Annotated in this window: 41 protein-coding genes (1 of these 41 running past the window's edge); 13 read left to right on the forward strand and 28 right to left on the reverse strand. The window is 52.1% G+C overall.

Going from position 1 to position 57,671, the window contains the following annotated elements:
• Together BLQ17_RS12885 and BLQ17_RS12890 are read right to left on the reverse strand one after the other, a co-directional pair.
• On the reverse strand, window positions 1-515 hold a 515-nt coding region (locus BLQ17_RS12885; protein ID WP_176761218.1), incomplete at its 3' end, for a proline racemase family protein.
• Window positions 516-651: 136 nt separating this feature from the next.
• Window positions 652-2,244, reverse strand: coding sequence for an ABC transporter substrate-binding protein (locus BLQ17_RS12890; RefSeq protein WP_092223486.1), 1,593 nt, complete (start codon window positions 2,242-2,244; stop codon window positions 652-654).
• Between the two features lie 747 nt (window positions 2,245-2,991).
• On the opposite strand from BLQ17_RS12890, the gene BLQ17_RS12900 reads away from it, so the two are divergent.
• Together BLQ17_RS12900 and BLQ17_RS12905 are read left to right on the forward strand one after the other, a co-directional pair.
• Window positions 2,992-3,909 carry a sugar phosphate isomerase/epimerase family protein gene (locus BLQ17_RS12900; protein WP_092223490.1) on the forward strand — a complete coding sequence of 306 codons (918 nt, stop codon included), beginning with the start codon at window positions 2,992-2,994 and terminating at the stop codon, window positions 3,907-3,909.
• Between the two features lie 432 nt (window positions 3,910-4,341).
• On the forward strand, window positions 4,342-5,838 hold the full coding sequence (locus tag BLQ17_RS12905) for a sigma-54 interaction domain-containing protein (RefSeq protein ID WP_092223492.1): 1,497 nt from the start codon (window positions 4,342-4,344) through the stop codon (window positions 5,836-5,838).
• Between the two features lie 49 nt (window positions 5,839-5,887).
• Here the strand turns inward: BLQ17_RS12905 and BLQ17_RS12910 are convergent, their stop codons facing one another.
• The 5 genes from BLQ17_RS12910 to BLQ17_RS12930 are packed head-to-tail and all read right to left on the reverse strand — an operon-like array spanning window position 5,888 to window position 10,438.
• On the reverse strand, window positions 5,888-6,589 hold the full coding sequence (locus tag BLQ17_RS12910) for an ABC transporter ATP-binding protein (RefSeq protein ID WP_092223494.1): 702 nt from the start codon (window positions 6,587-6,589) through the stop codon (window positions 5,888-5,890).
• Window positions 6,589-7,338: an ABC transporter ATP-binding protein gene (locus BLQ17_RS12915; RefSeq protein ID WP_092223496.1), complete on the reverse strand. Its 750-nt coding sequence runs from the start codon at window positions 7,336-7,338 to the stop codon at window positions 6,589-6,591. Before BLQ17_RS12915 ends, BLQ17_RS12910 begins: the two co-directional genes overlap by 1 nt.
• Window positions 7,331-8,323 (reverse strand): branched-chain amino acid ABC transporter permease, encoded by a 993-nt coding sequence (locus BLQ17_RS12920; RefSeq protein WP_092223498.1) that lies wholly within the window; start codon window positions 8,321-8,323, stop codon window positions 7,331-7,333. Before BLQ17_RS12920 ends, BLQ17_RS12915 begins: the two co-directional genes overlap by 8 nt.
• Entirely contained in the window at window positions 8,323-9,237 is a 915-nt protein-coding gene (locus tag BLQ17_RS12925) for a branched-chain amino acid ABC transporter permease (protein ID WP_092223500.1), read from the reverse strand. Before BLQ17_RS12925 ends, BLQ17_RS12920 begins: the two co-directional genes overlap by 1 nt.
• Window positions 9,238-9,280: 43 nt before the next feature.
• Window positions 9,281-10,438, reverse strand: coding sequence for an ABC transporter substrate-binding protein (locus BLQ17_RS12930; RefSeq protein ID WP_092223502.1), 1,158 nt, complete (start codon window positions 10,436-10,438; stop codon window positions 9,281-9,283).
• Between the two features lie 351 nt (window positions 10,439-10,789).
• On the opposite strand from BLQ17_RS12930, the gene BLQ17_RS12935 reads away from it, so the two are divergent.
• Window positions 10,790-11,404: a LysE family translocator gene (locus tag BLQ17_RS12935; protein ID WP_092223504.1), complete on the forward strand. Its 615-nt coding sequence runs from the start codon at window positions 10,790-10,792 to the stop codon at window positions 11,402-11,404.
• A gap of 57 nt (window positions 11,405-11,461) precedes the next feature.
• Here the strand turns inward: BLQ17_RS12935 and BLQ17_RS12940 are convergent, their stop codons facing one another.
• The 9 genes from BLQ17_RS12940 to BLQ17_RS12980 all read right to left on the reverse strand — a co-directional run bounded on the left by BLQ17_RS12940 (window position 11,462) and on the right by BLQ17_RS12980 (window position 22,810).
• Entirely contained in the window at window positions 11,462-12,208 is a 747-nt protein-coding gene (locus BLQ17_RS12940; RefSeq protein WP_092223507.1) for an NADH-quinone oxidoreductase subunit B family protein, read from the reverse strand.
• A gap of 54 nt (window positions 12,209-12,262) precedes the next feature.
• Window positions 12,263-13,783, reverse strand: a complete 1,521-nt coding sequence (locus BLQ17_RS12945) for a hydrogenase large subunit (protein WP_092223509.1) — start codon at window positions 13,781-13,783, stop codon at window positions 12,263-12,265.
• Complete coding sequence (locus BLQ17_RS12950; protein WP_092223511.1) at window positions 13,776-15,200, reverse strand: proton-conducting transporter transmembrane domain-containing protein; 1,425 nt, start codon at window positions 15,198-15,200, stop codon at window positions 13,776-13,778. Before BLQ17_RS12950 ends, BLQ17_RS12945 begins: the two co-directional genes overlap by 8 nt.
• Window positions 15,201-15,204: 4 nt before the next feature.
• Window positions 15,205-15,858, reverse strand: coding sequence for a hydrogenase (locus BLQ17_RS12955; RefSeq protein ID WP_092223513.1), 654 nt, complete (start codon window positions 15,856-15,858; stop codon window positions 15,205-15,207).
• Complete coding sequence (locus BLQ17_RS12960) at window positions 15,855-16,772, reverse strand: respiratory chain complex I subunit 1 family protein (RefSeq protein WP_092223514.1); 918 nt, start codon at window positions 16,770-16,772, stop codon at window positions 15,855-15,857. Before BLQ17_RS12960 ends, BLQ17_RS12955 begins: the two co-directional genes overlap by 4 nt.
• A 40-nt stretch (window positions 16,773-16,812) precedes the next feature.
• On the reverse strand, window positions 16,813-18,768 hold the full coding sequence (locus tag BLQ17_RS12965) for a proton-conducting transporter transmembrane domain-containing protein (protein ID WP_092223516.1): 1,956 nt from the start codon (window positions 18,766-18,768) through the stop codon (window positions 16,813-16,815).
• Window positions 18,769-19,174: 406 nt separating this feature from the next.
• Window positions 19,175-20,542 carry a sigma-54-dependent transcriptional regulator gene (locus BLQ17_RS12970; protein WP_092223518.1) on the reverse strand — a complete coding sequence of 456 codons (1,368 nt, stop codon included), beginning with the start codon at window positions 20,540-20,542 and terminating at the stop codon, window positions 19,175-19,177.
• A 6-nt stretch (window positions 20,543-20,548) separates the two neighbouring features.
• The gene (locus BLQ17_RS12975) at window positions 20,549-22,009 is read right to left on the reverse strand and encodes a sensor histidine kinase (protein WP_092223520.1); all 1,461 of its coding nucleotides are present in this window, start codon (window positions 22,007-22,009) and stop codon (window positions 20,549-20,551) included.
• Window positions 22,010-22,066: 57 nt separating this feature from the next.
• Window positions 22,067-22,810, reverse strand: a complete 744-nt coding sequence (locus tag BLQ17_RS12980; protein WP_092223522.1) for an IclR family transcriptional regulator — start codon at window positions 22,808-22,810, stop codon at window positions 22,067-22,069.
• 394 nt (window positions 22,811-23,204) lie between these two features.
• Here BLQ17_RS12980 and BLQ17_RS12985 point away from each other — a divergent pair, with 394 nt between their 5' ends.
• The 10 genes from BLQ17_RS12985 (at window position 23,205) to BLQ17_RS13030 (ending at window position 38,342) form a co-directional block, all read left to right on the forward strand.
• Window positions 23,205-24,365 carry a Glu/Leu/Phe/Val dehydrogenase dimerization domain-containing protein gene (locus tag BLQ17_RS12985; RefSeq protein WP_092223524.1) on the forward strand — a complete coding sequence of 387 codons (1,161 nt, stop codon included), beginning with the start codon at window positions 23,205-23,207 and terminating at the stop codon, window positions 24,363-24,365.
• Window positions 24,366-24,456: 91 nt separating this feature from the next.
• On the forward strand, window positions 24,457-25,704 hold the full coding sequence (locus tag BLQ17_RS12990; RefSeq protein ID WP_092223526.1) for an MFS transporter: 1,248 nt from the start codon (window positions 24,457-24,459) through the stop codon (window positions 25,702-25,704).
• A 178-nt stretch (window positions 25,705-25,882) separates the two neighbouring features.
• The gene (locus BLQ17_RS12995) at window positions 25,883-26,110 is read left to right on the forward strand and encodes a 4Fe-4S binding protein (protein ID WP_245695130.1); all 228 of its coding nucleotides are present in this window, start codon (window positions 25,883-25,885) and stop codon (window positions 26,108-26,110) included.
• Window position 26,111: 1 nt separating this feature from the next.
• Complete coding sequence (vorB, locus tag BLQ17_RS13000) at window positions 26,112-27,179, forward strand: 3-methyl-2-oxobutanoate dehydrogenase subunit VorB (protein ID WP_092223528.1); 1,068 nt, start codon at window positions 26,112-26,114, stop codon at window positions 27,177-27,179.
• On the forward strand, window positions 27,164-27,907 hold the full coding sequence (locus BLQ17_RS13005; protein ID WP_092223531.1) for a thiamine pyrophosphate-dependent enzyme: 744 nt from the start codon (window positions 27,164-27,166) through the stop codon (window positions 27,905-27,907). The genes vorB and BLQ17_RS13005 overlap by 16 nt, the downstream gene beginning before the upstream one ends.
• Window positions 27,900-28,436: a 2-oxoacid:acceptor oxidoreductase family protein gene (locus BLQ17_RS13010; protein WP_092223534.1), complete on the forward strand. Its 537-nt coding sequence runs from the start codon at window positions 27,900-27,902 to the stop codon at window positions 28,434-28,436. Before BLQ17_RS13005 ends, BLQ17_RS13010 begins: the two co-directional genes overlap by 8 nt.
• A 9-nt stretch (window positions 28,437-28,445) precedes the next feature.
• On the forward strand, window positions 28,446-30,539 hold the full coding sequence (locus BLQ17_RS13015; protein WP_092223536.1) for an acetate--CoA ligase family protein: 2,094 nt from the start codon (window positions 28,446-28,448) through the stop codon (window positions 30,537-30,539).
• An 813-nt stretch (window positions 30,540-31,352) separates the two neighbouring features.
• Complete coding sequence (locus tag BLQ17_RS13020; RefSeq protein ID WP_092223537.1) at window positions 31,353-31,991, forward strand: GntR family transcriptional regulator; 639 nt, start codon at window positions 31,353-31,355, stop codon at window positions 31,989-31,991.
• A 587-nt stretch (window positions 31,992-32,578) separates the two neighbouring features.
• Window positions 32,579-35,143 (forward strand): PKD domain-containing protein, encoded by a 2,565-nt coding sequence (locus BLQ17_RS13025; RefSeq protein ID WP_092223539.1) that lies wholly within the window; start codon window positions 32,579-32,581, stop codon window positions 35,141-35,143.
• Between the two features lie 328 nt (window positions 35,144-35,471).
• Window positions 35,472-38,342: an NAD-glutamate dehydrogenase domain-containing protein gene (locus BLQ17_RS13030; RefSeq protein WP_176761219.1), complete on the forward strand. Its 2,871-nt coding sequence runs from the start codon at window positions 35,472-35,474 to the stop codon at window positions 38,340-38,342.
• Window positions 38,343-38,674: 332 nt separating this feature from the next.
• Here the strand turns inward: BLQ17_RS13030 and BLQ17_RS13035 are convergent, their stop codons facing one another.
• The 12 genes from BLQ17_RS13035 to BLQ17_RS13090 all read right to left on the reverse strand — a co-directional run.
• Window positions 38,675-40,384 carry an amidohydrolase gene (locus BLQ17_RS13035; RefSeq protein WP_092223544.1) on the reverse strand — a complete coding sequence of 570 codons (1,710 nt, stop codon included), beginning with the start codon at window positions 40,382-40,384 and terminating at the stop codon, window positions 38,675-38,677.
• A 330-nt stretch (window positions 40,385-40,714) separates the two neighbouring features.
• Window positions 40,715-42,142 (reverse strand): sigma-54-dependent transcriptional regulator, encoded by a 1,428-nt coding sequence (locus tag BLQ17_RS13040; RefSeq protein WP_092223546.1) that lies wholly within the window; start codon window positions 42,140-42,142, stop codon window positions 40,715-40,717.
• 9 nt (window positions 42,143-42,151) lie between these two features.
• A complete protein-coding gene (locus BLQ17_RS13045; RefSeq protein WP_092223548.1) occupies window positions 42,152-44,329 on the reverse strand; it encodes an ATP-binding protein in 2,178 nt (725 codons plus the stop codon).
• A 580-nt stretch (window positions 44,330-44,909) separates the two neighbouring features.
• A complete protein-coding gene (locus BLQ17_RS13050) occupies window positions 44,910-46,118 on the reverse strand; it encodes a serine hydrolase domain-containing protein (protein ID WP_092223550.1) in 1,209 nt (402 codons plus the stop codon).
• A gap of 51 nt (window positions 46,119-46,169) precedes the next feature.
• Complete coding sequence (locus BLQ17_RS13055) at window positions 46,170-47,648, reverse strand: sodium/glutamate symporter family protein (RefSeq protein WP_092223552.1); 1,479 nt, start codon at window positions 47,646-47,648, stop codon at window positions 46,170-46,172.
• 27 nt (window positions 47,649-47,675) lie between these two features.
• Window positions 47,676-49,247, reverse strand: a complete 1,572-nt coding sequence (locus BLQ17_RS13060; protein ID WP_092223554.1) for a class I adenylate-forming enzyme family protein — start codon at window positions 49,245-49,247, stop codon at window positions 47,676-47,678.
• A gap of 47 nt (window positions 49,248-49,294) precedes the next feature.
• Entirely contained in the window at window positions 49,295-50,242 is a 948-nt protein-coding gene (locus BLQ17_RS13065; protein WP_176761220.1) for an amidohydrolase family protein, read from the reverse strand.
• A gap of 93 nt (window positions 50,243-50,335) precedes the next feature.
• Window positions 50,336-52,660 (reverse strand): efflux RND transporter permease subunit, encoded by a 2,325-nt coding sequence (locus tag BLQ17_RS13070; RefSeq protein ID WP_092223558.1) that lies wholly within the window; start codon window positions 52,658-52,660, stop codon window positions 50,336-50,338.
• Between the two features lies 1 nt (window position 52,661).
• Complete coding sequence (locus BLQ17_RS13075) at window positions 52,662-53,759, reverse strand: WD40/YVTN/BNR-like repeat-containing protein (protein WP_176761221.1); 1,098 nt, start codon at window positions 53,757-53,759, stop codon at window positions 52,662-52,664.
• Window positions 53,760-53,839: 80 nt separating this feature from the next.
• Window positions 53,840-55,207 (reverse strand): DUF1329 domain-containing protein, encoded by a 1,368-nt coding sequence (locus BLQ17_RS13080; protein ID WP_092223562.1) that lies wholly within the window; start codon window positions 55,205-55,207, stop codon window positions 53,840-53,842.
• A gap of 19 nt (window positions 55,208-55,226) precedes the next feature.
• The gene (locus BLQ17_RS13085) at window positions 55,227-56,867 is read right to left on the reverse strand and encodes a DUF1302 domain-containing protein (protein ID WP_092223564.1); all 1,641 of its coding nucleotides are present in this window, start codon (window positions 56,865-56,867) and stop codon (window positions 55,227-55,229) included.
• 224 nt (window positions 56,868-57,091) lie between these two features.
• Window positions 57,092-57,671: the 3' portion of a TetR/AcrR family transcriptional regulator gene (locus tag BLQ17_RS13090; protein ID WP_092223567.1), read on the reverse strand. 26 nt of this gene lie beyond the right edge of the window; 580 of the gene's 606 nt are visible here — the last part of the coding sequence; the start codon falls outside the window, past its right edge — the gene reads right to left on this strand; its stop codon occupies window positions 57,092-57,094.

Here is a 57,671-nt window from a genome sequence, read left to right on the forward strand (position 1 = left end):
CCGCCATAGGCGATATCCAGAGTGAGCCGCCCTATCGCCGGCACCTCGATCTCCAGGTCTTTTTCAAACACAAAGCTGGGTACGCCCAGAAAAGTAACCTCGCAGGCACGGCCGTTTTCCACCCGTACCCGCACCCGGGTCAGCCCCGCGGGGGTGTCGAGATTGATAAAGGTCTCCGGCTCGGTGACCGGTACCATCCCGGTCTCAACCAGCGCCGTGGCCACCCCGATGGTGTCGTGGCCGCACATCGGCAGGTAGCCGCCGGTCTCGATAAAGATTGCCCCGACATCGGCTTCGGGATGCTTGGGTTCGGTGAGGATGACACCTGACATGACGCTGTGGCCCCGCGGCTCGAACATCAACGAAGTCCGGATCCAGTCCATGTTCTTTTTCAGGTACAACATCTTCTCGGCGATGCTGTCGCCGGGTATGTAGGGAACGCCGCCGGTGATGGTCCTGGTAGGCTCGCCCCCCGTATGGGTGTCGATGGATGTGAAACTGTTCTTGATTATCATTGTTCTTCCCAGGTGGTTTATTGGTACGCCAGTCTCGGCAGCGCCCGGCTGTCAGGGACTAAGAGTTTGCCCGCTCTTTTTCTGCTGTTTTATCGGTCTGACGGTTTCTTCAGCGGCTTTTAACCGCACTCCTGTTTCAACCGTTGCGCCACCATCTTTTCAGGAAATGGCCGCCGTCCATATCCCATCCACCGCCGATCTTGTCCTGGGTACCGATATCTTCTGCAAGCCCCTGAACCACATTGGCAAAGCCTGGAACAATGCAGGCCCCCTGGTCTTTGATGATCAGCTGGATATCGCGATAGATCTCCATTCGCCTGGATTCATCCAGTTCCGCCCTGGCGGAAAGAATAAGCTGATCAAGCTTTTCGTTTTTGTAGTGACTTTCGTTCCACTTGGCATCGGAGAGGTAGGCAAGAGAGAGGATCATGTCCTCCACCGGTCTCGACCCCCAGTTGCTTGCGCAAAAAGGTTTCTTCAGCCAGACATTGGACCAGTATCCGTCGCTTGGCTCCTGGATGACATTGATAGTAATCCCCGCTTTTGTCGCGCTCTCCTTGAACAGTACGCCTGCGTCGACCGCTCCGACGTAGGCTCCGTCGGAACAGTGGTAGTCGACCGTAAGATTGCCAAGCCCCGCCTTCTTGAGGTGAAACTTCGCCTTGTCCGGATCGTAGGTACGCTGGGGGATATCGGCGGCGTGGAAGCGGAAAGCCGGGCCGATCGGGTGGTCGTTGCCTATTTGCCCATATCCCCGCAACACCTTTTCAAGAAATTCCTCCCGGTTTATCGCATGCATCAGCGCCAGCCGGGCATCGAGATTGTCAAAAGGTGCGGTGTCGGCGAACATCGGCAGGGTGTAGTGCCTGGTGCTCGGCACATCGAGGATGCGGACTTTTTGTACCCGCTGGAGACGGCTGACCATTTTCAGGTCAACCCTGTTAATTACGTCAACAGCCCCGGAGACAAGTGCAGTCAACCTGGCGTTGCCGTCATTGATTGCGACGAATTCCGCCGAGTCGAAATAACCGAATTCTTGCTGCCATCCGGTCGTATTGCGTTTAAGCGTTGCCTGCACCCCCGGTTCAAACGACTCAAGAGTATACAGGCCGGTGCCGACTCCGGAGAGGTAATCGGCCTTTCCGTCTTTAGCCGGGGCAATATTCAGGTGGTAGTCGGTCAAAAGGTACGGGAAATCGGCATTGCCGCTCTTCAACTGGAATACAATCAGGTCGTTCCCGTCCTTTTTTATATCGGCAATTCCGGACAGTAATCCTTTGGCACCCGACTTGGAGTTTTCCCCCCGATGCATGTTGATGGAGGTTATCACGTCTTCCGCCCCGAGTGATTTACCGTTGCTGAAAGTGACCCCTTTCCTGAGCCTGAAGGTCCATGTTTTGGCATCGGGAGAAGGCTCCCAGCTTTGAGCAAGCGCAGGCTTTACCAGGTTGTCCTGACCGAGCTCGACCAGGTTGTCCCGAATCGAGAACCCGATCGAGATCATGAACGTGTCATCAAAGGTTGTGGCATCAAGGGAGTTGGAAGCCGATGCTCCTGCCAGTCCGGCACGCAGATGTCCGCCTTTTACAGGACCACCAAATGCGCTCGAATGCAGCAGATGCGGGGAAATCATTAGCGATGCCCCCAGGGCCGACGCTTTCACCATGAAATCACGCCGTGACAGGTCAATACAATTGCCGCTTTTTGTAGAATTGCTTCTCTCAGACATTAAGTTCCCTCCAACGAGCAAAGTTTACTATTGAAAAACGGGTTGGCCGTAACATCGCAGACATCTTTTGGACACTTGCTGCCCCATCACCATGCATCACCTTTACGGTCAGCAGTGATGTTATTTCACGGGAGCAAATTACATGCCAAGGTTTTTTCGGGTCAGGGAGGGAGAAACAGGCCAAGGATAAAGATGAGCTCCTCGAAAAAAAAATCAACGATCTTGATGTCATATCTGAAGATCGTAGGCAAAACAGCAGACGAGCTCCAAAAACAGTCACCAACCACACTGATAAAACCGCACCGATGCATGATGTTTTTTTGTAAAATTGAAAAATATCTTACATTATAGATGTATTTTTTACAGATCCGGAATAGAACTGATTATCCAAGAATGGACGTTCAACGCGGGATGTCATAATAATATAATTACCTGAGTTATTATCCCCAGGACAAACAGAATTTCTGGTGCTTGGTTTGCAGGGGATGTCAGTGCAATGAGCTTTGAGGCCCCCCGTCAGGATGGCTGTGGTTTAGTAATTCCCACCCAACAACACCCATTGCCTCTCCGGAGCTTACCGGTAGCATGAAAACTCATCATGCACACCTCCGGAGAATAAAGCTTGATCACTTCTGCCAGGGTGTGTTGACCGTTTGTGCTTGAGGATAAAGTGAAACCCGGAGACTGAATCAGATCGCAGTGATCAGTTCCGCCAATAGGGAAATATTACAGGAAAAGAGAAAGGCAATGACTACTTGTAGAGAGAAGCGGCTCAAGCTGGGTATGCACACATATACCCTGCACCTGAGCGGACTGGGAGAGAGCTGGGGGTTCAACAGTGAACATGCCTATGAAAAAACGATCGATCTGCTGGAACTGATGGAACTGGCCGCTGAATGGGGGCTCGATGGTCTTCATGTAACCAACGTCGACCTGGAAAGCCGTGACCCGAAACGTCTGGCGGAGGTAAAAGCTGCTGCCAAAGGGCACGATCTTTACCTGGAATACAACGTCTCCTTCAACGCCCCCTGCGATCCGCGGGTCAATTCATCGGTGCGACAAGCATTTTGCACAGCTCACGCCATCGGCGCCGACCTGGTAAAGTACAGTCTTGATATCGAGCGTCCGAGACCACTGTACGGCACCTGCATGCATCCGGACGTCATACGCCAGCTGAGCAATCGCTGCAATGAATTCAAGGCGAATATAGCCCTGATGGAAAAGCTTGGCGTGCGGCTTGCCATTGAAAATCATTGCGACACCTACGCCGATGAAATTATATGGATAATCGAGCAACTCAATCACCCGATGATCGGCGCCTGCCTGGATACCATCAACCCCCTGGTTGTGCTTGAAGGGCCTGAACAGGCGGTCAACAAGCTGGCTCCCTACGCTTTCTGCTGTCACCTCTGTGATAATAAGCTGGTGGTCGACGCCAACGGAACCCATTCCATTGGTGTCGCCATCGGCACCGGTGATATCGACTGCAACAAGGTCCTGCAGACCCTCAGGGACAACGCTCCCCTGGACCGCATTACTTTTGAGGTAGAGTGGGAAATGGGCGAAGATTCCATGGAAGTCGCCCGTAAAAAAGAACTCCAGGCCTGCCTTGACAGTATCGACTACTTGAGAAACGTATTGGGGATAGGCGCAAGGAACCGGTAGGCACCCGGCTTATTTCATAAAAATAAACATCTGCATCCAGGCTGTTTACCTGCAATGCGCTACACCATTAATCCCGATTGATTTTACGGGTGCAACGGGTAACTGTTTTTAAACTTCTGAAGACACGATCGCTTTCTCTTTTCCCGTAGTCGGAGTGCGACAATTTCGGGTTATGCCCGGATATGTAGATAAAAAACAATACGTAATCCAAATTTTAAGCCGCAATCATTGTAACAGCTAACGCCTTAATAGTAAGATACTGTCAGGACGGCACCCATATTTGCCGACAGATAGACACTCTGCGCGTTTCATCCCGTTACAGTGAACCCACCTGTTCTTTTTCAAACTCACGTGTAATGCGTAGATTTTGCTTATGACAGTATCAGGATATTCCGTTTTAAAATTTGACACCCGGCCCGAACGCAGACAATTATGCGCAATAAAGATCTTGATCTAGAGACAGTACTTTCACCAGCCTACCTGCAGATCTGGGAGAACTCCCTCCTTGGCGTAATGATACTTGATAAAGAAGGCCTTATTCTTTATGTAAACAAGATACTTTCCAGAACAGATGACCTGCTCGACCTGGATGTCATAGGCAAACCTATGACGAGCTTTTATGCTATCCAGGAAAGCGATCACCTCTCCATCCAGGCAATTAAAACCGGCAAACCGATTTTAAAGAAAACGGTAATTTACTATACGATAAAGAAAAAATTAGTGAACTCTTTATGCTCAAGTTTTCCATTGATTTCAAAAGGAAAAATTGACGGAGTCATTCATTTTTCTCTCAATCTGCAGGTCAGCCAGAACTTATTTGCAAGCTACCCTGCACCGAAAAAAAAGGTACCCCTCGTAAGCAGCCGTTATGCGGTCCCGCGAAAATATACCTTCGATTCAATTATCGGCAAAGATACCGTTCTCAACGACGCTATCGATTATGCCAGAGCAAACAGTCGTACCGATTTTCCGGCCTTAATCTGGGCGGAAACCGGTTGCGGGAAAGAACTGTTTGCCCAGGCGATTCATTACGAATCCACCAGGGCCGGCAAACCTTTTATCCCGATAAACTGTGCGGCAATTCCTGAAAATCTACTTGAAACCACCCTGTTTGGTACCGCCAAGGGTGCATTTACAGGGGCAATCGACAAATCGGGCCTTATTGAAAAAGCCGAAGGTGGAACTCTGCTGCTGGATGAGCTTAACTCAATGTCTCTTGATATGCAGGCAAAGCTTCTCAGGGTGGTGCAGGAAAAAAAAATCAGGCGGGTGGGAGCCCATCGGGAAAAACCGTTTGACGTAAAATTCATCTCAACCTGCAATATTCCACCGTCCCGGGCTCTGGAGGAGAACAAGATACGGCTCGATCTCTTTTACCGGCTGGCGGTCGTAGTGATCGAGATACCAACCCTGAAATCACGCAAATCGGATATTGCGCTTTTGTGCAGTCACTTTCTTGAAAAATGGACCCAGTCTAAACTGCATGTTGCCGATCAGATCACCATTTCCGATGAAGTATATGCTATTTTCAATAAATATCACTGGCCGGGCAATGTCCGTGAACTGGAACATACCCTGGCGTCAACCCTGACCTCTCTTGGCACTGAAAAAACTATTTACAAACATCATCTTTCTTCATATTTCATCGATAATTATGAAAAAACTATTGAAGACAGGATGCGGGGGGAAAAACTTTCAAGCCATCATCATCCATTTCACCATCCCGGCTATATGGATCAGGCTGACATGTCCGGTCACGACAAAATATGTTTAAAGACCGCCGTCGATATGTTCGAAAAAAAACATATCGAGCAAGCCCTGACAAGAGCGGGGTACAATATCTCGAAAGCCGGACGGCTGCTCAACCTCTCATCACAATCGCTACGTTACAAAATCAACAAGTTGAATATTCAATTAATAAACGATTAAGTTATCCTCTCTCCTTCAGGATTCATCAACGCCTGAAATTACTCCCCTGTCACACCCCGAGATATCTCGACTGCAGTTCAGGCTGCAAGCAAAGTTCTCCATTGGTGCCTGTCCAGACGATTTTTCCTTTTTCCATGATGTAGTGGCGATCGGCAATTCGAAACAGAGCGCCCAGGTTCTTATCGACAACGAGGATAGAGAGCCCTTTTGATTTCAAAATAGTGAGCCCACGCCAGATTTCCTGGCGAACCAGGGGAGCCAACCCCTCGGTCGCTTCGTCGAGGACAAGCAGTTTGGGGTTGATCATCAGCGCCCTGCCTATTGCGAGCATCTGCTGTTCTCCGCCCGACAGCTGATTGCCAAAACTATCCAGACGGTCTCCGATTCGTGGGAAAATAGTGAGAATATCATCCATGGTATACGGCTGAGCGGATCCGGTGTGATTGGCGGCAGTAACCAGAATATTTTCCCGGACCGTGAGGTTAGGAAAAATCTGCCTGCCTTCCGGTACCAGCCCGATACCAAGCCTTGCGATGCAGTAGCTCGGAGACGCCCCTATCTCTTTGCCACAAAAGGTTATGGTCCCTTTTCGTATCGCGGCCAGGTTCATGATCGATTTTATGGTGGTGGACTTGCCCATGCCATTGCGGCCGAGCAGGGTGACCACTTCACCCTCACCCACATCAAGAGACACCCCGAACAGAGCCTGGCTCTCGCCGTAATATGTATCGATTTCCCGTATCGTCAGCATTACCAGCCGTCACCAAGGTAAGCCTGCTGCACCCGTCGATTTTTTCTGACCTGATCAACCGGGGCGGTAAGTATCGCCTCTCCGTATACCAGCACAGTGACCATGTCGGCCAGGGAAAACACCACATCCATATCGTGTTCCACCAGCAAAATAGTCAGCGTACCCTTTAATTTTTCGATAAGCTTGGAAAGCTCAATCGTGCCCCCCGGTCCCATCCCGGCCATGGGCTCATCGAGTATGAGAAGCTCCGGATCTCCGGTGAGGGCCATGCCAACTTCGAGCTGACGCTTTTCACCGTGGGACAGATGACTTGCCTTGAGGTGTCGCCGATGAGCGAGATCGACCCGGCCAAGAGCACCTTCCAGTTTTTCCTTGACGATCCCGCTGCGCAGACTGTGACGCCAGAAATGAAAATTGTGGCCGCTGTGGGCGCAGATCGAGAGCGCCATATTTTCGCCTACTGTGAGATTTTCAAATATATGGGTTATCTGAAACGACCTGGCTATCCCCAGATGAGCACGCCGGTAATCTTTGAGGCGGGTGATATCCTGTGAATTATATATGATTTTACCGCTGTCGGGGAAAATATCGCCTGTAAGCTGGTTAACAAGCGTGGTCTTCCCGGCTCCGTTCGGACCGATAAGGGCGTGAACGTGGCCGCGGTCAATACCAAAGCTGAGGTCATTGGTTGCGGTGACGGCCCCAAAGGCTTTATTCAGCCCTTTCACCTCCATGATTTTATCATTCATTGCCGTTTTCCCCTCCGGCAACCAGACCGAAAAGCCCCCGCTTGGCAAAAATAACCACCAGCACCAGAAAAGGCCCCATGTATACCATCCAATGTTCGGTGTACATGGCAAGATTTTCCTCCACAAGAAGAAATACCGCGGCCCCGAGAACCGGCCCGAAAAGAGTTCCGAGCCCGCCGAGCAGCACCATCACCATCAGCTCCCCCGAGAGAGTCCAGTGCATGAGACCGGGACTGACGTACTCGGTCTGGTTTGCGAGCAGGCCGCCGGCAAGCCCGGCTCCGGCCCCGGCGATAACAAACAAGGCCAGCCTGTAGCTGTAGGAGTTTATGCCGAGCGCCCTGATTCGTCGCTCGTTATTGCTGCAACCGCGGACGATCAACCCAAATCGGGAATAGACAAGACGGCGCGCCACGAAGATGAAAACCAGCAACGACCCGAGGCACAGGTAATAAAAGTGGATGTCATTGCCAAGATCCATCCCGGGGATACTTGAGCGGGAATAGAGCGACAATCCGTCATCACCTCCGTATTTCTCAAGAGAGACAAAGAAATAGTAGAGCATCTGGGCAAAAGCCAGTGTAATCATGATAAAATGCATCCCTCTGGTGCGTAAACAGAGCGAACCGATAACCAGGGCGAACAGGGCACTGATCAGAACGGCGAGGGGCAGTACCAGCAGGCCGTTTTCGCTTCCCTCAAGAACAAAAGGCCAGGTAAAAAGCGGCTCCATCTCGGAGGCGTGATGAAAAAATATTGCCACGACATACGCACCGATGCCAACATAGGCTGCATGTCCCAGGCTTATCATGCCGGAAAACCCGAGGAGCAGATCCAGGCTCACCGCCGCAAGGCCGTAGATGAGTATTCTTGAAAACAGGGAAATGTAATAGTCGTGCCCAGACCAGGAAACGAGTATCGGCAGAATCACGAGCAGCAGCCCACCTGACGCGACGATACTATTTTTACGCAGTGTAGAAGTCATCAGCTGTGTGCGGGAAAAAGACCTTTGGGTTTTACAACCAGAACAGCCGCCATAAGAATATAGATTGCCATGGACGCAAGGGAGGAAGCGACACTATCAGCGGTGGACGAATCAAACAACATCCGAAAGACAGCGGGCAGAAACGCCCGTCCCAGAGTGTCAACAAGCCCTACCAGGACAGCTCCGGCCACCGCTCCGCGAATTGAGCCGATCCCCCCTATTACGATGACCACGAAAGTGAGAATCAGGATACTTTCCCCCATGCCCGACTCCACCGCCAGGATCGGTCCGGCCATAACTCCGGCAAGCCCGGCAAGGAGCGTTCCGAGCCCAAACACCAAGGTATAGAGCAGCTTGATATTAACGCCCAGCGCCCCCACCATTTTCCGGTTTACACCACCTGCCCGAATCTGCATCCCCAGCCTTGTTTTGGCAAAAAGCGCCCAGAGCGACACGGCGACCGCAAGCCCCACACCGATAACCGCGAGCCGATATACCGGATAGACAAGGCCTGGCAGCAACTCAACCGAACCCCCGAGCCAGAGCGGGACCTCCATGAACAGCGGCTGACGTCCCCAGATTATACGGGTCAGCTCGTTGAAAAACATGATAAGGCCGAAAGTGGCAAGCACCTGATCGAGATGCTCCCGCTCATACAGCCTGCGCAGAACGACAAACTCGACCACCATCCCGCAGAGCGCCGCAGCCGGAAGTGCCGCGGCCACCCCCAGCAAAAAGGAGCCGCTGGCGGCTGCCACGGTTGCGCCGACGTAGGCTCCGATCATGTAAAAAGAGCCGTGAGCCAGGTTGATCACCTGCATGATGCCGAAAACAAGGGTCAGACCCGCCGACATCAGAAACAAAGTTATTCCCAGCTGCAGACCGTTGAGAAACTGTTCAATTACCAGGAGCATAATAACCAGAGGCGGTAAAGCGCCTCCCTGTAATCAATATAACCTACATTTTACACTGCGACGCATACGCGTCGACATGGTCTGCGAAAACTTTTTTGACGGTCTTGTTGGTGTATCCCGTATCCGTCTTGACAACTTCCCGGATGTAGACATCCTGGACCGGATGCTGATTGGTCCCGAACCTGAAATTGCCGCGTACCGACGCAAAGTCGGCCTTTTTAAGCGCCGCCTTGAAAGCGTCGAGATTGTCCAGGTTGCCGCTGACGGCTTTCAGGGCACTGCCGATCAACCGGGCGGTATCGTATCCCTGGCCTGCGTACAGAGTCGGCATGCGCCCGTATGCTTCGACATAGGCTTTGACGAACTGCCGGTTTGCCTCATTATCCAGGTCATGGGTCCACTGGGAGCCGTTCTTAACGCCTACGGCGGCAGGTCCCACCGCATTCAGTATCCGTTCGTCAAAGGAAAAGGCCGGGCCATATACCGGAATCTCCCGGCCAAGCCCCGCCTGGGAATATTGCTTGAGAAAATTTATCCCCATCCCGCCAGGCAGAAAAAAGAACACCGACTCGGGTTTTGCGGCGCGGATAGCAGCTATCTCCGCCGCGTAGTCGGCCTGTCCCAGCTTGGTGTAGACTTCCGCTACGATATCACCCGTGAAATAGCGTTTGAATCCGGCGAGATGATCTTTTCCGGCGGGGTAATTGGGGGCCAGCAGGTAAACCGATTTATGCCCCGTCTCCGACACGTACTGACCCACCACCTCGTCGAGATTGTCGTTCTGGTAGGAAACGCTGAAATAATTTGGGCTGCACCCCTTGCCGGCAAGCTTTGACGGCGCGGCGTTGGTGCTCAGATAGACGACATCCTGGCGGACGACTTTAGGCACAACGGCCATGGCGACGTTTGAAAAAACTATGCCCGTGAGAATCCTGACCTTGTCTTTTTTGATATATCTCTCCGCAATCTGCTTGCCCTTGTCCGGCTTTCTGCCGTCATCCTCGACCATCAGTTCAACCGGAATCCCGCCAAGTTTTCCTCCCTCCTGGGCGATCGCAAGTTTAAAACCGTCCCTGGTGTCTTCGCCAAGATATCCCGCCTTGGTCGACAGTGTCGTAATCATCCCGATCTTTACAGGCTCGGCGATTGCGAGATGAGTGCATGCAGCAAGAAAAAACAGAACGAACACCACCTTCTTCATATTTTCCCCCTCAAGTAGATATTTGCGGTGAGCCATGCGATATCCACGCGGTGGCAACAGACAACCTCCCGGATACACACAATCGGACCAACAACGACAATAGCCAGGACAACTGCAGGCTCGAACTTTCGGCAGCAAATCTGCAAGACAACTGTTGACCGCTGGAATTAACAACACAACTAACCCTAGCCGAAGAACGGCGACGAGGCAACTTTTTCCGTGATGCTGGGCCCATCGAGCCTCCAACCGACTTATCAGCAATTTTCATGGAATTTCACTTGCGGCAAACGCAGATATCTGATTGTCTATGGGACCTGATCATAGCTGAATTAACGTCAACCAGGTGATGAAATGGACGGCGGAACTCTTCTGTTGTTTTTTATAACCGTATTCCCGCTGATTCTCACTCCGGGGCCGGATATTATCTTCACGGCATCCCAGGGACTTGCCAGAGGCAGGGCGGCGGCCCTCAAGGCGGTTGCGGGGATATTGCTCGGCTACACGGCCCACGGTATATTGTCGGCTTTCGGCATCGCGGCGTTGGTATCGGCCTCTCCCTTTCTTTTTTCCGTGCTCAAATGGATCGGCGTCATCTACCTGTTCTGGCTCAGCGCGCAGATTCTCTACTCGGCCTTCAGCAAAAAGGGCGGGATCAGGCTGCAGACACCGGACAACGTCTCTTTATGGCGCGGGTTTTTCACCAGTTTCCTGAACCCTAAAGGACTGCTGATGTACCTGGCCATTTTGCCGCAGTTTATATCTCCCGGCGCCAGCGCAGCCGTTCAGGCGCTGATCCTGTCGATACTGTTCATTCTCGGCTGCGCGACGGTTTACAGCGCAGTCGGGGTGCTTGCCTCCAGGGCTCACGGCAGCGGGATATCGGCCATCGCCCGGCGGCGGCTGGAAACTTTTACCGGCCTGATGCTGGCCGGCGCGGCCCTGAAACTGGCGGGCGAAGTCCATTGACCGGCAAACGGGAGAGAACATTGGGCAGTGAAGTAAACCCGGATCCGCCCCCTTGCTCTACTGCTTGAAAAACTTGAGCAGGGCATGCAGGGTTGTCAGCGGATGGGGCGGACACCCGGGGATATAGAGGTCGACGGGAATAAGACTGTTGAGGTCGCCGACAATTTCATCACTGCCGTAAAACGGTCCGCCGGAGATCGCACAGCTGCCGCTGGCAATCACCACCTTTGGCGAAGGTACCGCCTCATAGGTGGCCAAAAGCGCCTGTTTCATATTGCGGGAAACGGGGCCGGTGACATGGATACCGTCGGCATGCCTTGGCGAGGCGACAAAATCAATGCCGAAACGGGAAAGGTCAAAGAATGGGGTGTTGAGCACATTGGTATCCGCTTCGCAGGAATTACATCCCGCCGCCGAGACCTGGCGAAGCTGAAGAGACCGGCCGAACAGTTTTTTGAAGTGGCGCCTGGAATGATCCGCCAGGTCCGGCATCTCACCCGTTGTCACCAGTGCTTTTCGAGAAGCGCTGCCCAACTCAAAGTTGGTGCTGAAGCGGACGAACTCCCCGTCCCCCTCGGCTTCACACTGGCCGCAGAATACGCACCTGCCCAGATCAATGGATTTTTCCTCAGAATTTATGGCATCCTGGGGACATAGTGCCGCACACCTGTCAACAATCTCCTCGCTGCACTGCCCGTTTATTACCGGCATTCCCCGGTATCGGCGATAGAGGGAGATCGGCTTTTTGGGGTATTCGGAAGTCTTGCATCCCTGCTCGAATCTATTTTTTATAATTTTCAGCATAATAACCTCCAGACCGACCCGGAAAACGGATGCGATCTCTTAACAACATCTCATTTACAGGTCAAATCCGCAGTAGGAGAGGTTGAAACTCTTGTTGCACAGTGGAAAATCCGAGATCTCCTGGTTTCTCAGCGACATCGCCAGACCGGTCCAGTTATGAAAAGACGGATCCTTGATCTTGTAGCGCACAATCTTTCCGGCGGAATCGGTGAGAATACAGTGCGACACCTCCCCCCTCCATCCCTCGTTCACGGTTACCACAAAGGCGTCCGGGGCAAGCCGGTGCTCCCCCGCCCGCACCGCGGTCGGGATGTCGCCGTCTTGTTCATACATTTTCACAAGGGTGTCAATAAGCGTCAGCGAATGCATAATCTCTTCTCTTCTCACCGTCGCCCTGCTGTTGACGTCACCGTTTATCACCCGGTTTCTGTTCGTCCCGAGCTCCCGGTAACATTCACTTGGAAACGCGACCCTCACGTCGTAGGCCAACCCGCAGGCCCTGCCCGCATAACCGACGAGACCAAGGTCTTTTGCGGTTTGATACGCCACCGTGCCGGTATTTTCGAACCTGGCCAGGACCGTATGGGCGGTGAAAAGCAGATCGCACACATGTTCTATCTCCGGTCTGATCTCAGCAATTTTTTCCTTTATGAGCAGACACTGCTCCTCACCCATGAGATGAGCAACCCCGCCCGGCCTGAGAAGCCCCTTGCCGAAACGGTTGCCGCAGAGCACCTGCAACAGGTTCAGGAATTCGCCCCTGATTCTTCCCAAATAGGCGGCGGGCGGATTAAAGGCCACATCTCCGCTTAAGGCACCGAGGTCGCCGACATGATTGGCGATACGCTCAAGCTCCAGGGCTATGCAGCGGACGATGCTTGCCTTTTTATCGACCCCGAGTCCGGCAAGGGCCTCAATACCCTGGCACAGGCACAGGTTGTGTCCGACTGCCGTATCTCCGGCTATCGATTCAGCGACAATCGGATACCGCTTTTGCGGCAGCTTCGGCATCATTTTCTCGATGCCCCGGTGCTGGTAACCGAGCTGGATTTCCAGGTGCAGCACTTCTTCCCCGGCGCACTGAAAACGAAAATGCCCCGGCTCGATGATTCCTGCATGAACCGGCCCCACACCAACCTCGTGAATCGACTCCCCGCCGATTGCAAAATAGGGATAGTTGCCGGGGATTTCCTTACTGTAATCGTTGGCAAAGACGTCCTTTTCTCCTGAATAATTCTCGTGGTAGCGCACCATTTTCAGCCACGGGTGTCCGTCGGGTTTGAGACCGTACTGTTCTGCAATCTCCCTCTCGAACATGTGAAATTTTTCGCTCACCGCCCCCGTAAACGATTTAAAGATAGTGCCGACCTCGGTCTGCAGGACATAGAGGTCGTGGTTGCGTACCACCGCCACCAGACGGTACTGCCCGTTTTCCTCATAGGCGAAAAACTGGACGATAAAGCCGTCATTTTTAACGAACTCGGAGAGTGTCCTGAAAAAGTCGCCATAATCCACCCGCGGTATGGAAGATCTCAAGACCGCTACTCCGTTTTTTATTCGCAAAAGATTATCCATGAATACCACCAATCATCTTAATCGAGTCGATTATTGTCACGTATACGGTTTCAGGCATCCAGAAGCACAGCACCAGCGAAGTGAGCAGCAGGGCGTAGGCGGGAATAAACCGGAGAGGTTTCTCGCCGAGCCCGGCAGCTGTCGTGGCCTCGCCGAACGACATGGCCATAAACACCCTGCCGCAGCCGGCAACTGCCAGGATCAGCGCAAAAACAAACAGGACGACACTGACGTACCAGTGTCCCCTGATCGCGCCGATGACAACCATAATCTCGCTGACAAACATGCCAAACGGCGGCAGCCCGCAGAGCCCCACGAACCCGGCGAAAAACGAGACGAAAGTCCGCGGCAGGCTGTGAATAATTCCACCGATGCGGCCTGCCTGTTTGGTGCCGAAGCCAAGCAGGATGTTTCCGGCGGAAAGAAAGAGTGACGACTTCAGCAGGGAGTGGTGAATGAGGTGGATGAAGGCACCGTACAACGCGAGCCCGCCGATCCCGACCCCAAAGGAGATTATCCCCATATTTTCAATGGAGGAATAGGCCAGCATCCGTTTATAGTCCGGCTGGCCGACAATAAAAACTGCGCCAACCAGCATGGAACAGAGCCCGAAACCGACCAGGACACTGCCGGAAAAATCGCCGAGCCCGGCACTGTTCATCAGTACATGGGTCTTGTATATGCCGAGAAAGGCACAGTTCAGCAGAGCTCCGGACAACAGCGCCGACGCAGGACTCGGAGCTTCGCTGTGGGCGTCAGGCAGCCAGGTGTGCATCGGCGCAAGCCCCATCTTGGTTCCGAACCCGATTACGATAAACACAAAGCCCGCCTTGAGCCAGACCGGGTCAAGCCTTGTTGCCACCGTATTGAGCGAGGTGAACGTCAGGGGACCGGCGATATTGCCGAGATCCATGGCAAGGGTGATGAAAAAGATCCCGAGCAGCGCAAGGGCGATCCCCACCGAGCAGATGAGGACATATTTCCAGGTCGCTTCCAGGGCCTGTTTCGAACGATGGATAAATATAAGCGGCGCGCTCACCAGAGTCGTCGCCTCAATGGCAATCCAGAGCACTATGGGGTGGTCGGAAAGGGCCACCATGGACATGGTACCGAGAAAAAGCATCATGCAGCAGCTGAACACCCGCGCATGAGCCATCTTCGTTTCAATCACATAGGAAAATGCGTAACACGAGATGGCGACAAAAATTATGGAAGTCACCAGGAGAATGAGCAGCCCCTCCGGTGCGGCGGTAAAAAATGCGGGATAGAGGGGAGAGAGGCTGGCGTGCCAGATCATGAGCGTCAGCAACAGATGGCCCGCCGCCGTACCAGCAAGAACAAACCTGCTTGATTTTGCCGGTGCAGCCAGGGAAACCAGCCCCATGACAAAGGGGAATAAAAAGACAGATTCTATCATTGTTTCAATCCTTTAGTTGTCCCAGCAAGGTCGTGTCGATATCATCGAAAGCGGTATTGATGTTGTTGAGGATAATGCCCATGATCATAACCCCCACGAGGAGGTCAAGCAGCACCCCGAATTCAACGATGTAAATTGTATGACTGCGCTTGGTGAGGGCGGTGCCGATCAGGTAGATGCCGTTTTCCAGCATCAGGTAGCCGATCACCTGGGTAATGGCCTTGCGCCTGGCCATCATCAGGAAAAATCCTGCGGCAAGCGTACTGTTTGCGGTAATAAGCGCAAAAGAGCGGCCCTCCGGCAGGCTGAGATGGAGCGAGTTTACGATAAACACCGAACCAAGCAGGACCGCAAGGCCCGTGACGATAGAGGCGTGATAACCGACGATGGGCTCTATCTCGCGCTTGATCGACACCCGCTTCACCGCCCAGTAAAGGAGCACCGGAATAAGCGCCCCCTTTATGAAGATCATGACCAGGTAAAAAAGGGCGGCACCTCCGTCGGGAATTTCATGACTATTGAGAAACAACGGTGTCACTGACACCATGACCCCCTGCAGAGCCATGATCTTCACCAGCGCCATAAGTCTTGTCGACCCGAGCGACAACAGCACAGAGAGGAGGATAAGGACCAGAATAAAGTCGGCGAAATTGATCATTGGAACACCCCCATTGTCAGTATGGCCGCAAAGAAAACCAGGGCAAACGAGGTAAGGACGAATTGCGGAACAAGATTCATTCTGAACCTGGCGGTAATGGACTCGACCACGCCGATCGCTCCGTAAATGAGCACCATAAGGGTCGTGAAAATAATACCATTGAGCAGTCCTGCACCAGCAGAGAACGGATAGATGAGATGAACGATAAACGCCGAATAGAAAAAGAGTTTATAAAAGGACGCCAGTTCGATAAGAGCCAGATCCGGTCCGCTGTGATCGAGAATCATCACCTCATGGATCATGGTCAGCTCCAGATGGGTCGCCGGATCGTCAACCGGCACCCTGGAACACTCGGTGAGCATCACCATGAACATGGATACGATAACCAGAACAAGCAGCGCCCCGGAGGGATCGACCAGGGAAACGGGGTTGTCGCCGAGAAAATATTCACTGAAGCTGAGCGAGCCGTTTATCCGGCAGAAAAGGATGAGAACGGTAAAGATGGTCAATTCAGCTATTGTTGAGAAGAAAACCTCCCGGGCAGCTCCCATGCCCTCGAACGGCGAGGCGGTATCCAGTGCCGCAACAACGGTAAAAAACCTGCCGGTCCCAAGGATATAAAAAAGAGCTATTACATCGCCATGAAACGAGAAGAGCGGCTCAACTCCACCAAAGGGGAAAAAACTGAGCACCAGAAGCGCCGAACCAAAACCGACCGTCGGCCCCAGTCTGAAGACAAAAGTTGTACTGGTGCTGTACACCGAACATTTTCGCAACAGTTTTGCCAGGGTGTAATATTTGATCAACAGGGGCGGCCCCTTTTTACCGGCAAAAAATGCTTTTGTCTTCAGGATAATACCTGGAAAAAGGGGCGCAGCCAGAAGCACTAGGCACAGCAAGATATACTTTTCCATTATTTACCTCGGTATCAACAGTGACAGCTATATCGACAGATCAGATAAATGGCAGAAGTACAATGATCGTCACGATGATATAGCCGATGTACAATTGAATATGTCCATGCTGTATCCAGCGGAGTTTACCTAAAAAATAGAGCATCGGCGTGACTATGCGGTCAGCCAGCACGGTCTCGGCGATGTCGTCCACGCGGGTCTCATAACAAGGTCTGTCGGGGAAAATTCTCTTTATCCCGGAGTATCTGGTTCTTATATGCACAAAAAAACTGAAGAATTTGACAACACTCATGGCGTATGATGTTCCGGTGTACTGCATCCGCGCCGCAGGCTGGGTAAAGCCGCATCCCCAGGTGGGACCTGTGCGTATTTTTTTGCCCAGGTAGAAGATTTTTCTCAGCACCACACAACAGAGGAACAGCCCCGCAAACAGACGACCGGCCAGCGCCAGGTTGGCCGTTGCCGCGACGAGGTCTGCTGCGGCCGCGGTCGAGACCGGGACCAGGCCCTTTAATCCCATGAACGCAACCTGAACGAATGGTTCGGGGAAAATTCCGATGACGACGCACGCGCCGGCAAGAACAGCCATCGGCACGGTGGCGCAACATCGTGTTTCCACAGCAGATGCTGCCTGTCCGGTTCTCGGTTCCCCGAGAAAGACCAGTCCGACCACCTTGGTAAAACAGGCGGCAGCCAGCCCGCCTGTAACAGCGAGAGATAATATGGCGAGCATGGACAGGATGAACAGCCCCCCCGCCGCGCCAAGTCCCTGGAACGCTCCGTAATAGATCAGGAATTCACTTACGAAACCGTTAAAGGGCGGCAGCCCGGAAATGGCGACCGAACCGACCATAAAGGTCCTGCCCGTAATCGGCATACGCTTGAGCAAACCTCCCAGCTGGTCAATATGGTTCACTCCGGTCTTCTTCAGTACCGCTCCAGCCCCGAGAAACAGCAAGGACTTGAACACCGCATGATTGAGTACGTGGAGCAGACCTCCGACAAAACCAAAAACCGCCATTTTCATATTTCCTGAAGAAACCCCCACCATGCCGATACCGAGACCAATCAGGATGATGCCTATATTCTCGACACTGTGATACGCGAGCAACTTTTTGAGATCATGCTTTCCAAGCGCATAAACAACTCCCAGCACCCCCGAAACCATACCCGCAAGAAGAATTGTCTGGCCAAGAACCGTCCCCGTTGTCCCCAGCAGTGCGTAGAAGCGGACGATGCCGTAAATTCCCATCTTGATCATGACTCCCGACATTATTGCCGAGATATTGGACGGTGCGGCCGGATGGGCGTGCGGCAGCCATATATGCAGCGGGAACATTCCTGCCTTGGAGCCGAACCCGACAAGTGCCAGCATAAACACCACTGGTTTTATCTGCTCCGGCAGCTGCGCCAGGGCGACAAGATCAAAGGAGGCCGAATACCCGTACGCAAGCCCCATGGCGGCGAAAATAAAAGCAGCACCGGTCTGGGTGAAGAGGAGATAAATGTATCCCGCCCTGCGACTGGTCTTGTTCTGGTAGTCGTGGATCACCAGCATAAAGGAGGAGACGGACATCAACTCCCAGGCCAGGACAAAACTGGCAATGGTGTCGGCGGCGACCACCAGCGCCATGGCAATGATGAGGACGTTGGTGAAAAAGAAATGCACCCCCGTCTCTATCTTACTGTTCGAGTCGTCCATATAGTGAAAACTGTAGAGCACGGCCAGCGGACAGACGCCAAATATCGGGACGAGAAAAAATGCTGAAAGAGAATCCAAAAAGAAGCGGAGTTGAAAAAAATGCAGCCAGTGCAGGGAGTATGGACCTGCAGCCGCTCCCGAGAAAATAGTCACCGCCCCGTACAGACCGAGCAGACAGCCAACAACGGTAATGGTAGTGTAGACCGCTTTCATCAGGCGGAAAAACCGGAAGATGACCAACGGCAGGAGTCCGCCGACAAACAGGACAACAACTGAAAGGGAAAAAATCTCCATCGCTCCTCGCAAAGAATGTGATTAGCCGCTACGCCGGATATTGAGCCGGCCGAGCTGTCTTTATCGGACCCATCTGGCACGAGCAATATATATACCAGCTCTCTTGCATATCAGATAAGATCTCGATATCACGAAACTATCAAGCAGCACACGGGAAGATATCGTTGTCTATACCGCCAAATTTCGCGCTATGGGCAGTGATGCCGGGGCAAATTGCCCCGGCATCACTGCCCATAGCGCGAAAAGACAAGACACGTCACGGATGAAACAACAGGACGGGGGAAAACATCAAACGGATAGCCAGGCAGCGGGTTCTTGAGTGAGGCATTATGCCCCGACAGGGCATAATGCCTCACTCAAAAGGAAAATCGCAGTTTGCGGATCATGACCAGCAACAATGGACGCATCAGGAAGCGTCGCTCTCCTCATAGCGCTGCAGCTTCCGGTAAAGGGTTTTCCGGTCCACCCCCATGATCCGTGCGGCCAGGGTTCTGTTGCCCCCGGTGGTTTTGAGCACATACATGATATAACGCCGCTCCATCTCCTCCAGGGAAATAAGCTCGGCGGGGTCCTGCGCCGACAGGAGGAAATGATCGTTGCGATAAAAGCGTATCTTTTCGGGCAGGTCTTCGGGGACTACCGTATCAAAATGGGTCAAGGCGACGGCATGCTCCATGGCGTTGCGCAGTTCCCGGACATTACCGGGCCAGTTATACCCCAGGAGCTTTTCCGCAGCCGCGTCGGAAATGCCGATGATCGCCTTGTTCTGCCGCTCCGACAACTGCTCCATGAAATTTCTAGCAAGCAGGAGGATATCCGCCCCCCTGGCGCGAAGAGGAGGCATCTCTATCTGTATCACATGGAGCCGGTAGTAGAGATCTTCCCGGAAAAGACCGTCTTCAACAGCCGACTCCAGATCCCGGTTGGTGGCGGCGATTATCCGCACGTCAAACGGGTGTTCCACCGTTCCGCCAACCGGCCGGACGCAGCGCTCCTCCAGCGCCCGCAAAAGCTTCGGCTGAAGGTCCAGGGGTATTTCCCCCACCTCGTCAAGGAACAGGGTTCCGCCGTCGGCCTCAAGGAACAGTCCCGTAGTGTCGCTTCTTGCGTCCGTAAAAGCACCTTTTTTGTGGCCGAACAGCTCACTCTCCAGCAGCTGTGCCGGCATGGCGGCGCAGTTGATGGTGGTCAGCGGACGATCGCTGCGGCGGCTGTGGTTGTGCACCGCCCTGGCAACAAGCTCCTTGCCCGATCCGCTCTCCCCCGTAATCAAAAGAGACGCCTCCGAATCGGCGATACGGTCCAGCTGGGAGAACAGCTTCTCCATTACCGGACTGTTGCCGAGCAGGTTGTCAAAGCGTCGCGGCTGCCTGGCGACATCGCTGAGATGCTTGACGGTCTGCTGAAGTTTTCGATAACGGGCGGCCCTTTCAAGGGACAGCGACAAAAGATCCATGTCAAGCGGCTTGATCACGAAATCATAGGTTCCCGCGCGAATAGCTGCTATGGCGGTCTCCATGGAACCGAAAGCGGTCATCACGACCACCGGGATATCGGGGAGATTGTTGACAATCTCATTGCAGATATCCAGGCCGTTCATATCCGGCAGATTTATATCGACAAGCACCACATCGGTGTTTCGCAGATCGACGGCGTCGAGTCCTTCCCTTCCGGAGGTATAGGTAGACACTGAAAAATCCCGCCGGGTGAGACCGACTTTGAGCATATTGCACATTTCCTGGTCATCTTCGATGACAACAATATTTCCTTTCATGCTTTTTCAGTCCTTCATCGGGAGATAAACCGAAAAACAGGCGCCGTTCTGCACATTGCTTTCCACGTCTATCCAGCCGCCATGTTCTTCTACTATGCCGTGGGCAATCGAGAGCCCCAGCCCCGTACCGGTACCTATGGTCTTGGTGGTGAAAAAAGGGGTGAAGATATGCTCCAGGTCATCCTTGCGGATACCTCCACCCTCATCCACTATCCGTATCTTCATCATTTTCGCAGAACCTGACTGCGCATTCTGTTTTCCTGGGCCCTGCACGTTGGAGAGGTTGACGTACACCTTGCCCCCCTCCGGCATTGCCTGTACGCTGTTCATGAGCAGATTGACCAGCACCTGCTGGATCTGGGAGCCGTCTACCCGCAGCTGCACCTCGGCGCTTTCTTCTTTTACAAGCGAAAAGCAGACCCGCTGCTTACTCGCCATTGGATGCAAAAAATCAAAAACCTGGCGTATGAGAAAAGCTATATTTTCAGTTGCTATATCCTGCTTGGGCCTCCTGGTGAAATCGAGCAGCTGCCTGACGATGGCGGTCATCCTCTCCGCCTGGTTCCTGATGATTTCGGCGCACTGTTTTATTTCCCCCGGTTCCAGTTCCTCATTTATGATCATCTTCGCCCTGCCGTCCACAACGTTCAGGGGGGTTCCCATTTCATGGGCAATATTTGCGGCAATAAGGCCGAAGGTCGATAGCCGCTCGGTATGACGAAGCTGCTCGATGGTCTTGAGGCGGGCATCGTATTCCAGGCTCAATTTTTCCCTTGCGGCAAGCAGGTGCGACCTCATGTTGTTCATCGTCCTGGCAAGCTCGCCCAGCTCGTCCTCGCCCACCGCCATCGGCTCGGCATCCAGGTCCCCGCTCCCTATGCGTTCCGCCTCCCTGGTAAGCTGCTGCAGCGGAATACGGATGTTGCGGTTCATGAAAAAATAGAGGATAGTGCCGCTGAAAAGCGCCAAAAAGAAAAACACACTCACCCCTCTCCTGGTCATGCGGCTGGAGAAATTTTCAAGGGCGGCAACAGGCTGGATCAGCTCCAGCACCCCCTGCCGCACTGCTCCGGTATCGACCGGGTAATACGTGCAGAGGACATCGCCCCGGCTCGCCAGCCTCCTGTTGAGGGAAACCGGCTCTCCTTCGTTTACCTTTTGCAGCCGTTTTTTATCTTCGGCACCAACCGTTGAAGAAGCAAGCAACACATCCATCCACACCCAGCCGATATCCATCACCCCCGGAGTACCAGCCTCCTCAAGCAGAGCCAGAGCCTCTTTTTCGCCGCGTTCTTTCCAGACACGGGAAATCATGCCGGCTATGCTTCTCCCGTCCTGTACGGCGCTGGCAATCATATCGGTCTTGAACTGTCCAACCTCTGCCCGGAAGCTGAGATATTCGTCAACGGCTATTAACAACAGAACTCCGAGCAGCAGATAGCAAAACAGCCGATAAAAAAGTTTCATATGTTTCCCATGGGTACAGCTTTTTTATGGAGGGGAGAGACTCTCGCCGTCAATGGGCTAACGGGTCTCTGAAAGTTCCGCGGAAATGACCCGGGCGGTGACCACCAGCTGACTGGCTATATCTTCTATTGCCTCGTTATCGACCTGAAGACCAGACATGGTGATGGCGGCCGCCACCTTGCCGCGATTGAAGATCGGCGCCGAAACGCAGGTCAGAAACTTATGAAACTCCCTGTCGTCCACCGCATAGCCCTGCTCCTGGACTTTTTTTATTTCCCTCTTGTAGGTCCCGGCGTCCATGATGGTGTTGTCGGTAAAAGCGGTAAACCGTAAGGAAGCCATAGCCTTGGTCTGTCTCGCCGCCGGCATGTTGGCAATAAGCACCTTACCCGACGCCGAAGCATGGACGTAGCTTGTCCCGCCCGATGCGCCCGGCGCGATTATCGACCCTGGCGGGGAATGTTCAAAAACGTAATTCAGGCTGCCGTTTTCGTAGAGGACGAGGGAACCGACCATTTGCAGCTTTTCCGCCAGTGCAACGATGTGCGGCGAGGCAACCTCGTCGATTTCCTGCTCGGCGGCGTATGCCCGGCCGACCTCGCCGGCCATGTAACCGATAAAAAAGCGCTTGCCCTTTTCCCGCAGAAAATCAACCTGCCGCAGGGTCTGGACAATATCAAAGGTGCTCGTTTTGGGCAGCTTTAACGCTGTGCCGATTTCCGTAACCGTCATTCCATCAGGTGCTGTGGCGAGCAACCTCAGGATTTCAGTCGCCCGCAATGTCGTTCTATTTACTTTCATTTATCTCAGTACGCCCTCCGATTTATGTGCCCGTGTATCGCCAAAACAGATTTCCCCGACAACCCCCCAGACATTATCCATTAACGTTTCTGCTTTCAACAATGTTTTCGCAAATGCGAACAATTTACCAGATCCCGCCCCTCTGACCAGTGTTGTTTTACACCAAAATCGCATTTGCGACAAAAATATCGTATATGCAAACAAATTTATTGACACGGAGGTGTGCTTTGGTAAAGTGGCTTCACTTAACCGAAGATTTGCATGTTCGGTTAAAGGGTGTTTATGAACAGTTCATGACAGTCTTGAAGATCCGGTTGTACAAGAGGTGTAACAGGGAGATGATGAGATCCATAACGCTTCGTCGCCTGGCGAAGCAACAAGCGAGGTAAATTTAATGTCAGAGAACAAGCCGTATATTCTGGTTGAGTGGAATGACACTGAGACCGATGCCAAGGGATGGCTTTGCGCCTACAATTTTGTAAACAATTATTGCGGCGGCGGCACCCGCATGCATCCAACCGTCACCGCCGAGGAGGTTGTTCGCCTGGCAACCGCCATGGGATACAAATACAATGCCTGTGAATCGAAGACGACTGGCGGCTGCAAAGGAGGCATCGCCTACGACTACAGAGCTCCGGACGCAAAAGATGTGTTGCGGCGCTACCTGATAGCCATGTCCCCCTATATCAGGTGCGGGGTCTCCATCGGCGGCGACCTTGGCGTCGACTACGGTGATGTACTTGACATTCTTGATGACATAGGAATCGGTCTTCCCCAGACCGAGGCCATGCGCAACGACCCCGAACAGCAAAAACGGATCAAGGACCACGACGATGTCTGCAAGATGACCTACGATGGTTTTACCATGTACGACATGATCACGGGATACGGCTCTGCGGCGGCCCTGGACGAAGCGTGGAAATTCAAGGGAAACGGCAACGGTGCCCGGGTGGTATTGCAGGGATTCGGATGTGCGGGGGCAAGTCTTGCCTACTGCCTCGATAAGTGGGGATACAAGATTGTCGGTATTTCCGACGCCAACTGTCTGATCTCCTGCGAGGAAGGCCTGGATGTGAAAAAGCTGGTCGCAACGCGCAAGCCAAAGGGCGAAATGGACCCCCAGGCGTTTGACCCTTCCTATGCAGTCCGCTCCAACACTGAGTGGCTTGATGTCGATTGCGACATCCTGGTCCCGGCTGCCCTGGAAGACGTTATCAACGCAGGAAACGTTGACAAGGTCAAGGCCTCTCTCATCGTTGAGGCCGCAAACATTCCGGTCACCCCGCAAGCGGATGCGATACTTGCTGAAAAAGGCGTCGACGTGTGCGTCGATTTCATCACCAACATGGGAGGCATCAGGATTTACGAAGTGGTACTGTTCGGTCTGGTCGAACCCGAACCCAACGCTATTGCCGAAGACACGATGAATATCATCCGGCGGCAGACCCGGCGAGTGTTTGAGGAGGCCGCCAGATCAGGCAAGACCACTCGTCAGGTGGCCCGAGAGCTCTTTGCGCCGGCAAAATCCGGACATCCGGACATGCCTACTATTTGAAGAAAACGACCCGGTTACAGCAACCTGACTGAAACCGGGTTATTTGTTTATTGACCCCACTATCCTGCAGATCATTTTTCGAGGAGACAATATGAACGCTACCCTACGCAAGTATATTTCAATCCTGGCTCTGTCGTTGGCCGGTGGATCCATCTACACCCTTCCATACATCAAGTACGTTTTTTACGATACCCAGCTGGAAGTCATGAATATAACCAATATGCAATCCGGATTTCTGCTCAGCATGTACGCTCTGGGCTGCATACTCTCCTACATCCCCGGGGGAATAATCACCGACAAGATCTCCCCCCGCAAGGCCATCAGCTATTCTTTGTTCGGAACCGCCGCTCTTGGTGCCCTTTACGCCATCACCCTCTCCTACACCCTGGCGCTCGTCATCTGGTTCCTGTTCGCCCTGACCACCGCCTTCGTCTTCTGGACCTCGCTGCTCAAGGCGATCGGCATGGCCGGTGACAGCACCGAACAGGCCCGGCTCTACGGACTCTACTACGCAGGCAACGGCATCGCCGCAGCCATAGTGAACAGTCTCGCCCTTGAAGCCTTCACTTTTGGCTCGGACCCGCGCCAGAGCCTGTTCTACGCGGTCATGGTGATGTCGGTCTCCATTCTCGTGTCGGGGATACTGGTATTTTTTATCCTGAGCGATGAAAAAACTGAAAGCGCTGTCGAAGACAAGTTTGATTTTTCCGCGGTAAAACATCTCTTTAAGAACCCAATGCTGTGGATCTTCTCCTTTATCGTATTCGGCGGTTACGCCATCTACTCCAGCACCAGTTACTTCACCCCCTACCTCACAAGCGTGGTAGGTTTGTCGGTGGAGGAATCTGGGGTTTACTCCATTATAAGAAGCTATCTGTTCTATCTGCTCGCCCCCTTTGGCGGTTATCTTGCTGATAAAGTGTTCCGGTCAACCTCCAAACTTTTCATCGTCCTGTTTGCAACCCTCGCGCTCACCATCGGCGGGGTACTGTTTCTGCCGCCGACGATGAGTACCACCGCCATCAGCCTGTACACCCTGCTGCCCGGCGCATTCGGACTCATGCTTTACGGACTGGTCTTCTCCGTCGTTCGTGAGGCCGGTATCCCGATCACGGTTGCCGGAACCGCTATCGGCATCGCCTCGATCATCGGCTACACCCCCGATTTCTTCTTCTCGGCGATGTTCGGCAGCTGGCTCGACAGTCACGGCGACGGCGGATATGCCATGATATTCACCTTCCTCGCGGCGGTCGCGGCAATGGGCTGCGTGATGTCGATTATCGTCTGCAGGTGGGGAAACAAAGCGGAGGAGAACCTTCCTCTCGCCCAGGAAGCATAAAACATAAAAGAACTATTGATACAACTGTCTGCCGGACAGACAAAGCACAAAAGTCTTTGGCCGTTTGCGCCAATACCACAGGCCGCTGCAAAATATCTGGTGCGGTTGCCTGTGGTTGTGGCGTCACACACAGCTGCATGACAGAACAACAGTACAGAATTAAAAAGGAAGTCTGAAAATGACTAAAGCTAGCAAAAAACGACTACACATGGTTCAGCACCATGAAAGGTGCAAGGGGTGCGGTTTCTGCATTCTCGAATGCCCCAAAGAGGCATTGTCCGTTTCCGACGATGTGAACAGGAAAGGATATCCCCTTGTCAAGCTCGATGAGGAAAAATGCATCGTCTGTGCAATCTGCCACACGGTTTGTCCCGATTATGTTTTTGAACGCAGGGAGGTCGCTTGAAATGTCATATCGTTTAATGAAGGGAAACGACGCACTGGCCGAAGCAGCGGTTCGTGCCGGCTGCCGCTTTTTCGGGGGGTATCCCATCACCCCGCAGAGTGAAATTCTCGAATACCTCTCCTCCCGTCTGCCGGAGGTGGGCGGAACTTTTCTCCAGGCGGAATCCGAACTGTCCGGGATTAACATGGTATACGGCGCCGCCGCAGCGGGATTCAGGGCCATGACAAGCTCATCGGGTCCTGGGTTCAGCCTGCTCCAGGAAGGGATTTCCTACATCGCTTCAGCCGAACTGCCGGCCGTTATCGTCGATGTTCAACGCTACGGCTCGGGCCTTGGCGACATATTCCAGGCGCAAAGCGACTACCACCAGGCCACTCGCGGAGGAGGACACGGCGACTACCGCATGCTCGTTTTCGCGCCGTCTTCGGTGCAGGAAAGTGTTGATCTCATGGGGTTGGCCTTTGACAAGGCCGAACAATACCGCAACCCATGCCTGATCCTCTCCGACGCGTCCATCGCCCAGATGATGGAGCCGGTAAAACTGCCGGAGATGCAGGAAGTCGATCCGGACAAACCCTGGGCCGCCAAGGGAAAGAACGGCGGCGACTTCAAGCGAATCACCTCCACAATGTACTATATCGAGGATTTCGACGGCTACATCAAGGCCAAGTTTGACTCGATGGCAGCCGCCGAACAGCGCTGGGAGAATGTCGAGGTCGAAGACGCTGACATAGTGCTCGTTGCATACGGCATCAGCTCGCGAATCTGCAAGGAGGCGGTCGCCATCGCCCGCAGCCGGGGAATTCGCCTAGGGCTGCTCCGTCCCATCACCCTGTGGCCTTTTCCGACCAACGCTTTCAAGGAGGTGAACAGCGAGGTGAAGGCTTACCTCACCGTGGAGCTCAGCGCCCTGCCCAAACTCGAAGACGACGTTAAAATCGCCTGTGAAATGAAGACTCCGGTTAAACATTTTCTTGGCGGCGCCAACATTCCGGAATCATCCGCCATCGTGGAAGAAGCGGTATCAATCCTTAACAGCAGAGAGGAAGTTTCATGGCTCAAAAATTAATCCCCGAACTACTGGTTGAGGATAACAAGTTCTGTCCCGGCTGCGGCCACGGCATCGTCAACAGGGTATTGGCCGAAGTCCTCGAAGAACTCGGCCTGGCCGACAAGGCGGTGGGTTCGCTAGCCGTCGGCTGCGGCTGCCTGATGATGGACACCTTCGGAACGGACTGGGTCCAGGCTCCCCACGGCAGGGCTGCGGCCGTTGCCGTCGGGGTAAAACGGGTGCGCCCGGAATGCTGCGTATTCACCTATCAGGGAGACGGCGACTCGCTGGCCATTGGTTTTTCCGAAACCATGTATGCCGCCATACGCAACGAGAACATCACGGCGATCATCGTCAACAACGGCATTTTCGGCATGACCGGCGGACAGATGGCCCCGACAAGCCTGCCCGGTCAGCGCACCACCACCTCGCCCAAGGGACGCGATGCCGCGCTGACCGGCCAGCCGCTCAATATCATAAACCAGATGAAGAATCTTCCGGTCGGCTATCTCGCCCGCGGCTCAGTGGACACCGCCAAAGAGATCAACAAGGTAAAAAAATATATCCGCACCGGAATCGAAACCCAGATGAAGGGCGGAGGATATTCGATGATCGAGATCCTCTCTCCCTGTCCCACCAACTGGAAGATGACCCTTCAGAATAGTCTTGACCATATTCGTTCCACGGTCAGGGCAACATACCCCTTGGGTGAATTCGTAAAAGATGGAGAAAGAACAGATGCTTAGTGTTACTTGTGCCGGGTTCGGCGGCCAGGGTGTCCTCACCGCCGGCCTGCTGCTCGCCAACGTTTCAATGGTCTATGGCAAGAAAATCACCTGGGTGCCTTCATACGGTTCCGAGATGCGCGGCGGCACTGCGAGCTGTCACTTGAGAATCGGCGACTCCGAGATATTGAACCCGTTCTTCAGTTCCATAGATACGCTTATCGCCATGAATGAGGAATCGGTGGACTCTTTCCAGGAGAAGGTCGTTACTGGCGGAGTAATCATCGCCAACTCCACCCTGGTGAAAAACAAAACCTTCCGCGACGATATCCGGGTTGCCGAAGTTGCCGCCACCGCGATCAGTGCCGAACTGGACAATCCGCGGGGGGCAAACATCGTCATGCTCGGTGCGGCCATCGGTGCAACCGGCCTCTTCCCCGTTGAGGATTTTGCCGACGGCATCGACGCCTATTTTGGCAAGAAGGGGCGCAACAATCCCCTCAACCGTGAATGCTTCATGCGCGGCGCGCAGGCGGCCCTCGATCTATAGGAGTCTGTGATGGACATCGGAAAACTCCTGGCACCCGGCACGGTAGCCATAGTCGGGGCCAGTGAAAAGGAAGGATTCGGCGGAGACACCTGCCGCAACGTCATTTCTTACGGCAACACCGACAAGGTGTACTACGTCAACCCCAAACGAGACACCCTGTTCGGGAAAAAGTGTTTTTCCACGCTCAGTGATATTCCCGGCCCCGTCGACCTTGTCGTACTCTGCACCCCGCAAAAACTGGTGGAGCCGCTCCTTAAGGAAGCGGCGGCAAAAGGTGTTGGCGGCGCCGTGGTCTATGCCAGCGGATATTCTGAAACCGGAACCGCAGAAGGAAAAAAAGCGGAAGAGGATCTCAAAGGGCTGTGCACCGAACTTGACATCGCCCTGATGGGCCCCAACTGCGCCGGTTACATGAACTACGTCGACCAGGTGGCCGCCTTTGCCTTCATCTCGGCAAAGCGCGACCGCAAAGGCTCGGTGGGACTTATCTCCCAAAGCGGTCAGCTGTGCCTGTCATTCATGGACCATCCCGCCATGCGATTTTCCTACTGTATCTCGGCAGGAAACTGTTCGGTGGTCACCATGGAAGACTATTTCCAGTACCTCATCGACGACGTTCATACCAAAGTCATAGGGCTTTATCTTGAAGGGGTGACCCATCCGGAAAAATTCACCGACGCCCTGCGCAGCGCCGCGCAGAAGCGAAAACCGGTCGTGATCCTCAAGGCCGGACGCAGCGAGAAAGGCTCCCGGGTCGCCGCGTCCCATACCGGTTCGCTCTCAGGGGCCGACGCCATCTACGATGCGATCTTCAAAAAGTTCGGAGTAATCCGGGCAAACGATGCGGAAGAGCTGCTGGCCACGACCCAGCTCTTTGCAACCATGCGGGCAATTCCCGAAAAAACCGGGCTGGCTTCCATCAACCTGTCCGGAGGTGAAACCGGAATCTGTGCCGATATGGGGGAAATGGCGGGGCTTGATTACCCGGACTTCAACGACAAGACCCTGGCGCGCCTCAAGGAACTGCTTCCTTCCTATGCCAGTCCCGCCAACCCGCTGGACACCACCGCCACCATCTCCTACGATGCGGACACCTACGCCGAGGTGCTGCAGACAGTGATGGACGACCCGAAAGTGGGGATGGTGGTGATCGGGTACACCCTGCTCCACGAGATAGCCGACCCGTGCATTCACTACATGGCGCAAGGCATTGAGAAAGTGGTGCAAAACAACAGGAGCAAACCCATGGCCATGCTCCCGTTCTTTGAAAACAGTCGTAATCCGGAATACGAGGCGCGCCTCGCGGCGGCAGGCGTACCAGTACTTCCTCCCCCTGCCTACGGCTTTGCCGCCCTGCGCCACCTTATGGACTTTGTCGCCTACAGTCCGGAAGAACACACCCTGGAGCTGGCCATTCCGAGTGCAGCGGTGAAAAAAGGGCGGCGAACCCTGTCCGAACAACAGAGTGCGGCTATTTTACGGGACTACAACATCCCCACCCCTGAAGGCAATGTGGGCAAAACAGCGGATGACGCTGTCAAAATCGCAGGAACGGTTGGCTACCCCGTGGTAATGAAGATCGCTTCCGCCGACATCGCCCACAAGTCGGACATCGGCGGAGTCGAACTGCAGCTGACAGATGAAACAGCTGTTCGAAAAGCGTTTGACAGGATCATGAGCAACGGTGCGACCCACGCCCCGCAAGCAGCAATCGACGGGGTGCTGGTGCAGAGAATGCTCTCGCCCGGCCTTGAAGTGATTATCGGGGTCAACAACGACCCCCAGTTCGGTCCGGCAGTGCTGGTGGGATTAGGCGGTGTTTTCGTCGAAATATTCAAGGATACCGTACTGATTCCCGCACCGTTTAGCAAAGAGGAGGCGCTGCGTATGCTGAGCGGTCTCAAGGCGCTGCCCCTGTTTCAAGGTTACCGGGGAAAAGCCGAGCTCGATATTGATGCTCTTGCCGACGCCGTGGCCAACGTCTCCCGCCTTGCCGCAGAGCAGCGTGACGTCATAGCGGAACTGGATATAAACCCGGTATTCGTCTATGAAAAAGGACAAGGCGTGTGCAGTGCGGACGCGCTGGTGGTGACTAGCGACTGATTTTTCATATTTACCACCGGCTCGATCGGGTTGTCGGCCACTGTTTGGCCGACAACCTGCCCCGAAAAGTTGTCATGAGAAATAAGAATTTTGCGGTCGCATCGTTTTTTTCACCTCCCCTATCAGCCATCTGCAGCATCTCTGCAACCACGAACACCTACCCGAGCAGGATCACAAAAACGGCGCACCGCAAGCGATGGCAAGTGATATTATCGAGTCAAAATTTCCGACACCGACCGATACCAATCCGAAAAAACCGATACCGACACCCCAGAGCAGCCGCGTGGTGATCTTCGGGTGACTCTCACCCTTTTACCCTTTCGGCCCTCAATCGACAGAAGATACTGTTCCAGCCGCTCGTTTTACATGCGCCGTTATCGAATGTTGCCGCGTCTGCCCGGAGGGAAAATCCCAAATGAGGCACTCGATAAAAAAACAGTTGTACTTACAATGGTTCAAACACTTTTCGTCACCTCCCTGCAAAGCACATCTTTTGATGCAACAACACCGGATACGTTGCGGGCTTGCCGTTGAGGGCAAAAAGCTCTATCATTTCCGGCGCTGTCTCCGATGCAATCGGCGCACCGGGTACGGGGCCAGCGAAGAAAAGATCTTTGATCGATTCACCAGATGGAGCCGGACAGGGACAACAACGGGATGCAGTCGATACAGCCCCAATGCGTTGACATTAAAAGCGTGAGCGTTATTATAAAATAGTTTTTAAAATCCATTAAAACTTGCTTACCCTTAAACAAGATATTGCGCTAACTATCGAGGAGCACTGCTTTGGTTGGAAACAAGCCACCCACATCAATGAAATCTTTAATGGCCTATGAGAAGATACGGGACATGATACTCAAAGGCCAAAAACTGCCGGGTACCAGGCTGATAATAGCCGATCTTGAAACCGAACTGGAGATAGGCAAAGGTCCCATCCGGGAAGCCTTGATGCGCCTGGACCGATCCGGTCTTGTTCAGAACATTCCCTATAAAGGGGCCGTGGTAGCCACCCCGCCCACCCCGAGAGAGATCCTCTACATTTACGAATTGCGTAAAGAACTTGAAAGCATGCTGGCTGTTGCCGCACTTGACAGCATAGCGGGAAAAGACATTGCCGAGCTGGAAAAGCTGCACGATCTCATGCTGGCAATGCCCCATGATCACTACCAGTGCGACATTGACTTCCACTTTTGCATCTACAGGGCAGCAAACCTTCCCCACCTGTACAATATTGCCAAGGCTTATATTTTTTCGGTCGAAAGTGTTTTAAATGTTTACCGCAGGAAAAAAGGCCATATCATCAAGTTTAACGCCGAGCATTACGATATAATCCAGGCCCTGAAATCAGGTGACCGTGAGAAAGTGCGAAAAGCCATGGCGCAAAATATAGAAAGCGGGTTGGCAATCATAAGAGAAACCTACGACGACCTACTCCAGCAACCTTTCGACTAACCGGCTGACATTGTTGCCCCGGGGTAGTAAACTGGATAATATTTTTTGCCCGTTTTGAAAAATTCATAAAAAACGTGAGCTACCGCTTTTTGACTCCCCTGGGACCACCGACCACTACGGCGCAAAGCACAGTGAAGAGGACTGCGTTTGCCGGAATGTGCAGGTTGAAGTCAACCAGGGAACGAACGAGCACAGCGACAACGTTCCCTGCCACGCGGTTGCCCGCCTGTTGAGACCCCGGTAATTGTCTGGCCCTGAGGTCAGGGTCAGGGCACGCTCAAAGAGCGTTGGCCCCGGTGAACAATAAAATTAGGACGACCACGATCGAGATAAAAACCGCCAACACCATTTTTTCTTCCTGAACCGTTTATTTAACAGCAACACCAAGCCCATAAACGAGAACGCCGTCCCGAGCGAGAACCATCCGCCCCACCATCACGACCCACCACACGCAGACACCATACATTTGATTTTACGTATTTATCACAATTCACATCGGTCACAACAGTGTGATACAATATGGTGATAGCGTAAAAACCATACCCGTAAAACCTGAAGACAGAACAGCCCGCTCTGAAGGAGGCCCCATGAAAACGGAAGCCGTACCGCTCTTTCTGTGGAATCTGCTGCTCCTGATCATTATCCTGGCAATTCCATTGCATGCAACCGCTCTTGTGCTGAAACTCCCCGATTCCCATCCGAAGCCGCTCATTGTGAAGCCTGGCGGTGTGTTTGCCAAAATTGACGGATCGTTATACAAAATCTATCGGCAATATACCCTTCATGTTCGTAACGCTCCGGACACCGACTTTAAACCGCGCAATCCTTTTTTGCGTGTAGCAAAAGGACATATCCTGGTGGATGCCCGTACAGACGGTGATGGTGAGCTGCTGCTGGCAGGGTTGAACCGGTTAGGCTTGCGCAACGGCTCCCGCTTCAAAACCACTGTTTCAGGGTGGCTGCCCATCGGCGCCATCAAAAAGGCCGCAGAACTTGACAACCTGCAGGTTCTCTCCGCCTCGATTCCGATGACCAACGCGGGCGCAGTGACAAGCGAGGGCGACAGGGCGCAGCGTTCCGATGTGGCGCGCACTCTTTATGGCCTCAGCGGTGGTGGGGTTAAGGTGGGGGTTCTCTCCGACAGCTACAATCAGCAGAACGGTGCCGACAGCGACATAATCAGCGGCGACCTGCCGGAAAACGTGCAGGTCCTCGACGACAGCGCCGTTTGCGGGGACGCCATTTTTTCACAGCCATGCACCGATGAAGGACGGGCCATGCTGCAGATCGTTTATGACGTGGCGCCCTCTGCCGATCTCGCCTTTCATACGGCATTTAACGGGTTTGCCGGATTTGCCAGCGGCATCGTCGATCTTGCCAATGCAGGATCAAAAGTGATAACAGATGACGTGATCTACCTGGGAGAGCCCATGTTTCTCGACGGCACGATCGCCCAAGCCGTGGATGAGGTAAAGAATATGGGCGTCGCCTATTTCTCGGCGGCCGGCAACCAGGCGCGCGACAGTTATGAAGCCCCGTTTACCAGCAGCGGAGAAATGCTCTATATCGATATAGGCGTTTTATATCCTGCAGGATACATGCACGATTTTAATCCGTCCCCCGCCGCCATCGATACAATGCAGGCGCATACGATTCCCGCCGGCCAGTGCGCGGTCTTCTCGGTGCAGTGGAACTCGCCGTTCGGTTCAGGGGCTGCCGGCACCGGCACCCAGAACGATCTTGATGTCTGGCTGGTGGACAGCAGTGGCTCATATATTGTCGCCTACGATGCACATGAAAATATTTCCACCGGTGAACCTGTCGAAATACTGCAGTTCTGCAACGACGGACTCTGGATTCCGCAGAGCCCTCCCGTCTTCAACCTTATCATCGCCCTGTGGGAAGGAGAGGCGCCGGGTCTTTTTAAAACCGTACTGTTCGGCAACGCTTCCATCGATGAATACGCAACCTACAGCAGCACCAGCTATGGACATGCCAACGCAACCGGTTCAGTGGCGGTAGGTGCCGCCTACTACCGGGAAACACCACCATTCAGCTCTCTTGAGATCCCGCTGCTGGAGAGTTTTTCTTCTGCCGGCGGCACCCCGATTCTGTTCGCATCGGATGGGACAACCCCCCTGGCTGAACCTGAAGTGCGCATGAAACCGGAAATTGTTGCGCCGGACGGAGTGAACACTACCTTTTTCTATCCCACCAGTGACCGCGACGGCGACGGCACCCCCGATTTTTCAGGAACCTCGGCTGCGGCACCTCACGCTGCTGGGGTTGCAGCCCTCATGTACGAGGCAAAGGCCGACGCCACTGTCACCCAGATATACTCCGCTCTTGAGAGTACAGCCATCGATATGGGTGCAGCCGGATTCGACCATGATACCGGTTTCGGGTTTATCCAGGCTGATTCGGCCGTTGCCGATATCATTGGTTCCGCAAGCATTGCGCCGACCGCGGATTTTACCTTCTCAGCCTCAGGTCTTACGGTTGCGTTTACCGACCAAAGCTCAGATGTAGACGGAACTATCATCTCCTGGGATTGGGATTTCGGCGACGGCAATACCTCTACGATCCAGTCACTGACCCATACCTACCTCGTTGCCGGCACCTACACGGTAAGTCTTGCGGTAACGGATGACGATGGGGCAACCGACGTCTCGGTCCGGGAGGTAACCATCAGTGACCCAAGCGAAATAAGCGCTCCTGCCAACCTGATCGCTGAGGTTACGGGAAACTTGGTCACCCTTTTCTGGACGAATACGCCGGATGACAAGGAAGGGTGTAGAATTGAGCGTGCCGAAAAAGTAAGAGGCAAATACAACTTTACGGAAATTGGCACCACAGGAGCGGATAGTACCGAATATGAGGATATCGACATCCCACCGGGCACCTATAAATATCGTGTTCAGGGTTTTGCCGGAACTGTTTCTTCCGAGTACTCAAACGAAGTACTGGTAAAAATCGAGGAGACCACGGCCGCACCATTTTGCGGTGACGGTACCTGTGATTCCGGTGAGGATGCTGACAACTGTTCCGCCGATTGTCCCACCGAGCAGGGTGGAGCAAAAGGAGAGCCGTGTACCAGCGATGATCAATGTCTCTCGGGAGTTTGTCATCCCATAAAGCTCACGTGCAAGTAAAAAAAGATCTGGAATACCTATACAACTCATAAAAGAGCCGGGATATTACCCGTAGCGGCCCTGGCTCTTACAGTTGTTTTCACCTGACAGAACCCACAGGAACTGCAAGCAACACAGCCGTTTTTTGTTCCCCTCGCCAATCCATGATAGAATGTAACCACATTATGGCTCATCTGTTTGCCCGAAACATAAAGGGTGAATATACAGCCACATCTCCTGGGGCACACCACCATTTTATTTCAGCGGTGCCTGCGTGTCCCCAGGGACTACACACGAAAGCGGCTGGTCGTTTTCTTGGCCAGGGACAAATCATCGGATGGAGGGAATCATGAAGAGTCTAAGAGAAATAGAGGCCAGATCTTATCTCACCCTGGATGACCTTGTGGCTCTTGAAGAAGCCATCCTCGAATCCGGTTTCATGACCCGGGAAAAGACCCTGGACGAAATCGAACGGTTCACCGTGACCTGGGGCATAGACGAATACTATTTCAGGACCACGCCCATAGAGGAGATGGTAAAGCACTTGATCGCCACCAGTGCATCGGAGCTTGTGGCCAGGTACGGCGGGGTCGGTGTCGGCATCGAACTGATCCATGAAGAACCTGATCACGCCTTTTATATCGTAGAAGAATCGAAAATCAAGGAAGTCGAAAATCGAATCGAAAACAATTATCCGGATTGCCGGGTAGAAAGTTATCGCACCATTGCCCCAACCCGGGAGGAGCGGCTGCGGCTCTATATCGTCAACAAACCAGAATTTGCAGAGATACCCGCTTCCACCGAGGAACCGGTATTTAAAGATGTCTGCTCACAATCCTTTCTTGAGGACCGGGAACCGGAGACCCTCGCCCGTTACCAGGAAGCGTGGACCTGGATGATGAACCGTGAAGCCCCCTACATCGCCATCACCGAAAAAGAAGGCACCGACGAAACCCGGGTAATGGTAGGCATCCACGGCCAGGGTACCCGTCGGTTCATGGCAAAATTCACCAGCCAGATGCGGGCCTATGATATTTTCACGACCCGCAAATATAAAGAACCATTTCTCGACGACAAAACCATTTACGCCTTCTATTTCAAAAAAATGAACCCAGAGGTCACGGAGGATTTTTCCCGCGAGCTCAACACCATCGTGATGCTGCCGGAACATTCCATTACCGATCTGTTTACCAGCGGCACATTCTCCTCCCAGGCGGCGATGTACGCGATTTCCGCGGCCGCCTTTGCCAACCAGTTCATCACCGTTTTAACAGAAGAGTACACAAGCCTCAGCCACTCCCTCCAGAACCAGCCGGAGGCAAAAGGGATACTGGACAAGATGAAACTCAGGCTGGTAAAAGACACGTTCACCGAAGCGGCGATTACCCAGAGCGTTTTCACCTATCCAGAGATCGTCACCCTTGTCTATCAGGACTTCGTTAACCGTCTCCACCCGAGGAAAAGAGCGGACCAGGCCAGGGTTGACAAGCACATCGCAAAAATCAACGCAGCCATCGAAACCCATGTTTCATCTCCAACGGACCGTACAATATTTCAATATTTTCTCATCTTCAACGAGATGATCCTGAAAACCAATTTTTTCCGGAGGGACAAGATCAGTGCCGTCTATCGCCTTGACCCCTCCTTTCTCAATGACATAGATTTCCCGGAAAAACCGTATGGCGTGTTTTTCTGCGTAGGCCGCCCGTTTGTCGGGTTCCACATCCGTTTTCGTGATATAGCAAGGGGCGGTATCCGTATCGTTACCTCGAGAAACTACTCCGAATACAGGAAAAACCTCGACACCGCCTTCGTGGAAAACTACAACCTGGCACTCACCCAGCAGAAAAAGAACAAGGACATCCCGGAAGGAGGCTCCAAAGGCATCATCCTGCTGCGGGCCGGCAATCAGGACGAAGCGGAAAGAGCCTTCAAGGACTATACGGACAGCATCCTCGATATCATAAACCCCCACGATGACGTTTACGATCGTCATGGCCAGGAAGAAATTCTGTTCTTCGGCCCCGACGAAAAAACCGCCGGCCTGATGGACTGGGTTCCCTACTACGGGAGGAAGCAGGGGTATCCGTTCTGGAGGGCATTTTCCACCGGTAAGGCACCGGAACACGGTGGCATCCCCCATGATCTTTACGGGATGACCACCACCAGCGTCCATGAATATGTTCTTGGAGTGCTTGAAAAAATGGGGCTTGAGGAGTCCGCCGTAACCAAGATCCAGACCGGTGGCCCCGACGGGGATCTCGGCAGCAATGAAATCAAGATTTCCAGGGACAAGACGATCGCCGTGATCGACGGCAGCGGCGTGCTCTACGACCCGGACGGATTGAACCGTGATGAGTTGGCAAAACTGGCAAAACAGAGGGAAATGGTTGAAAAATTCGACCGGTCGGCCATTTCCGCCCAGGGTTTTTTCGTCTCCATCAACGACAAGCAGATCACTCTCCCCGACGGCACCCTGGTGCCGAACGGCGAGGAGTTCAGAAACACCTTTCACCTGGGTCCCTATTCCCGGGCCGACCTCTTTGTCCCCTGCGGCGGCCGTCCGGCGGCTGTCAACATCAACAACTGGCACAATCTGCTCGATGAAACGGGAACACCAAAGTTCAGGCTTATCGTCGAAGGCGCTAATCTTTTTATCACCGAAGAGGCCCGGCTGCGGCTGGAAGAGTCCGGAGTCATCGTCATCAAGGACGCCTCGGCCAACAAGGGCGGGGTGACGTCTTCGTCGCTCGAAGTCTTTTCTTCCCTGGCTCTGAGCGATGAAGAGTTCGAAGACAACTTCCGGGTCAAAAAAGGTGTCGTACCCGATTTCATGCACCGGTATGTCCAGGAGACGATCGCCATCATCAAGCGCAACGCCCGGCAGGAGTTCGACCTGCTCTGGAAAGAGCACCAGAACAGCCAGCTTCCGTTCACCCGTCTGAGCAACGAAATAAGCCGCAAAATCAACGCCATCACCGACGCAATCTTCAACTCCGACCTGCCGGCGCTGCCTAGGTTGAGGCAAAAAGTCGTTGAAGAATATGCTCCCGATTCACTGCTTGATCTTGTCGGCCTTAAAAATATACTGTCACGGGTCCCCGACAATTATCTGAGCGCCATAGTTGCGACAAAACTTGCGACCGGATTCGTATACAGTTATGGACTCGACAGCAACGAAATCGATTTCTATAACTACCTGCAGACCTTTATTGAGTGACAATTGCAGAACCCGGCCAAGGACATGCTGCCGAGGGTAAAGCAGTTACAGTTTCCCTTAGCGGCAACGTTTAAGCCGTTATATTAGAGCAGGAAACAAAACAGAGCATAAACCAGCTGCACGTTCCGTCACCTGCTGTATAGATGGCAGGCGACCTTATGGTCCGGCTGGCGCAGATAATAGCAGGATACAGCGACTAAAAATCAGAACTTCGATACACAGGTTGTGCGAAAAGTAATGAACACTGCTCTGCGTTGTTGAAGCGGACAGGACCTTTTTCCCTCCATGACTGGCAACCATGTCATGGAGGGGAAAAAAAGTTATCTCAGTAGTTAATTCTGATATACCGTTTCGCCGCCGACAATGGTCTCGATCACTTCGATATTCCTGATATCCATAGGCGCCACTTCAAGCGGATTATCTGACAAAATTACCAGATCGGCCAGTTTGCCAGGCTCAATGGATCCTTTGATATCCTCCTCGAAGTTCTGATAGGCCGGATATATGGTTGTAGCACGCAGGGCCTGCATGGGTGTTATTCTTTGATCCAGGTCGCCTTCTTCGCCAATAAAAAATCCTTCATAGGACATTCTGTTCACTGCGGCCCATATCGTGAGCAGCGGATCCATAGGCACAACCGGCGTATCACAGTGGAAGGTAAAGGGCATACCGCGATCGACAGCCGATCGAGCAGGGCTCATCCTTGCGGCTCTCTCAGGCCCCATGAAGATATTCCAGTGCCTTTCTCCCCAATAGTACGTATGGAGCACAAAAAACGAAGGTATAGCTCCCAGGGCCTGCATCCTGTCCAGCTGGTCTTCACGCATCATCTGTGAATGAATGACAACATGTCGGGTATCTTCCCTGGGGTTGGCCTCCTGGGCCGCCTCCCAGCCATCGAGAATATCGTCTATGGCTGCATCTCCATTGCCATGGATGATGGACTGGTATCCACTGTCATGAACCTGTCTTGCCCTCAGCGCCAGTTCCACTGCAGAATATCTGGGATAGCCGCGATATTCACTGTATCCTTCAGGCTGAACCCAGTAGGGCTCACTCAGGTAACCGGTATACCCCTGGATGGAGCCATCGGCAAAATCCTTGACGCCCCCCCATGAGAGCAGATCTGTTCCCAGATCCATAGCATAAGCGGTATCGGCCTCCTCCAGGGTTGGCCACAAATTCACCCTTATCGGGAGCAGACCGGACAAAGCCGCACCTTTGAAGAGTTGACTAAACCCCACAGACGTCGCTCCGCTGTTCCCGGTGGTGACCCCCTTGGCGGCATACAACTGTCCGGCGTAGCCGATACCTTCCATAAGCTCCGGTGGGGTAAGGGGAGGAATCAACGCGGAGACTAATCCGGTGGCCGGTCCTTCTTCAAGCACCCCTGTCGGTTCCCCGGTATTCGGATCCTTACGTATCACTCCTCCGCCAGGCTGCTGCGTACTTGCATCTATCCCGGCCATTTCCAGGGCCAGACTGTTAGCAACAGCCAGATGACCTGAGGTGTGGGTTATAAGAATCGGATGAACCGTGGAGACACGATCCAGATCATACCTGGTCGGATGCCTCATTTCCGCCAACAGGGTATCGTCATATCCAAACCCCTGGATCCACTCCCCTTCTGGAGTCTGCTGCGCCTTTTCCTGCAGGGCGGCGACAACCTCGTCAATATTTTTCACGGTACCGATTGGCGGACTGTTGAGAATCACCTGGAACTTATAAATCATCCCGGCATATCCAATATGGCTGTGAGCATCGTAGAACCCCGGCAACAGCGTCTTTTTCTTAAGGTTTACGATTGTCGTACCGGAACCATTGAATTGGCTCATTACCTCGCTGGTGCTACCGACGCCAACGATCATGCCGTCATCAACAGCCACCGCCTCAACAATTGTGTCGGCGGAGTCCATGGTGATTACCGTTCCATTGTGATAGATAGTATCCACCCCCGTCCTGGCCGATGCTGTTCCCGCAACCAGGCTTGCTGATAATGCCAGCGATGCGCAGACAGCAAACAAGTGATTTTTAAGTTCCATTTCTCCTCCCTTTACCCAGGTTTCAATTTTACTTGCTTTTTTTGGCTGATACAGGGGGAAAAAGCCTCTGTCATCAACCGACCTCTACAGATTTCTGCAATGACAAAACAGTGTCACCTGGGTCCCAGCAGCAAAATTCACACCAGACAACTATCATTCCGATTCCATCGCTGGCAGTGACAAAAAATACTAATAATATAAAACTACTATAAAATACCTCAGGTAAAAGACAGGAGAGTGAACCTGGAGACAGATATTGAAAAACAAGAACACTTGTCCATAAAAAGTGAACAGATGTCTTGTTATGGTGAAAAAACCTGTACCAGCAGCTTACGAGTCCCAGCCTGTCCTGGAGACGCTGTATTTTTTGAGGAGGGCGTATAGCCTCGTTCGGCCTAATCCAGTTAAGCGACAGGCAGTTTTTATATCGCCTCTGGTCAGCTGCATCAGGTCCCGGAAATACTCTTTTTCGGCCTTGACAAGCACGGCTTCCCTGAATTTTTTATATTTTGGAAAATCCGGAAAATTCATCTGATGTTGAGTCTGGTCACCGCTGCCCTCAACTTCAGCCCGCTGTTCAACAGATGATTTTACCTGGTGAACACGAATATGCTCTGGCAGATGATGAGGGTAGAGAACAGGTTCATATGCCCCTTTGTGAATGGCAAACTCCAAAGCATTGATCAATTCCCGAACATTTCCGGGCCATGGGTAGGAACACAAAACCTCCAAAAAATCTGGAGAAAATCCTTTTACCTCCAGGCCATACCTGGAGAATATACTGAGCCCGTGAAAGAGAATAATCTTTTTTATATCTTCAATCCGTTGCCTCAGAGGTGGCACATGGATGGAGAGGGTCCGCAGCCGAAATAACAGATCGTCCCTGAAAAGACCTTTACTGACCAGATGATCCAGGTTTTTGTTTGTTGCAGATATCAATCTGAAGTCACTAGCAAATTCTTTTTTACTTCCAAGCGGCCGATACCGTCGTTCCTGTAGTACCCTGAGAAAGATTTTCTGCAGATCTAGACTCAACTCTGCCACTTCATCCAGGAAAAGAGTACCCCTATCAGCATACATGATGAGCCCATTGCTCGATGTTTCCGCGCCGGTGAAAGTACCCTTCTTATATCCAAAAAGCTGGCTGGCTGACAGGGATTCGCTAAGATTGGCACAGTCAACGACAACAAAATTGTTTTTGGCCCGTGCGCTGTTTTCATGTATTGCTCTTGAAATAAGCTCTTTGCCGGTTCCTGTCTCTCCGGTTATCAGGACACTTGCACTGGTACTGGCGGCATTGACTACGTCCTGAAGACAGGTCGTCATCTTAGGGCTGTCTCCGACAATTTCCTCTCGCTTGAATAATATGGGAACCTTAAGAGGTTGTTCCAGACTGTCCCGGTACTGGAGCGCCCGTTTTAAAGGTAACAGAATTTTCTTTAAAGAGATCGGCTTTTGCAGATAATCCCAGGCGCCATTGCGAATGGCGAGCTCCGCCCCGTCGGCATCTCCAGCTCCGGTGATGATAATTACCTCAGGTGCAGTCGCAACTTCCCGGACCTGATCAATTATCTTGAGCCCACTCCCGTCCGGCATGTTCACGTCAAGCAAGACTATATCAAAGTTTCCGTGGCGAGCTTTTCTTATCCCATCTGTTAACGTGAGGGCATAGACAGCGTTGTGTTCCAGGCTTTCAACCAGATCGACCAACATCTGGCACATTGATTCATCGTCATCGACAATCAGAACATTTGACATGCTATTTTATCACCCTTCTGTTTTCGTTAATAATGACTCGACGAGTTCGATCAACTGATACGCCCCGATCGTTTTTTGAATGAATGTGTCGATTCCTGATTTTCGCAACTCAGACTCAGAAACAGGCGCAGGCAGCCCAGAACAGAGGATTATTGGCAGATCGGGACGGCTTAACTTGATTTCGCTTGCCAGTTCCAAACCGGTCAGGCGCGGCATCAACTGGTCACTGATTACGAGATCAATGCTCGTTGCATGGACATGGAAATACCTGAGCGCCTCAAAAGCATCGCACTTGATAATGATTTCATGGCCAAACCTTTCAAGAATCTCTTTAAGATACTCCATGAACCAGAGCTCATCATCGACCAGAAGAATACAGCCCTTGCGACAAGTCGTATCAGGATCTCCTCCCGCAGGACCAGGCACAATTCCTTCCAAATACTTGGGGAGATAGACCTCAACAACAGTTCCTCTCCCCGGCTCACTCATGACATTGATTACTCCATCGAGATTTGCGACAATTCCGTGCACAATGGCAAGTCCCATTCCGGAACCCTCTTCAGGTGGTTTAGAGGTAAAAAATGGTTCAAAGATATGCTCCATTGTTTCACTGGTCATTCCAACACCTGTATCCGTTACCGAAATTTTAATATAGGTCTTCGATTCAAGGCCGAAGACGGGGGCATCATTTTCCGGGGAATTATGTAATTCATCAATAATCACGGTTAACGTGCCGCCGCTATCTTGCATCGAATACCCTGCATTTTTGCACAGATTCATCAAAATCTGATAGATTTGGGTCGGATCCGCCACAACCATGTCACTATCACATCTGTTCTTTTTTACGACATTAATATTTGCCGACAGACCAGCACGTAAAGAATCAAGAACCTCGTTAACGATAGACTCTGTACGAACCGGTATCTTTTGAGGTTCAGTTTTTCGACTGAAAGTAAGAATCTGTTCCACAAGTGATTGCCCCCTATAGGCCGCATTGAGGATCTTTTGCACATGTGAGCGAACAGTATTTTCCTTTTTGATATCAAAAAGCTCAATCATTTCTCCATAGCCAATGATAGTACCGAGGACATTGTTGAAATCATGCGCGATGCCGCCCGCAAAGGTTCCGATAGCTTCCATTTTTCGTGCCTGGAGAATCTGTTTTTCCATTTTCTCCCGCACCGCAAGTTCCTCCTCCAGTTCCCTTGTCTTCTGTGCCACTTTATCTTTCAGCAGGCTATTGACCTTGAAGGACACCAGGACGATGACCAAGACAACGGCAGATGAGATGAACATAATATTCCAAAATGTTCGACTCGTTATAAAAATTTCACGGCCTAAACTAATCCACCTGTCATAAATAGCCTTGCGCTCTTTATCATCTATCTGCCGCAAGCCAACCTTCAATATTTCGTGAAATTCAGGACAGTTACTAGACGTTGCAAAACGTAGTTTGTTGGGTTCGCCCACGGTACCGGCGAAACGAAGATTTACAAGCCCTTCCTTCTCAATATAATAAGATGCTGTTGCAAAGTTGACGATCATTGCATCCGATTTTTTAAAAGCGACTCGCTGCAATCCGACCAGGTCACCATCTACAGGATCCAAATCGAGATGAGGATTGCTGGCTGAAAGAAGTTCATGTATCGCATAATAGCGGGCAACCGAAATCTTCATCCCCTTCAGCTTATCCAAAGAAAAATCACCTTTAGTATCTTTATTGACAATTATTGCATGAGGAAACTCCACATATGGTTCTGTAAACAGGAACCGTTCAGACCGCATCCTGGTTTTCTGTAAATTACATTTTGTAACTATTTTATTTTTAGTCAAATCGACCCAGGAGTCCATGGTCAATTCTTCAGCACGAATTCTCTTAAACTTAAAACCAAGTCTTTTTTCTATGACATTTATGTAATCACTGGAAATTCCGACCCACTCATCTTCATCATTGCGAAATTCCATTGGTGGAAAACCGTTATATTCCACCAGGATAATTTCATCTTCATGCTCACGAAGCCATTGACGCTGTGAAGGACTCAAAGGGTCTTGTTTATCTTCGGCATATCCAATTGATCCAGAAAAAATGAGTACAACCAGAATACTCATGCCCCAGTATAAAAGCTGGCCCATGGAAACGAAAATTAACAAGCGCGGATTGTTCAATAATAAGTTATTGTGATACATTTTTTAAAGTTATCGACAATTTTCACAAACTAATACATAACATTTTCGACCATTTAACCTGCATCAAAAACATTAGACACCGGTCGAGTGAAAATGTACTGGGATTCAGTCGGCAGTCTTATTTAAAGTATTATTCTGTCTCAGGAGATGATCTTTTATAAGAAACATTATACCCTCAAAACTTTAGCACACAAATGCCTTACCAGGGGGTACGTTGAATAAAACCGGAACCAATGTCAAAAAATCAAAGACATCGAGATGCCAACAGAAAGCAAAATAAAAACTGTGCTCGCTTCTGTTCTTACTGTTCACCGAGCAGATCCTGACCAGCTGAAACGCTAAAAAATCGTCAACAGATCTTGATAACTTGCGTCTTTTCGAAAAGATTGGCCCGGGCCTATGGATGGCCTTGTCCGATTTATGGGAAACATTACTACCTATCGTGGAATATCCACGATAGGTAGAGAGGGAGATGGAGGTTACCTTAATTCTTTTGGCGAGTTTTTCCAGGAGGCAGTTTCGATATTATCTTAGACGAAGAAACTATCTACCAATTCGCATGGTGATACAGGTTGTTTCTTCAGTATGTTTCAAGATGGGCGGCAACAGCATCAATCATGGGCAGCAGAACCGGATCGTTCAGGTAGCCGGGCGGGAGCCCGCTTGAGCCGAAGCGGGCGATCACCAGTTCGTGGCCGGGATCGATATAGAGCAGCTGGCCATGGGCACCCCGGGCGGTTATCGCGTTGCCGTCTTCTTTATGGCGAATCCACCACTGGGACTTGTAGGACCAGCCCTGCAAATAGGGCTTGGGATATTGCGCCCTGGCAAACAGTTCCCGGCTGCCGCCCTTAACCAGACGAGCAGTTACGGCCGGGGACACCGCTTGACGTTTTTTTCCTCCGGTGCGTATCAACTCGCCGAAACGGAGAAAATCACGAAGAGTACAGCCGGCTGTTGTGCTCATTCCTGCAGGATCCACCATGTACCAGCCGTCATGTTCTGCTCCCATATGCTGCCAGAATCTTTCGGATACCAGTTCTTGTAAGTCTTTATTGGCTATCCGCTGGATTATGAAGCTCAGCACGTTGATGTTTGGTTCACGATAGGCAAAAGCCTTTCCATGTTCACCCTGTTTTTTAACGGTCATCAGGTATTCGGCTAAATGGGTCGGGTGGCCTGCTTCGGGGCGGCCGGCAACCATACCGCCCGCGCGCAGGTATTTCCAGACATCGGAGCCTGGATCCAGATAGTCTTCGTGAAACTGCATGCCGATCAGCATGTCCATAACCTGGCGAACGGTGGCGTCATGCCAGGCGGTGTCAGTTAATTCTGGCATGTAGTGCGGGACTAGAGCGTTTTCATCCAGTGTCCCTTCATCGATCATCAGTTCCGCCAGAGTACCGACAAACGATTTGGCGCAAGACATGACCAGGTGAGTCTTGTGCGGTCCGCAATACCCCTGGTAATTTTCGTATACCAGCACACCTCTTTTCAAAACGGCAAATCCGTCTGTGTCGATTGTTTTCAGCGCCTCTTGCCAACCAAGACTTTTGCCTTCCTGGTCGGTAATTGTCAACTTATCAATACCTGCGTCCTGAACTTCAAGCTTTGAAGCTGCGCCAGGTCCGCGCCATATCGACTTGGTGGGAACAAGCTGCTGGGTGTTGGAGAAGGTCCAGCATAGTTCCGGCCAGTTATAATGGTTGTTTTTATCGACACTGATAATCCTGTCTTCAGGAGGCGGGAAACCGCGCATCCACTGTTCGCTTGTCTTGTTATTGCTCATAGTAACAATTTCAGTTTACTGTTCTCTAATTTTTCTTAGTGTTTTAACTCCTTACTGCCCCTGTTGTGCCGAGGCAGACAGTTCGCAACCTTCGGCGTCTTTTTCCTGTCCGCCTTTCCAGTAGCCTGTGGCTTTCAGCCAAAGCATCAGGATCGTACTGACAGCAAGTACTACAACACCTGTGTACAAAACCGTGGTCATGGAAGTTTTCACACCTATTGCAGGGAAAATAAAAAGTGCCATGGGAGCTACCGGAAGTATCAACATAAACTGTGAAAAACCGGCCTCTGCAGGGACAAGGGACTCCCCTTTCGGATCAACGATCCGCATCAGCAACAGGCTCGAAGCCAGGGTACCGGTACAAGCCGCGTAGTTGACCAGGAACCGCTCCAGTCCGTTTCTGCCAAGCCAGCGAGACGGGATCCAGAACCACAGGAAGAGGAGAAAACTTGCCAACACAACGGTAACCGTAAATGGAACAATATACTTTCCCAACACTGCCCATTTGACAGCCATGAGCGCCGTGATCATCATGAAGTCGACCAGCGTGCCGTTGATACGGTGTACAAGATCATCGTCTATCAGATAGTCTTTTTTGATTACATTGATAATTTTACGCAAGACAAGGCCGCAGAACAGTCCCCACATAAACATCAGTCCGAACCCCAGCACTGCAATATCCTTTGGCAGCACCATTTTCAATGCGTAGCAGAAACACCAGGTAAAGAAAAAGGCTATACACAGCATGGCGAGATGAAAAGTAATGGTGTCGAGGCTGGCTGGATGCATGGTGTGACGGCCAAGAGATTCCTTCGCGTCGCCGGGCATGATCCCCCGGAGAAAGGCATCGTCGAGTTTGATGCTGGTTGCATCGGCAGAGAGCCCCTTGCGCAGACCGTAATTTGCCAGCGGAACACCGACGAAAGCGGCAATCAAAAATCCGGCGGCACCATAGCTCACCGCCATGACCAGTACATCTGAGGAAACGATCCAGAGGTGATTTATATCTGCATTGGCCGCGTTGTTTACCCACATCTGAGCGATTGTCAGAGCCTGGGCGGGTCCCCCGGTGAACCCATGGACCATGTTGACGGCGGTGGCATTTTCCAGGCCTGCGCCCGTCAGGTAATTATATCCCCAGATAACCGCAAGTCCTGTTAAGATCAGCACTCCGTAACCGCCGTAAAAGGTAATAGACAGCCAGACAACACCCCTGGTCATCTCTTTGGTTTTTCCTCCTTCTCCATTTGATTTTCCCGAGGCGAGCCCAATCATCATAAAGTTGGCGATGAAAATCAGGGAGGTCAGCATGGCATAGGTCTTGAAATCTATTGGCGCCCACCCATCGGCAGTTGGCACACCGACAATCTGCAGATTCATGAGGATCATACCGATAAAACCGGTAATGAGGCTTGATGGAACAAGATATTTCTGAAAAAAAGGGATCTTGCTGCGTAAAACAATACCAATCGGTATCAGCAGACCCACCCAGAACAGTGCAGTCAGGTAAGGGCTAAGCAATTGTTCCATTGTTTGATTCTCCCGCGCTGTAGCGCGTTAATTTTTTTCCGAAAGCCGATCGTAACAACCTTCCGTAAGATTGTCTTTTTCCAGCAGAAGATTCGGTTTTCTTATTTTCCCGGTGGGGGTCAACGGAAAAACCTCTTTATACTCGATGTATCGCGGCACCTTGAAATCCGCCAGCCTGTCTTTGCAGAACTCGATGATTTCCTGCGGTGGAATTGTCTGCTGACTTTCCCCCTGGGCGACAATAACATAGGCTTTGACTTCTTCCCTCCGGTCCGGATCTGGTACTGCAACAACCGCAGCGGACAATATCTTCGGATGACTCATCAGGACGTTTTCCACCTCCGCCGCCGCAACATTATCGCCGGCCCTTCTGATCATATCCTTTTTCCTGCCTACGATGAAGTAGTAGCCATCTGCGTCCTGGCGGAAAAGATCGCCCGTTCTGAACCATTCTCCGGCAAAGGCTGCTGCCGTCGCCTCGGGGTTTCTGTAGTATCCTTTGAATAATCCCGCTCCGGAGACCCACAGTTCTCCGACTTCACCCTGCGCCACTTCCCGGCCTTCGTCATCGACTATTTTCATGCTGCGGAATTTGGTCGGTTTGCCGACGGAGCCGGAACCGCTCATATGGCTGTCTTCGAGCGGCATGACAATACCGGGGCCGATTTCGGTCATCCCGTATCCTTCCCTCAGCGGGACGTTGAAGCGTTCCTCAAATTGTTTGTGGACATCTTTGAGGATGGCGCCGCTGAGCAACATTCTGAGTTTATGCGCCTTATCCAGAGGTGATTCGGGTTGCTTGTAAATCCAGTAAGATAACAGTGCCCAGGAGATCGTAATATCATATTGGCGAACCAGCGGCATGAACCGTGACGGGCTGTAGCTTTTGGCTGCCACCATCGTCATCCCCTTCATGATGCACATGAGCAGTTCCCAGGGGGGGTCCATGTAGTAGAACGGTTCCACACACAAAAAGATGTCATCCTCAGTCACCATCTCAGCGCCAACAAACCCTGTTGTGAGCCAATATTCATGGGTCAACATGCACCCCTTGGGAAACCCGGTCGTCCCAGAGGTGTACTGAATGGACATCAGAGTTTCGACCGTCACTTCCGGCCCATTGAAATCGGTCGGTTTATCCGCTGCCAGTTGTGGCAGGTCAAGCCCCAGGTCCGCGGCTTTTTCACCAACAGTAAAGACCGTCTTGACATTTGGTGTATTGGCGCGCGCCTGCCTGAAAACTTCGGCGAATTCGTCTTCAATTACGAGCCCGATCGCATCAGAATTGTTGAGGACATACTCCAGATCCTCAACCTGATAGCGAATATTCAGCGGCACGGCTACCGCACCTATTTTCGCCAGCGCCAGCCAGACCAGAAAAAACTCCGGGCGGTTGGAGAGCATGACGGCAAGGTGATCCCCTTTGCTGATCCCCGCGGATTGCAGCACTACGGCATATTGATTAACCATATCGTTGAGCTGCCGGTACGAGAATGACACGTTGTCATCATGAAAGTGCAGCACCTTTTTGGCACCGTATGTCTCTGACGCTTTTTCAAGCAGTGTTCCTATATTGTTTTTAAGTACCGAGTTGATCATAATTTCTCCTTTCTCTCAGGATCATTCCGCAACGAGTTTGTGATGAGTCAGTTATTTTCAAAGAGGCGAAGAGCGTTCTTGTAGAGCCATTTTTCCTTGACGTCCTCTTTTAACGGAAGAGATTTCATCTCCTCCACAATCTGGGTCATCGGCAGGGCCAGTTCGCCGTTACCGGAACCAAAAACGACCTGGTCCTGCAACAGGGTGTTGCCGAACTGAATCAGCATCTCAAAACCTGATCCCGGTACTGCGAGATATTTCGGACGGTGAGAAGATGTGTCGATAAACACATTTTTATGGCGACGGGCCACCCCTATCAGCTCCGGAACCCATGGCCAGCCGCCGCAGGAGGCAACTATTTTCAACTCAGGAAAGTCCCGCGCGACTTTATCCAGATACAGGGGCCGGCCGACATCCATGGGCAGGTCGGTGTTATAGCTCATCGCAGTGTAGATAAAGACAGGGACGTCGAGGTCCAGCGCCTTGGCGTAACAGGGATAAAACCGGGGATCGGTTGCACTGATTCCCCATTGGAAAACATTGGCGTAAATTGCCGCAAAACCGGAAACCTTAACCGCCTGTTCAACCTCGAAAACCGCTTCGTCGGCATCCTTAAAAGGGTGGAAAACCGCCATTCCCTTGAGCTTATCCGGCATTTTTTCGATCAGGTCAACCGTTTTGCTGTTATCGACATTATCTATCAGTCCCCATTGAACCCCTGCGCTGTCCAGTTGATCCTTGAACTGGGAAGGAGTCATTGTTATTTTTCCGGCTAATTTAACCAGGAAGAGTTCGAGTTCTTCTTCCGGCAACTCCTCCGCTTTTCGCTCAAGCTCCTCAAAGGTTGTACCAAGGAGCTGAGCCCACCTCTGCCCGAAGATGTGCCGATAGTTGGCCAACCCTTTTTTCTCTTTGTTCAGAAGGAAAAATTTCATTTTGCCTGCGATTTCATCCGCACCAGGAGGAAAATCCAGTCGTACATCCACTACGTTCATAGTAATAATCTCCTTACGGCTCATTTTTCTCTGTCTCCGGTATGGATGAAAAACGGCCCGAGTTGGTTTACATCAAAATAATCAAGATTTCCCTTACTTGTTTGCTGTGCGTTTTGAGGGCATCAGCCAGGTAGCAAGAGCGGGAAGCAGAAGAATTGCGCCGATCATGTTGACCAACAGCATGAAAGTCAGCAGTATTCCCATGTCCGCCTGGAATTTCAGGGGGGAGAAAATCCAGGTTGCGACACCCATTGCCAGCGTAATTCCGGTAAATATTACCCCGTTACCGGTGATCTCCAGTGTACGCAGGTAGGCCTCCTGGAGCGGCAAACCTTCGTCCAGCAGGCTCTTGAAGCGACTGTATATGTAAATGCCGTAGTCTACGCCTACTCCAACACCCAGCGCCACGACCGGTAACGTGGAGACCTTGAGACCGATATTCAGCATGGTCATCAACGCATAACCAAGCAGGGAGACCATGCCGAGGGGGACGAGGATACATATAAGCGCTTTTACCGAGCGGAAGGTGGCGTAACAGAGCAGGATGATCGCAGCAAAAACGTACATAAGGATCGGGAACTGTGCTGCCGACACCTCTTCGTTGGTTGCCGCCATGACCCCGACGTTGCCTGTAGCCAGCCTGAACTTGAGGTTTTCCATCGGGTGCAGGTTACTATAGTTTTTTACCTCGGAAACAATTCTTGCGATGGTTTCCGCTTTATGATCGGTGGTATAAATCTGTACCGGCATAACGCTGCAATCGGGGTTGAAAAGGCCGCTGCTGGTCTTCAGCCCCTTGACCGACTGCACCAGCAGCAGCTGATTGCGCGGAAGAACCTGGAATTTTGGGTATCCCTCGTTCCAGCCGGCATTGACAGCCTTGGCCACACGAGGCAGGCTTACAACTGTCAGGACTCCGGGCACGTTATTCATGTGCCAGGCAAACCTGTCTATCTCAGTCATTAAATCGTAGTCGATGCAGGCCTCGGGAACACTTTCGGCAATCACCGACAGAATATCCACGCCAATATAAAAATGGCTGGTAATCAGGTCGCTGTCGCGGTTATAGCGCGAGTCAGCGCGAAGTTCGGGAATCCCTCTTTCAAGGTCGCCGATTTTAATGTCACCACCCTTCCAGGCACCAAAAACAATCAGGCCTATACTGACCAGGAGCACCAGGGCGGCCGGTTTCGGCTCGGCAATTTTAGCTAAAAAGCGCCAGACACCTTCCATGTTCCGCGCCCGTTTCCTGGTTTTTTGTTTATATGCTTCGCTGTAGCTGACCCAGGAGAGAAGGAGCGGGAGCAGCAGCAGATTGGTCAAAATGATCATCGCCACACCAATGCTTGCGGTAATGGCCATCTCCTGGATCATTTTTATATCGATCAACAAAATGGTGAGAAATCCGAGGGTGTCACTGGCAAGCGCGATACAGCCGGGAACCAGCAGGCGCCGGAAGCTTCCCCTTGCAGCCGACATGTTGTCGGCACCACCAAATACCTCCGAGCGGGTTGCGCCAAGCATCTGCACTCCGTGGCTGACACCGATTGCAAAGACCAGAAACGGTACCAGTATTGACATGGGATCCATACCGTATCCAAGCAGCGGCAACAGACCGAGCTGCCAGATAACAGCGATCAGGGAACAGGTCAGTGAAATGGCGGTCAATACCAGGGACTGGGAATACCAGTAAACAAGCAGAGCGGTGACCAGAAAGGCGATTCCGAAAAAGAGGACGACCCGCCTGGCACCGTCGGTCATGTCGCCGATGAATTTGGCAAAACCGATAATATGAACACTGATATTGTCAGTTTCAAACTTGCTCCTGACATCTTTTTCCAGCCGGTTAGCGACATCGAGGTAGTCTAGCCGTTCGCCAGTTTCCGGATGGATGTCAAGCAGCTGGGCACTTATGATTGCCGCAGAAAAATCCATGGCCACCAGTTGGCCCATGACAGATGATTTAAGGATATTCTTGCGTACCTGCTGGAGTCCTTCAGGAGTGTTCTGGAAATCGGCCGGGACGACGTTTCCTCCGGCAAACCCTTCTTCCGTCACCTCGGTGAACCGAACGTTTGGGGTAAATAGTGACCGGACCTTGGACCGATCGACTCCAGGGATAAAAAACACCTCGTCGGTTGCGGCTTTGAGTGTTGCAAAAAATTCAGGCGTGAAAATGTCGCCGTCCTTGGCTTTCAGAGCGATTAAGATCTGGTTGGCTCCGCCAAATTCTTTGCCGTGTTCTACAAAGGTCTTCATGTATTCATGATGCAGAGGCAGAAGCTTGCCAAATCCCGCGTCGATACGCAGCCGGGTAGCGGACCAGCCCATGAATATCGTTAAGATCAGAAAAATTGCTATAAACAGACGCCGGTGTCCAAAGACAATGTTTTCCAGTCCGGATATCACTGTTTTCATATCAGTTGTCCTTTACATGTGGGTCAGACCCGTTACCGATACCGAGCTTGTCCAGAGTTAATCTTTTGACGCCAAAGGCTCCGGTCAAAATCAGCGATTCGTCGGCTGTCTGTACGGCTTTGAGTATATTCTGCCGGTCGGGCTGCTGTCTGACGACAAAACTGTTGCCGCCATCGTTGCTGATAAGCAGGGTTCCGGCAAGGCCGGTAATTACGATCTCACCACTTTTCAGCCGCAGCCCGCGGGTAAGTGTCGCCTGGCTGCCAACGGGAATCCGCCGCCAGCTCACACCACCATCTTCAGAACGAAACAGGTGACCGCGCAGCCCGAAAATCAGCAGGGTGTCATCTTCCAGGGGAAGAACTCCGAAAAACGAACCGTTGTACGGCGAAGGCATGGCCATCCAGCTGGTATTATCGTCTGAGCGGAAAATATTTCCGGTCTCTGCAGCGATAAACCGGTGCCCGTTTTCCGATGGGGCGTATTGAAAAAGATGGAAATCCCAGATTTCATCATCTCCTTCCCGGGTCTCCTGGTCACTGACCGTTGAGGAATATTTTTTCGGCATGAAATCCCCCTCGGTCCATGTGTCACCGCCGTCGCTGGTTACCAGATAGAGACCGTAGGCGCCGATCGCCACGCCATCTTCTGCATTCTTGAAAAATACGTCAAAAAGCGGCCGCTCGTCCTGCGGATTGCTGTAGAGCAGTGACCAGTTCCGCCCGCCGTCTCTGGTACGCAAAATCACCTGGTCGTGGCCGACGGCCCAGCCGAGATTCTGGTTAAGGAAAAATACTCCGGTTAATGTGGCCCGGGTGGGGACATTGGCCTGGGACCAGGTTTTTCCGTTATCAGCGGATGTGAGAATATGGCCTCTTTCACCGACCGCTGCCGCAAAGCTGCCGACTGCCTGGCAGTCAAGCAGAAGTGAACGGGATGCCCTGGGCGCCATTACCGAAGATTCGCTGCTTACCGCATAGGCCGTAACAGAGGATAAACCAAGCAAAAACAGACAGACCAGGCAGAGGTGCGCCTTGAATGATCCGTTGAACAATTTCCCTGTGCTGAGAAAACCTGCGGTGACTTCCAAAGTATTCATGAAGAACTCCTGAGTTATTGAAAACTCAGACTGGGAGACGCCGAAAATTTCCGGACATCTCCCGTCCATATGGCCAAACCTTAGCGTTTTCCACCTCTGCGAAGGGCTTGGGGGGAAAACTCATCTCTTGCAAATTCCACGTTGAATTTCCACATCGTCTCAATTTCGTTGGTCAGCTTATCTGCCATGTAGCGTCCGGCCTGAAGATCGTAATGGATCTCAGCAATATTCCATACCGCCGGGACCTCATAGAAATTTATGGTGTGTCCTTCCGAGATCCGCCAGAGATTGTCACGGGTGTCGTAGAGATCGGCGCCCACCAGGGACCAGCTATCCTCATCCACATAAAAGGTTCGCCTTTTGTAAATATGGCTGGTTCCTTCTTTCAGGGTCCCTTCCACCACCCACACACGGTGCAGCTCGTAACGCAACGTATCGGTTAACGGGTGCAGCGGTGTCAGGAGTTCTTTATAGCTGATGTCAGGGCTCATGATCCGGTAGGCGTTGTAGGGAACGTACATCTCTTTTTTCCCCACGAGCTTCCAGTCGTATCGTTCAGGGCTGCCGTTAAACAGGTCCAGTGAATCCATGGTCTCCAAACCGTCGCCACCGCCTGTCGGAGTGTCGAAAGCGATTTGCGGTGCCCGCCGGACACGTCTCTGGCCGGGATTATAGGACCACGCTTTACGCGGTTCTTTGTTCTGGTCCAGGGTTTCGTGAACCAGGCTGATGGTTCCAGAGATCCTGGCCGGAGCCTGATCTTCGCTTTTGTAGTAGTAGATGATGTTGTTGAGCTTGCTGTCGTCCATCCCCGGGTGCGAATATCTGATATCGAATAACTCGGTATGTTCGCCGAGTACATATTTACCGCTGCGCGTCACCGGTACATTATGATAATGGCGGTCGAGGCTGTTGCCGCGCCAGCGGGTCAAGTGGTTCCAGACGATTTCAAGACCGTTGTCGGGAATGGGAAACGGGGTGCCTTCACCGACATTTTCCAGTCCGTTTCCACCGCTGATCATCTTTGCATTTTGGGCAATTCTCCTGGTTGCATCGTATATCCGCTGCGGAGCGGATGCACTGCGGTGGGTTGGATAGATATTCATCTTGAAAGTCGGATATGCTTTGAGCAGGGCCTTGTGTCCTGCGGTCAATTTATCCGCATACTGATCCATATTTTCAGCGGTGATGGTAGCGATGATTTTGTCGTCTGAGTACGGGTCGATATGGTGCATGCCAACCTCATAACCTGCCGGGGGCGTTGTTATTCCGCCCTGCCAGGCCGGGATCGTTCCGTCACCATTTCCCGCTTTTTCGGCGCCAAAAGGAGTAAGGTCATTTCCCAGACGAGCTATTTCTTCAGGAGTTGCTTCGGCCCAGCCGTTGACGACACTGCCGCCAATCAGCAGCATGGAAGCACATGTTAACAAGAGTATTTTCTTACGCATGGCTGCTCTCCTTCTTTAACTAGAATGAATATTTAATACTGGCTGAAACAACATCGCGGTCATTGATTTTATTAAGCTCGTCCGCTCCGAAAAAATTGGTATAGGAGATATCCAGGCCCCAGGTTTTCAGGTAATCAAACCCAAGCCCGAACGAAACAGCCTTGCGCTCTTCAAGAAAACCGGCACCACCCGGTGAAATTCCCTGAACGTCGTGTCTCCACGCAACCCTTGGGGAAATGTCTATTGCGCCGATTGCGTTACTGTATGTCAATCCTGCAGAAACCCTGTACCCCATGGAAGTGGCGTCGGCGTCGTTCCCCGGGCAATCGAGGGCAAGTTCTTCAGTTTTCGGCATATCCAGCACATGCATGACTCCAGCTTCCCCGATGATGTATCCTTTGGTCGCCCCCATTACCGGGCCAAGTATTTTCGTCAAAGTTGCTTGTACCTGGGCGACGTCACGCTCTATATAACCGTGGATGATTTCACCTGGACCATAGGTTCCACTGATTTGCCCCGGGAAGCCCAGTGCTGCGATAATCAAAGGTTCATCAGCAATCTGCAGCGGCATATCGGGACGATAGGAGATCTCGCCCTGGAGGGCCAGGCCGGCAACCTCAGTGTTTGCGCTGATGCCAAACAGCTGCAGGTCTTCCACGTATTCAGTCAGGTAAAACGCCGAAGCCGGCAAACCGACAGTGGTTGCTCTTAATGCGCTTATTGTTGGAATCCGGCTATGGTAATTGAGATAGTAAAATCCGAACTCAGTATCGTTGAGGGCAGGAGCATAAACACGCAGCGCTGCTCCATACTGTCCGCTGTCGCTGGCTTCCCTTGTGGGGGCCCGGTAGATTGTGTAGGGAAATGTCCCTTCAGGGGCCAAACCGTCACCAAGCGTTACGTAGGTGCCTCCATCGCCGGCATAGTCGTTGGTGCTCCAGTAGCTGCCTGTCGGATCGATATCGGTCTGCTGCCAGTGATAGAGATAGAGGCCTTCTAAACTGATGTTCTCGGTCAAACCGAGAGAAGTCCAGACCATGCCTTCGGGAAGCAGTGCCTCTTTCAGCTCTGATCCGGGAAGTCTGAAAGCGGCTACATCGATGGGATTGATGGCGTTGATGCTGTTGCCGATAAAAGTACTTTCTCCCCAGCTGACCACCTGATCACCGACCCGGACCTGGATCGGCATGTTGCCTATTGAAAAATCACCCCAGGCGAAGGCATCGAGCAGCGAGATGTCACTGCCGACGAGGTCTTTTGCTTCCGAACTCAGCGGGGCCTTTTCCCGGCTGCCATTTTCATTTTCAAAATCGTAAAATGCTTTTCCCCTGGCAAATATGCCGAACCGATCATAAACACTGAGATCGAGTTCACTGGTGATCTTGGCGGCATTACTCACCAGGCCGGTATCGTAGTTCAGATCTCCGTCGTCCGAGTTTACGTCCTTTCTGTTTCCCCCGTTGGCGATACCCACCAAATCTTTGTCACGCTCCTGTACACGCCAGGTTGTACCGTATGTAAGCGTCGTATCCAGGCGCGCACTGATATCGCCGCTGCTCAATTGCAAACCACTGGCAGGTGCCGGTAAAAGAGTTGGGATTGCAGCTGTAAGCGCAATCGTACAAGCCATCATCCTGCAACGTTCAAGTTGAAGTCTCATCTGAATAACTCCTTTCTTTAAAGGTGTTTTCAAGTGTTTCAATACTCCGAAAAGATCAAGTATTTATTGTTTAAATGATAACTAATATAAAAGATAAAAATAAACTGACTGCTAACTTATTAATACGATGTAACCTGCCATTGCCTCCCTCCCTTGTAAAGTTGTATGTGTCCTGCCTCGTGGTTATTATGAACGAATTGTCGGGTTGGCCCAGAGGGACGAAATCATTTTATGTCAATCACCCCAAGTGCTTCCATGGCCTGTTTTTTCATGATCCGTGAAAGTTGATCCAGCTTTTGAACATCTCCCAACGTGTATCGAACATATCCAAAACCTTCGATAATTGTAAAAGCAGTAATCGCTGCCAGATCCTTGTCCTCGACCTTGATGAGACCGGCTTTTTCGTAGAGCTCCATTTCTGATATGGCAAACTCGATAAATTTCTGATTCAGTTTCTGTATCCGTTTCCAGACCTTTTCGTTTCTCAGTCCCATTGCGTAACACGACCAATAGACCTTTCCTCGCGTCGGCGATTTTCCATTTGGTTCAAAGAAAATATCAATTAAGGTCTTTAATCGTTGAGCAGGAGTCATCTGCCCATTCAACAGCTTGTGGTAGGACTCAATACTTGTTTCAAGCAGGTAGTCCACAAGCGCAAGAATCAGCTCATCCTTGTTCTTGAAGTAGTGAATCAGCAGTCCGGAGTTAACACCCATGCGACTGGCAATCTTGGTGATGGTCGTACCGACGAAACCTTCTTCTTCGACCACCTTGTAGGTATGTCTGAGTATTTCCGGTTTGCGG

The sequence above is a fragment of the Desulforhopalus singaporensis genome, assembly GCF_900104445.1.
Taxonomy (GTDB): domain Bacteria; phylum Desulfobacterota; class Desulfobulbia; order Desulfobulbales; family Desulfocapsaceae; genus Desulforhopalus_A; species Desulforhopalus_A singaporensis.

Excerpts from the sequence above, each read along its gene's own strand:
- BLQ17_RS12890 (WP_092223486.1), bottom strand. The coding sequence starts at position 2,244 with ATGTCTGAGAGAAGCAATTCTACAAAAAGCGGCAATTGTATTGACCTG.
- BLQ17_RS12900 (WP_092223490.1), top strand. The coding sequence starts at position 2,992 with ATGACTACTTGTAGAGAGAAGCGGCTCAAGCTGGGTATGCACACATAT.
- BLQ17_RS12905 (WP_092223492.1), top strand. The coding sequence starts at position 4,342 with ATGCGCAATAAAGATCTTGATCTAGAGACAGTACTTTCACCAGCCTAC.
- BLQ17_RS12910 (WP_092223494.1), bottom strand. The coding sequence starts at position 6,589 with ATGCTGACGATACGGGAAATCGATACATATTACGGCGAGAGCCAGGCT.
- BLQ17_RS12915 (WP_092223496.1), bottom strand. The coding sequence starts at position 7,338 with ATGAATGATAAAATCATGGAGGTGAAAGGGCTGAATAAAGCCTTTGGG.
- BLQ17_RS12920 (WP_092223498.1), bottom strand. The coding sequence starts at position 8,323 with ATGACTTCTACACTGCGTAAAAATAGTATCGTCGCGTCAGGTGGGCTG.
- BLQ17_RS12925 (WP_092223500.1), bottom strand. The coding sequence starts at position 9,237 with ATGCTCCTGGTAATTGAACAGTTTCTCAACGGTCTGCAGCTGGGAATA.
- BLQ17_RS12930 (WP_092223502.1), bottom strand. The coding sequence starts at position 10,438 with ATGAAGAAGGTGGTGTTCGTTCTGTTTTTTCTTGCTGCATGCACTCAT.
- BLQ17_RS12935 (WP_092223504.1), top strand. The coding sequence starts at position 10,790 with ATGGACGGCGGAACTCTTCTGTTGTTTTTTATAACCGTATTCCCGCTG.
- BLQ17_RS12940 (WP_092223507.1), bottom strand. The coding sequence starts at position 12,208 with ATGCTGAAAATTATAAAAAATAGATTCGAGCAGGGATGCAAGACTTCC.
- BLQ17_RS12945 (WP_092223509.1), bottom strand. The coding sequence starts at position 13,783 with ATGGATAATCTTTTGCGAATAAAAAACGGAGTAGCGGTCTTGAGATCT.
- BLQ17_RS12950 (WP_092223511.1), bottom strand. The coding sequence starts at position 15,200 with ATGATAGAATCTGTCTTTTTATTCCCCTTTGTCATGGGGCTGGTTTCC.
- BLQ17_RS12955 (WP_092223513.1), bottom strand. The coding sequence starts at position 15,858 with ATGATCAATTTCGCCGACTTTATTCTGGTCCTTATCCTCCTCTCTGTG.
- BLQ17_RS12960 (WP_092223514.1), bottom strand. The coding sequence starts at position 16,772 with ATGGAAAAGTATATCTTGCTGTGCCTAGTGCTTCTGGCTGCGCCCCTT.
- BLQ17_RS12965 (WP_092223516.1), bottom strand. The coding sequence starts at position 18,768 with ATGGAGATTTTTTCCCTTTCAGTTGTTGTCCTGTTTGTCGGCGGACTC.
- BLQ17_RS12970 (WP_092223518.1), bottom strand. The coding sequence starts at position 20,542 with ATGAAAGGAAATATTGTTGTCATCGAAGATGACCAGGAAATGTGCAAT.
- BLQ17_RS12975 (WP_092223520.1), bottom strand. The coding sequence starts at position 22,009 with ATGAAACTTTTTTATCGGCTGTTTTGCTATCTGCTGCTCGGAGTTCTG.
- BLQ17_RS12980 (WP_092223522.1), bottom strand. The coding sequence starts at position 22,810 with ATGAAAGTAAATAGAACGACATTGCGGGCGACTGAAATCCTGAGGTTG.
- BLQ17_RS12985 (WP_092223524.1), top strand. The coding sequence starts at position 23,205 with ATGTCAGAGAACAAGCCGTATATTCTGGTTGAGTGGAATGACACTGAG.
- BLQ17_RS12990 (WP_092223526.1), top strand. The coding sequence starts at position 24,457 with ATGAACGCTACCCTACGCAAGTATATTTCAATCCTGGCTCTGTCGTTG.
- BLQ17_RS12995 (WP_245695130.1), top strand. The coding sequence starts at position 25,883 with ATGACTAAAGCTAGCAAAAAACGACTACACATGGTTCAGCACCATGAA.
- vorB (WP_092223528.1), top strand. The coding sequence starts at position 26,112 with ATGTCATATCGTTTAATGAAGGGAAACGACGCACTGGCCGAAGCAGCG.
- BLQ17_RS13005 (WP_092223531.1), top strand. The coding sequence starts at position 27,164 with ATGGCTCAAAAATTAATCCCCGAACTACTGGTTGAGGATAACAAGTTC.
- BLQ17_RS13010 (WP_092223534.1), top strand. The coding sequence starts at position 27,900 with ATGCTTAGTGTTACTTGTGCCGGGTTCGGCGGCCAGGGTGTCCTCACC.
- BLQ17_RS13015 (WP_092223536.1), top strand. The coding sequence starts at position 28,446 with ATGGACATCGGAAAACTCCTGGCACCCGGCACGGTAGCCATAGTCGGG.
- BLQ17_RS13020 (WP_092223537.1), top strand. The coding sequence starts at position 31,353 with ATGAAATCTTTAATGGCCTATGAGAAGATACGGGACATGATACTCAAA.
- BLQ17_RS13025 (WP_092223539.1), top strand. The coding sequence starts at position 32,579 with ATGAAAACGGAAGCCGTACCGCTCTTTCTGTGGAATCTGCTGCTCCTG.
- BLQ17_RS13030 (WP_176761219.1), top strand. The coding sequence starts at position 35,472 with ATGAAGAGTCTAAGAGAAATAGAGGCCAGATCTTATCTCACCCTGGAT.
- BLQ17_RS13035 (WP_092223544.1), bottom strand. The coding sequence starts at position 40,384 with ATGGAACTTAAAAATCACTTGTTTGCTGTCTGCGCATCGCTGGCATTA.
- BLQ17_RS13040 (WP_092223546.1), bottom strand. The coding sequence starts at position 42,142 with ATGTCAAATGTTCTGATTGTCGATGACGATGAATCAATGTGCCAGATG.
- BLQ17_RS13045 (WP_092223548.1), bottom strand. The coding sequence starts at position 44,329 with ATGTATCACAATAACTTATTATTGAACAATCCGCGCTTGTTAATTTTC.
- BLQ17_RS13050 (WP_092223550.1), bottom strand. The coding sequence starts at position 46,118 with ATGAGCAATAACAAGACAAGCGAACAGTGGATGCGCGGTTTCCCGCCT.
- BLQ17_RS13055 (WP_092223552.1), bottom strand. The coding sequence starts at position 47,648 with ATGGAACAATTGCTTAGCCCTTACCTGACTGCACTGTTCTGGGTGGGT.
- BLQ17_RS13060 (WP_092223554.1), bottom strand. The coding sequence starts at position 49,247 with ATGATCAACTCGGTACTTAAAAACAATATAGGAACACTGCTTGAAAAA.
- BLQ17_RS13065 (WP_176761220.1), bottom strand. The coding sequence starts at position 50,242 with ATGAACGTAGTGGATGTACGACTGGATTTTCCTCCTGGTGCGGATGAA.
- BLQ17_RS13070 (WP_092223558.1), bottom strand. The coding sequence starts at position 52,660 with ATGAAAACAGTGATATCCGGACTGGAAAACATTGTCTTTGGACACCGG.
- BLQ17_RS13075 (WP_176761221.1), bottom strand. The coding sequence starts at position 53,759 with ATGAATACTTTGGAAGTCACCGCAGGTTTTCTCAGCACAGGGAAATTG.
- BLQ17_RS13080 (WP_092223562.1), bottom strand. The coding sequence starts at position 55,207 with ATGCGTAAGAAAATACTCTTGTTAACATGTGCTTCCATGCTGCTGATT.
- BLQ17_RS13085 (WP_092223564.1), bottom strand. The coding sequence starts at position 56,867 with ATGAGACTTCAACTTGAACGTTGCAGGATGATGGCTTGTACGATTGCG.